The sequence below is a fragment of the Brevibacillus gelatini genome (assembly GCF_050920745.1).
Taxonomy (GTDB): Bacteria; Bacillota; Bacilli; order Brevibacillales; family Brevibacillaceae; genus Brevibacillus; species Brevibacillus gelatini.
Genome location: NZ_CP154342.1, coordinates 262,501 through 319,808, shown reverse-complemented (window position 1 = coordinate 319,808; position 57,308 = coordinate 262,501). Strand labels below are relative to the sequence as shown.

Below are 57,308 nucleotides of genomic sequence, written 5' to 3'. Positions count from 1 at the left end.
ATCTCCGCGCTGGACGTGTCGATCCAGGCGCAGGTCATCAACCTGCTCAAACGTCTGCAAAAAGAAAAAGGGCTGACCTATCTGTTCATTGCCCATGACCTGTCGATGGTCAAATACATCAGCGACCGCATCGGCGTCATGTACCGCGGCCGCATCGTCGAGCTGGCGGAAAGCAACCGCCTGTACGAAAATCCGATTCACCCGTACACCAAGTCCCTGCTCTCTGCCATTCCGCTGCCAGACCCGGACTACGAGCGCAACCGCAAGCGGATCGTGTTCGACGATCAGGCGTATCTGCAAAACCAGGACGAGGAAAGAGTGCTGCGGGAAATCGAGCCAGGCCACTATGTCGCCTGCACCAGAAAAGAATTTGAACGCTACGGCGGCGGTGTGCTGGTGTGACACCTTTACACGCATGACAAATATAAAAAGGGAGAAAGCCTCGGCTCTTCTCCCTTCTTTTTATCTTATCTGTCAAGACTTCACCCTGAGCAGGCGCATGCTGTTCAGGATAACCAGCAAGGCAGCACCTGTGTCGCTCAAAACGGCCAGCCACAGGGTCAGCCAGCCCGGAAAAATCAGCACGAGTGCGGCCAGCTTTACCACGATGGAAAACCAGATATTTTGCTTGATAATCACCAGTGCTTTGCGGCTGATCCTGACCGTGTGCGGCAGCTTTTCCAGATTGTCGGCCATCAGAACAATATCGGCAGTTTCCATTGCAGTATCCGTCCCTGCTCCGCCCATCGCAATCCCCAGATCGGCCGTTGCCAGCGCAGGCGCGTCGTTGATGCCGTCCCCGACCATGGCGACGACTTTGCCCTCCTGTTGCAGCTTTTTCACCGCTTCCACCTTGTCCTGCGGCAACAGCTCAGCAAAATAACGGTCTACGCCCGTCTGGGCCGCTACCTTTTGCGCCGTTCCCGCATTGTCGCCTGTCAGCATGATGATCTCGCTGATTCCCGCCGCCTTCAGTTTACTGATCGCGCCGACGGTAATCTCGCGGATCGTATCGGCTACTGCGATCATGCCAAGCAGCTTTTCGCGAGTACCAATCACGATCAGTGTATTGCCTTCCGCTTGCAAAGACGCGATCTGCTCCTGCCAGGCGCTCATGTCTGCGCCCAGCTCGGCAAACAGCGCAGGCTTTCCGGCGTAGTACACTTCGCCATGGATCGTCGCCTGCACGCCTTTTCCCACCAGCGTCTGGAAGTCCTCGCCCGCGAGCGCCGCCACCTGCTTTTCCCTGGCGTATGCGACAATCGCCTGGGCAATCGGATGGCTGGAACGCTCCTCCATCGTCCTGGCAATCGCCAGAATGGCTTCCTCCGTCTCGCCTGCGGCCACTACCTGCGTGACACGCGGCTTGCCTTCTGTCAGCGTGCCTGTCTTGTCAAAGGCAATCGCCTCAATCGCTCCGGCCCGCTCGAGAAATGTCCCGCCTTTTATCAGCACGCCGTTTCGCGCTGCGTTCCCAATCGCCGAGACGATGGCAACAGGCGTCGAGATAACCAAAGCGCACGGGCAGGCGACCACAAGCAGCTCCAGCGCCTTGTAAAACCATTCTCCCCACGTGCCCATGCCGAGCAAAGGAGGGAACACGATCACAAGCAAAGCGAGAACCAGCACGATTGGCGTGTACATGGCGGCGAACCTGTCGACGAACGCCTGGGTCGGAGCCTTTTTCTCCTGAGCCTCCTCCACCAGATGAATGATGCGCGCAATCGCCGTATCCTCAACGAGCTTTGTCACCTTGATTTCCAGAGCGCCGCTTTCGTTCACACTGCCCGCAAACACTGCGTCGCCCGCTTGCTTGTCGACGGGAATGGACTCCCCGGTGATCGGGGCCTGGTTCACGCTGGAATGTCCGAACAAAATCTCTCCGTCCAGCGGAATCTTCTCTCCCGGCTTGACTACGATCACGTCGCCTACGCCAATTTCCTCCACGGACATTCGGGTCAGCGAATCGCCTTTTTTCACCCACGCTTCGGGCGGGGCCAAATCCATCAGGTTGCGAATCGAATCGCGCGTCTTCTCAATTGACTTGGTCTGCAGAAAATTGCCAATGGAAAACAGCCAGACAACGGTCGCTCCCTCCAGCCACTCCCCGATCAGCGCTGCGCCAAGCGCCGCAACGGACATCAAGACGTTCATGTCCAGCGACTTGCTTTTGATCGCGTAAACAGCGCTGCGCGCCGGACGCAAGCCGCCGCTGATAATGGACAGGGCGTACAAGATCGTGCTGACCCACACAGGGACGCTGGTCAGCGACACCAAAAAGCCAAGCGCCAGAAATGCGCCGGACAGTGAGGTGAGCACCGTGCCTGCGCGATCTTTTTGAACCGCCTCGCGGGCTGTTCGCCGCTCAAGCCGCTTGGCGCTGTAGCCTGCCTTGGCGACTTCCCTGATAACGGCTTCGTCCGGCAGTCCATCGGAGACGAGCTGCATTTTTCCGGTGGAAAAGTTGACGCTCACTTCCTTTACCGCAGGAAGCGACCTCATGTGCCGCTCCAATGACTTCGCGCACGAGCTGCAGTCCATGCCATGCACGCGATACACAATCGCCTGCGCAGACAAAACGCCCGCGCCGTCCGCAGTGCTCGCGGCGGCTGGCTCCAGCACCGTGAGAATTTTTGCCGCATGGGTATGCTCTGAGCTGCAATGGTGCCCGCTGCAGCACCCGTCTTGCTTTGGTTGATTTGACATTCGCTCTCACCTGTTTCCCAAGCATCTATTTTTCCCAACTGATTCCGAATGAATCCAGCAAACATTCAAATAAATATTTAATTATTATATTATTCGATTCCAGTTCCTGGTTCAAGAGAAGAGTTTTTCGTTTTGCGCCTATTTATTTTTCCATGAAAAAAGGCCAACCAGAAAATGCTGGCTGACCTGGCAAGTTCGCATGTTTGTAAAAAAGTACAAACTTCGACATTATTTGTCTCTGCTTTCTGATAAATTGTAAGGAGCATTCTGATAGCCGAATGTTTTTTTATCATGAAAGGACGGAACGAAAAATGAAAAGAATGTTAATGATCCTTTTGCTTGCTAGTTTGTCTCTCATGACAGCCTCTTGCACCACAGCTTCACCATACCAGGTACATGTTCAATATCAAATTACGTTAACGGATGTATTTAAACATCAACACTCATGTTCGCTCTATCAATTTGAAAAAATTACCAAAGAATTATCTAATGCACAAGACAAAGAAAAACTAGCGTATATTTCAGGAATGATTGATAGTACTCTAATAGACAATCCCGCCTTCCTTCCAGCGATTATCCTAATCAATGATGAAACAAAACAAATCATAGCCGATGAACAATTACACTCTGGAGTTTTAACATTATATAAGTATATAAACGATTATCTAAAAAATTTGCAATCGTTACTCGAACAGAATGATCTTACAGAAATTCAAAATAGACGAGATGAACTAAAGAAACTGAGCACTCTTATGCCGAAAATAAATGATGATCGGCTTTTCAGTAATGACAAGACAAAAATCGAATCCTATAAAAAAGACCTGGAATTCGTTCTCCAACAATTTCCGAAGAATTAACCTCACTTCCGCTCCACGATGGCAGCCTCCAGCCCTAACGCAAACTGGCGATCGCTCTGCGGTATACAACCGGGAACGATCGCCAGTTTGTTGAAACAGGCGGGAGCGAGAGTCTCTCTCGTTACTTCGTCTGCTTTTGTTTCGCGTTGGCCGCCGTTTGCCAGCGCTCGCCGCAGTCCAGACAGACGCATTTGACAATTTTATTTCTTTCCAGATGCGTGCGGAAGGCAAAGAGCACGAATGCGCCGATCAGACCGAGAAACAGGAAAATGACAGGCGTTCCTTGCACGGCTACGCCGATCGTACCCAGCACGACCAGCACAGCGGCGTAGATCGAAATATATAAAGGGCGGTTGATCGCTTCTGTATAGTCGATTTTCCTGGAACGGCACTTTGCGCACTTTTGTTGGTAATTCATTGCATTCTCTCCCTGTTTTCACTATCACGTACATAGGCAATCATGTTCATCTTACACGAAAACAGAAAGAGACTCTACTGCTATCCCCCCAATCGTTGCGAAAAAACGCTCACCGTCCTGGCGCCGCTTCCGGCTCCCTTTTGACCGGGAAGCCTTGCCGCACCCATTCGTCAAAGCCGCCGTCCAGATTTTGCACGCGGGAAAAACCGTTTGCTCGCAGCAAGCTGACAGCTATGGCCGACCTCCGCCCGCTCTTGCATTGGACCAGGATGGGACGATCACGCGGCAGCTCCTGCATGCGCTGCGGCAAGTAGCCGAGCATGACGTGCTTGGCTCCGGGGATGGCGCCTGCCTCCCACTCTTTTTGGTAGCGGACATCGAGCACGAACAGATCGCCCGCCTGCACCTGCTCTCGCGCCTGGGCGGGGGTGATTTCTGCATAGGAGGCAAACGGCGGATCGCAAGGAAGGTCGTAGACAGCAAGATCCATCACAGCCGCGACCTGATCCAGACCAATCGACCGCAAATCCTTCAATACGGCAGGGACGGACTGTGGATCGGCCAGCAAGTAGATCGGACGTTCATAGTCCAGCAGCCATCCGGCCCAGGTCGAAAACGATTTGTCGTGCGGAAGATTGAGGACGCCCGGCAAATGCTTCTGCGCGAACTGGCTGGCCGGACGGGTATCCACGACAACGCCCTGCCTCGTCCACGCTTCCACTGTACGGATGGAGGCGGCTTCCTGCACGACAGGCGCAATTTGCTGCACCAGATGCGGCCCGACTTTGTTCAAATGCTTCATCATTGCAAAATAAGTCGGCGGCTCCGGCTGGCCGGCAAGCAAGCTCTGCACAAATGCCTGTTCATCCTCATGCTGCAACGCCCAATTCGTGCGCTTTTCATATCCAACTGTCGACGACTGGACAGCCCCGATTGCCTTGCCGCACGCACTGCCTGCCCCGTGCCCCGGCCAGACCTGCAAATAGTCGGGGAGCTGCTTGAAGCGCGCAAGCGAACGAAACATTTGGCGTGCCAGCTCTTCGGCGGAGCCGCTCACATTCGCCGCTTTTTCCAGCAAGTCCGGGCGGCCGACGTCACCGACAAACACGAAGTCTCCTGTAAAAATGCCAATCGGTTCATTCGCAGGCGAGCCGCCGTCTGTCAAGAGCAGCGCAATATGCTCCGGCGTATGCCCCGGCGTGTGGAGCACCTCGAAGGTCAGCTTGCCGATCTGAAATGTATCCCCGTCTTTTACCAAGCAGTGATTGTACTCGGCAGCGTATTCGTAACGCCACTCGGGGCCTCCTTCGTCTGACAAATACAGGACAGCGCCGAGCCTGGCCGCGAGTTCCCGCGCACCGGAGAGGAAATCGGCATGGATATGCGTTTCTGTCACGCCGACGATCTTCACGCCGTTTGCTTTTGCGGTCTGGACATACGGCTCGATGTCGCGCGCCGGATCGATCACAATCGCTTCGCCTGCCGCCTGGCAGCCTACCAGATAGGAAGCCTGGGCCAATTTTTCGTCGTAAAAATATTTGAGCAGCATATCGTCGCCCTCCTTCATTGCTTATCTGCGTTTTGTCTGTCCTACATCCTGCCTTTAAGCATCCCGTGCCAATACATGACGGGAAGCACCTCTTTTTTCAACCAGTACATGCTGCGCCGTTCACGGGATTGATCGAACGGAAACGTCTCCCGCGGAATCTGCTCGTAATCAAATTCAGCCAAAATCAGTTTGCCGTAGCCTGTGACGAGCGGGCAGGACGTATAGCCGTTGTAATGCCGACAGTCCCGTTTGCCGTTGATGTGCGCCAGCAGATTTTGCACGACGACCGGAGCCTGCTTGCGAATGGCCGCACCTGTTTTGGAGGTGGGCAAATTGGCGCAATCCCCAAGCCCGAACACGTTGACAAAGCGCGTGTGCTGCAACGTGTGCCTATCCACGTCCAGCCAGCCATCCGCATCAGCGAGCGGGCTTTTTTTGATAACATCAGGGGCGCTCATCGGCGGCACGACGTGAATCATGTCGTAGGCCATCGTCACCTGCTCACGGGTATTCACGTTTTCGAAAACCGCTTGCTTTTGATCGGCGCGAATCTCGATGAGGTTGTGCTGGAAGGTTGTGTAAATCTGTTTTCGTTCGACGACCTTCTGCAAGGCATCGGCATACTTTTTCACGCCAAAAATGGTCGGCGCTCCCGAAACAAACCGGATGATGGATTGCTCACGCACACCTGACCGACGAAAGTAATCGTCCGCCAGGTACATGATTTTTTGCGGAGCGCCGCCGCATTTCACCGGAGTGTTGGGCTGGGTGAAGATCGCCGTCCCGCCCTGAAACTGGCGGATGCTGTCCCATGTGCTCTCCACGTAGTCGTACGAGTAATTGCTGCATACCCCCTCTTTGCCGATGCTCTCCTTTAGCCCTTTTACCTTGTCCCAATCGATCTGGATTCCGGCTGCAACAACGAGGTAGTCGTAGTGCAGCCTGTTTCCGGCCGCAGTCACGACGGCATTTTCTTTTGGCAAAAATGCTGTGACAGCCTCTCTGACCCAGATCGCGCCTTTCGGAATGACCGCCGCTTCGTCGCGTTCGGTCACTTCCCTGCTGACCACTCCGGCACCTGCAAGCGTCCACAACGGCTGATAGTAGTGCTTGGCCGCATCATCGACTATGGCAATCTGCCCCGAAAGCTCCCGTGCTTTGCGCAGGAGCTGCGCTGCAACCGTGATCCCTGCACTTCCGCCTCCGACAATTACAAGCTTGTAACGCGTCTGTTGACCCGCCTCCGCAATCATCCTCCACCTCATCTCCCTGACCATGTTTTAAAAGGGGCGCATAGCCACTTGCCCTGTCACACGGACAGATTGGCTGCTTCAAGATTGACTGGAATAATCAGGAAAACCCCATACAAAAGAGCTATGACGCTCTCCCTCCGAACATGAGCCTGATTGTTGGAGAACTGCAAAATGCCTTTGCTCTTTTCGTGCGAATGTCTATAATAGTAGGACATGGACGTAAGCGAGAGGTGATTTTTACGGTGGACGACATCTGTGAGATTCCATGTTTTGATGAAGAAAAAGTCCGTCGCTTGAAGCCGTACGCGTCTGAATCAGAAGGCGCAGCCAAAATTTTCAAGGCGCTCGCCGACGACACCCGGGCGAAAATCATTCATACTTTGTCCCTGGAAGACGAGTTGTGCGTCTGTGACGTGGCAGCCATCATCGGCAGCTCCATCGCCAACACCTCGCATCATTTGCGGCTTCTGCGCAACATGGGACTGGCCAAATACCGCAAAGAAGGCAAGCTCGTCTTTTACTCGCTGGACGATGACCATGTGCGCCACCTGATCCAGGCGGGAATCGAGCATGCCAAAGAACAGAAATCGACTGTCCGAGCTACGTGACTGCTCGGTTTTTTTATTGCTCCATACGCCCTTTTCGCAAGCGCAAGGAATTCAGCACGACCGACAGCGAGCTGAACGCCATGGCGATTCCCGCCAGCCACGGTGCCAGGAAGCCGAGCATCGTCGCCGGAATCGCGATGGCATTGTAAAAAAAGGCCCAGAACAAGTTTTGCCGGATGTTTTTCATCGCCATTTGGCTGAGCCGGATCGCGCGGACTACCCCTTTTACCTCGCCGTGCATGATGACGACATCGGCCGAATCCTTGGAAATGTCCGCTCCCGTTCCCAGCGCAATGCCGACGCTTGCTGCGGTCAGGGCAGGCGCATCGTTGACCCCGTCGCCGACCATGGCGATCTTTCTCCCTTTTTCTTGCAGGCGCAAGATCAACTCCGCCTTTTGAGCAGGCAGCACGCCCGCGTACACCTGCCCGATTCCCGCCTGTCGCGCCACGCTTTTTGCCGTATACGGGTTGTCTCCCGTAATCATGATGACGTCCTTGCCCAGTTTGCGCAGTTGGGCGACCGCTTTTTTCGCGTCTCTTTTCAACTGGTCCGACAGCACCACATACCCGGCCAGCCGCCCGTCGATGGCTGCGAGCAGCACCATTTTTCCTTCCGCTCCCTGCCGCTCCACCTGATCGAGCACACTGCCGATGTCCACGTTTTTACGGGTCAGGAGCCTGGGCGAACCGACGACAACCGTATGTCCTTCCACTGTCGCCTCGATTCCGTAGCCGGGCAGCGAGGAAAAGGACGTGGCTTCCGGGATGGACAGCCCCTGCTTTTTCGCATGGGCTACAATCGTTGCGGCCAACGGGTGCTCCGAAGTCATTTCCGCCCCGGCCACCAGCCGCCAAAATGCCGCCTCGCTCCAGCCCCGCGTGTTGACGCCGACGACCTCGTGCGCCCCTCTGGTCAACGTGCCTGTTTTGTCGAACACAATCGTGTCGATCTTTTGCAACGCCTCCAAATACTTTCCTTGCTTGAACAAAATGCTCATCTGTGCCGCTCTGCCGGACACAACCAGGATCGACATCGGCGTAGCCAGCCCAAGTGCGCACGGGCAAGCGATAATGAGAACGGCAATCGCTTTTTCCAGCGCTCCGCCGAAGTCTTGTGGCATAAAGACGTAATACCAGGCCAAAAAAGTAATGGCGGCAATCGCGATGATGATCGGCACAAACACATCGGTGATTTCATCGGCCACCCGCTGGATTGGCGCCTTCGACAACTGCGCTTCCTCCACCGTGCGAATGACCTGCGTCAGCGCCGTGTCTTCCCCGACCTTCGTTGCCTTGACCTTGAGCCAGCCGCTCTGGTTCAGCGTCGCCCCGATGACGGCATGCCCGCTCCATTTTTCTACAGGCAAGCTTTCCCCCGTGAACATCGACTGGTCGACGCTCGCGTGCCCTTCCAGCACAATCCCGTCCGTCGGTATCCGCTCGCCTGGTTTGACGAGAAAAAGATCGCCCACCGCAAGCTGCTCCACCGGAACCGTACACACCTCATCCCCGCGCACCACATGCGCCAGCGCCGGCTGCAGCTCGTGCAGTTGTCCGATAGCATGCTTCGTCCGGTCCTTGGCCGTCGCCTCCAAATATTTGCCCAGCAGTAAAAACGTAAAGATGACGGCGCACGACTCGTAGTAGACCGTCAGCCCATGACTCGCCTGCCCAATCGTCGTAAAGGTCAAGTAATGGCTGTACAAAAAAGCGGCCGTGGTGCTCAGCACAACCAGCACGTCCATGTTGGCGGAACGGTTTTTCAAGGCGTTCCACGCTCCGAGGTAAAACGATTGCCCGATGAACAACTGAATCGGCAGCGTCAATGCAAACTGGAACAACGGCATCTGAAACAAAGGCGGCACCCATAAAAACGACGTCAGCGAAAAATGCGCCGCCATCGCCCACAACAGCGGAATCGTCAAAATGGCTGAGAAAATGAACCGCCAGAGCAGCGCTCTTTTTTCCCCGTGCGTCTCTTCCTGCTTCAAGCTCGCGGAAAAACCGAGCTGTTCGATTTTCGTCATGATCTCCTGATCGTTGGTCAGCGAAGGGTCAAAGGCTACCCGCGCCTTGTTGGTCGTCAGATTGACGTGTACCTCCTGCACACCCTGGACCTTGCGCAGCCGCTTCTCAATCCGATTGGCACAGGCGGCGCAGGTCATGCCTGTAACCTGATACGTTTGGTGGATGGTCATGAAAAACTCCCCTTCAGCTTCCGAACATGTCCTCATGTCCAACCTATGCGCAAGGACCATCTCGTAGAAGATGAAGTATGAACGGCCGCGGCTGTGAATACGATAGGGAAGCTTGTAACTTATGGGAAAGTGGTGAAGATGATGCGCAAATCTGTCGCCCTTCGGCTGTCGTGCCTGCTGCTGGCTCCATTTGCCCTCATTGGCTGTGCCCCCCAGGACCATGTCGGGCACGCCAGTACCGCTGCCGCACAGCAAACGAACACGCCGATGCTTGAAGAACTGTCGATTCCTTTGCAAGTATCGCTCGAACCTTCTCCGGCCAGAAATGTGCAGGAAAACGCGCTGCACATAACCGTTCCGGCCGAGCATGCAGCCAAGCTGGAAACGGCTACCGTATCCGTCTCCCTGAGCATGCCGAACATGGACCACGGGGCAATCGTCTTCGAAGCCGTGAAGGAAAAGGAAGGCGAATACGTCGCGCAAATCATACCGACCATGCTGGGCGATTGGCTGGCTACGATTACATTTGAGATAGACGGCAAAGCCATCAGCGCCACCTATCCTTTTCGCGTCGAACCATAAACCGCCGCTTCGCTCTACCACAACCATGGATTGACGGTAGGAATCCAGCCGTTGATCGCCAGGCCGCGCAACACAGACAAAATCCCGATACATAGCGCGAGCGCATTGCCGACGAAGAGCACTTTGGAACGGAGTGTTTTGGTCAGGACAAAAGAAAACAGGCCAATCGCCGCGAGCGCGGGCAACGTGCCAAGGCCGAACACGCCCAAAGTCGCCATCCCTTGCGCCATGCTTCCGGTCGCGGCTGCTTTCATATGCATCGTATAGGTCAGCCCGCACGGCAAAAAGCCGAGCAAAAGCCCACTGACCAGCACTGGCGCGATTCCTTGCCGCGATTGGAGCAGGTGAAGCAGCTTTTGCGCGGATGAAAGCTGGAGCGGGCTGTATTTGTCCAGGGGCAGCGCCACCTTTTTGACAACCCAGAGAATGATAAGCAGCCCTCCGGCGATATTGGCAATGCCCTGCAATCCGACGACCACCCCTGCCGCATTGACAAACGACCCGGCAAATCCCATGAATGCGCCTGCTGCCATATACGTCACAATCCGGCCCGTATTGTACGCCAGGATCGTTTGCAGCAGAGACGCTTTGGATTGAAGCGTCATGGTCGACATGATCCCGCCGCACATCCCCAGGCAGTGGGGAGCGCTGAGCAAACCTGCCAGAAAGACGAGCCAGTAATCGTAAAGTCCCGTATTCATCATCGTGCAGCCCCTCTTTGTCAAAAAAGTATAGACTTGCGCTGTTCCCCGTCCCGGCACTTTTTTACTGAACTTGAAATTGCAGCTGCGACGAAAAGCCAACATCCTTTTCCTAGCGTAATGGGTAGTCGGTGCATTTATGACTTTCACAGCAAACGAAGTGGACGCAAAAAAGCAGCAGAACGTCGCGGCTCTGCTGCTTGCTGTGTCATTCGCCTGTACTTTCTGTTCTTGCTTCGGAGTGGAAAGAGTTGTAGCTGACAAACTCTCCGACTGGCTTGCGGTAGCCGCGCACACGTTGACTGGACGTGTCTTCTTTTCCAATCGTAATCATCAACGCCGGGACGTAGCGGTCAGGGATTTGCAATATCTCGCAAACCGCTTCCGGGTCGAAGCCGATCATCGGGCAAGTATCCCAGCCTTTGTCCTTGGCAGCGAGCATGAACAGCATGGCGGACAGGCTGGCGTTGCGAATCGCTTCGTCCCGTTTGAACGGCTCTCCCCCTGCTTCGTAAAAGGAGTGGACAGACGAGACCGTATCATCGTATTCGCACTGGTCCATGACGCCCAGATGCAGCAGCCCTTCGTTGATGCGGGCTGCGTCTTTGTAGGCTTCCAGGTCGCCCAGGACGATGATGACTGCCGAGGCTGTTTTTACCTTGTATTGTCTCTGTGCCGCTTCATATACCCGCTCTTTTGTCTGTGGGTCAGTGACGACGACATAGTGGGCGTGCTGCAAATTGAAAGCAGACGGGGCAAATTTAACGAGGGACATGATGTCCTCGATGTCGGCCGTAGAGATCGGAACGGACGGGATAAATTTGTTGGCAGACCGCCGATTTTTCACCAATGTAGAAAACTCGCTCATAAAAAGTTCCTCCTCATCGTCAGGGATGGTTTTGTTTTCCTTGATTTTTAACATCTTAATTTAGAGATTTTAGGAGAAAATTAGCTCGATTGCGATTGCGCCAGGTACTGACTGCACAAGAAGAAGTCTGGCGACAAGCAAGCGAATATGTACAACAAATATCTCTAATTTGAGATAATCATAAAGCAGGAATAACTCTTTGTCAACAGCCCGGGCCGGAAGAACTGTACTCCCGGCCCTGTACATTCTAGCGGCTTTTCTTGACCGTGATGCAGAGCGAAGCCTCCTGCTCCAGCCAATCCTGCATTTGTTCCAGTTTAAACAACTGTTCAATATGGTGCACGCCGTGCGGAAAAGCTTGTGAATACAGCGCTTTTGCGACTGATCGCGCCCGTGCAAAAGATACTCCGCAATGGCCGCGTACTTTCCCGCTTTTCCCCGTGCCTTAACTTTGACGGCGAAGCGGTCGTCGCCCATTTTCAGCCTTGCAAACGCCGCTACGACTGCCTCGCGCACCCGCGGCTTGCAGAGCAATCGGCACAATCCCATGCTGCACAGCCCTGCCCGTCTGATTGGGGACGATCAGACTTTTTGCCTCACGCATTTTCAATTAAAGCAAGCGACTTTTGCCGAAGCTCGGCTATCTCGGCTTCCACCGCCTTCAGCTCACGCTGGAGGTTGTTCAGCAGACTTTCGACCTTCGCACGCTTTTCCTTCGCCTGGCGCAGCGACGTCGAGATGCGATCCTGGACGATCCAGTCGGTAATGATGTTGTCGAAGAAAAAGTCTGCAAAGGTCAGCATTTCGCCAATCTCGATCCGGATGTGGCTTTGGCGCTGCACGTCTTGCAGCTCCCGCTCGAAGCGCCGCAAGTTTCTTTGCGCCTGATGTATTGACTCGCGGGCCTCGTTGATGCGGCTGTGCTTCATCGCGGTGGATAACGTGCCGCCGCCAAGCATGTCCCACGCCCCCCAGGAGCTGGCGGAGTCGAGCTTGTCGATCGCCTTGCGGAGTTGCAAAACCGCGGCATTCCCCGCGCTGATCGCCTCTTTCAGCTCTTTTTCGTGCGCTTCCAGCTCGGCCTCCCGCTCGCTATGTACACGAAGCTGCGCCGCCAACTCAGGCCGCTGCTTGCGAATCAGCCGCTCCTTCTCGACGAGCAGAGCGGCGAGACGCGCTTCCAGATCCGACATCTGCTGCAGCCTGCTCTTTACCTCTGCCAGCTCTTGTTCCAGCTCTTTGACGGTATCGGCCGCTTCCTCGTACTTTATTTTCGCTTGCAAAAGCTCTTCCGTTTCCTTGGACAGCTTCTCTTCTTTTTTTCCAATCAGACTGTAAAAAAACGCGCCAAAAGACATGCCCGTCAATTTATCCACATCGCGCTGCTCCCGCTGCAATTGCTTGTGCAGCGAATCACGCTTTTGCACCGCAGCTTTGTACTGCTCCTGCAAAAGCTTTACGTTGTGCTCCGCGTGAAGCTTTTGACGCAATTGGGCTTTGACTTGCGCAACCTGGCCGTTCAATTCCTGAAACACTCGCTACCCCTCCCCTGCAACCTCTTTTTTTCATACGGGAGCAACCTGCAAATGTTTCAGTTTTTGGAAAATGGCTGTTATTGCCCCTTATCGTTACTCTGCCCTGCTCAAGACATTTGATAAATTTGAATCAAATTCCCGCACGTATCGTTCAAGACAGCCAGCGTCACATCTCCGGCTTTTGTCGGAGCCTGCGTAAAGGTGACGCCGAGCTTGGTCAGCCGCTCGTACTCCTTGTAGACGTCGCTCACTTCAAACGCCGTCGCCGGGATGTTTTGTTCAAAAATCGCTTTTTGGTAGGCCAAAGCCGCAGGATTCATATTTGGCTCCAAAACGAGCTGCACACCATCCGGGTCTTCTGGCGACACCACCGTCAGCCATCTGGCCCCGCCCATCGGGATGTCCATTTTGGTCACGAACCCGAGAATGTCCGTATAAAATTTTTGCGCTTTGTCCTGATCGTCGACAAAAATACTTGCCAAGCTGATTCGCATAATGGTCCTCCTGTTCTTTTTTCAGGCGTATTTTTTGCTAGTGTGCCCTACTGACGCCGTTTGCCTACCTGCTGTCAAACATGGACATTGTCGCCAAGGCGAAAAGCCTCAGCGGCAGCTTGTCCGTAGTCTATCGCTGATTATTGGCTCCCATGCAGTTGGCTTTGGCGGTATTCGCCGGGCGTCTTTCCCGTCGTTTTTTTAAACAGCGTGATAAAATACGGCGTATTCGGCATGCCTACCTCGGCCGAAATCGCGGCAATCGGTTTGTCTGAATGAACGAGCAGTTGCTTTGCCTTGTCGATCCGCTTTTGCTGCATGTATTCCACAGGTGTCATGTCCTTGATCCGCTTGAATGTCCGCTGCAAATGATAGGGGCTGCCGTGACACATGTCGGCCAGGTGGGCCAGTGTCAGCTTTTCGCTGTAGTGAGCGTCGATATAGTCGGTAATCTGCGCGACCCATTCCCGATCAGGCAAACGCTGCCCAGTGGGCTTGCACCTTTTGCACGGACGAAAACCTTCGCGAATCGCCTCGTCCGCCTGCTGAAAAATCCGGACATTGCCCCATTTTGGCGGCTTCGACTTGCACGAGGGCCGGCAAAAAATCTTTGTCGTCTTTACCGCGTAAAAAAACTGGTCGTCATAAGACGCATCGTTGGCGATGATCGCCTGCCATCTCTCTTCGGTGACACAAAGCTCCATTTCGCCCACCTCCACCGTCAGTATACCCTCGGTCGCCTCGATCCGTCCCGCTATCCCGATAAAAGAGCAAGATAACGAAATGACAGCAGTCTACCCGCCGAAGCTTGCGTCGATAATAAAAAGAAAATGACCCTGCCCACACCAAACCTTTTTCCTGCGCTCAAAACCGTTGCAGAGCGGACCGGGCAAGGCTTGTTGTGCTTCGGCTGGCAGTATTTGATTGACGCAGCACAACTCATCGTTGAAGGGGAACTGTCGAAAGAGCTATGATGGGACGGAGGAGATTCTCAACATGCGCGGGAAAGCACTGGCAACATTCGCGGGATTGGTCCGTGAACGGCCAGCTACGCCTTCATACGCTCGCTGCGGATGCCGTCTGCTTTTCCCGTCACGATGTCGGCTAGCACGATGCCAGCCGAATTTGTTGCGCTATCCCGCCATGGGACGAGACAGAAGCATACGCTGCCTTTTCCTGATGGCGTTTTTTGACTAACAAAAGGAGGTTCCACCTGAATGCTGAAAATAGGCTCGCACGTCTCATTCTCCGGCAAAGGTCTGCTCAATGCCGCAGAAGAAGCCGCTTCCTACGGCTCAAGCACGTTCATGATCTACACGGGTGCACCGCAAAACACGCGGCGCAAACCGATTGAGGACCAATACATCAGCGAAGGCAAGGAAGTCATGGCCAAGCATGGCGTCGAGGAAATCGTCGTCCATGCTCCCTACATCATCAACCTGGGGTCCTACAAGGAAGACACCTTCGAGCTGGCCGTCCGCTTCCTGCAGGAAGAAATTCGCCGGACGGACTACATCGGCGTCAAAAATATCGTGCTCCATCCAGGCGCCTATACGGACAAGGACCCAGAGTACGGCATTGCGCGCATTGCGGAAGGCTTGAATCAAGTGCTCGCCGGAGTCAAAGACACCGACGTCAAAATCGCGCTGGAAACAATGGCGGGCAAAGGAACAGAGATCGGACGCAGCTTCGAGGAAATCGCCGCGATCATCGAAAAAGTGGAAGACAACAGCAAGCTCGCCGTCTGCATGGACACTTGCCACATGCACGATGCCGGCTATGATATTGTCAACGATTTTGACGGCGTCCTGGAGCAGTTTGACCGGATCATCGGCCTGGATCGCCTCACCGTCGTCCACCTAAACGACAGCAAAAACTTCCGCGGAGCGAAAAAAGACCGCCACGCGCCCATCGGTGCCGGACTGATCGGCTTCGACGCCATGAGCTACATTGTAAACCACGAGAAAATCCGCCACCTGCCGCTCGTGCTGGAGACGCCGTGGATCGGCAAAGAAAAAGGCAAGGAACGCCCGATGTACGAAGCGGAAATCGCGCTGTTGCGCGGCGAGGTGGAAAAACGGTTCGGGGACGAGTTCATGGACCATGTGGAGCGCTTGGACCACTTTTTCCGCAAACAAGATGTGACCAGACGCGAATACGTCGTCGGCATCTGGGAGTTGCTGAAAAACGACGCCAAAGCCAAAAAAGCGGACGGCCGCGAGCCAATGGAGCGTCTGTACGACATGGCCGTGGAAGCACGCCTGTTCCCGGAGCTGTCTGAAGAGCAGCTCAACCACCGCCTGACCGCCTGGTTCGCGATCCCGAAATTCTCCTAAATACTCCTGCTCGAAAAAGCATCAACCTGGCTGCGCGGCTTCCTTTTGTTGGCGATGAAATGACGATCATCGAAAACAGGAGGAAGCCGTTTGTCTGCCAGCGAAAAGCTCACGCCCTACAGCGTGTTGGACGGAATCCGGAACAACACGTACCGCCCCGTCCACATCTGTGACGTGATAACGATCTTCTCCGCGCCCCGCTCAAAAAAGTACCCTGCGCCTTCCTGCTGAACAAAACGCCAGCCAGCGGCCGCCACTTCCCGCTTCATCGCTTCTGCTCCCGCGTCTTGCCCGGAGGGTGCGCCGTACCAGTCGACGCCGTCCACGGTTGCCAGCTTGATGAGTTTGCCGTTGTAGCCGTCCAGAAGCGTCTTGACCTCGCTTGCCGAACTTCCGGAAAAAGGCAGCGCAGGCCCCGCTTGCAAGTAGACGAAGCGAGCCGCCACAGCCAACAGGCAGAAGACAAGCAGCGATAGCAGCACACGCGCCCTCGTTCCTCGCCAAATCGTTGACACTTTTCACACATCCCTTTTAAAAAAGTGGAAGAATACTCAGGTTGGGTCATTCTCCATCGTTGTCGCCACCTCTACAATTCTTTGCAGAAGGCGGTACCCCTGCCGCAGAATCCCCTTTTGACGCAAAACGCTCAAAAGAAGGATCGCCCATGTTGCCTTTTCGGGTTTTAAATGAGGCAACCCTACTTAGTTAGGACTTCACCTCATTGATTGTTTGCCCGATAGCAACATGTTCGATTTCCCAATGGAAGAATGCGCTTTTCTGCAGGGTAAAGAGAAGATTTCCAGCGTATATTTTGCTTACGGAATGATCCTCCTTGTAATCCACCACGTGAAAGTCTGCTATTACTTGACGCTGGTTATTTGCTATTTCTACTTCCCTAAAATTCACCTCAAGTTTACCAAGGAGATTGTCATTTACCGATGAAAAAAATGACTGGATCGTTGCAACATCCTCAGGCTTCCAGCTCACATTTTGTTTAGAGGCATTTTTAACGTTTTCGATGGCTGTTTCCACTACTTCTTTTGGAGACTGGTAAATAGAGAAAAAAATCATTAGAACACCAAGCAGAATGGCAGTACCGATATACCCAGTTCGTTTTCTCATAAGTCGCACCTCTCCATCTTTTAAAAGTACAGAGAGTAAAGCCACGTCTTGATTTCCTGATTTTCTGGGTAGTACCGGGCCGTACTCGCATTATTAACTGTGTTATCAGCATTGTAGTTTAAATTGAAACATTTTCCAAATACACTCTCTTTTGTACGCATCAGCCACCTTTTTTGCAGCCAAAAAGAAAAGGGACATAGAAGCAGCTTCTATCTCCCTTTTTCAAACCCGACATTAAAAATCAAAGTTGTCCGGGTCTGGACCGACGCGATGGTTTTCATTCAAGCCATCGATCAACTCCATCTCTTCTTTTGTCAGTTCAAAATCAAACACCGACGCATTTTCCACGATGCGATGCTCTTTCGTCGATTTGGGAATAGTCACGACGCCATGCTGCAGGTCCCAGCGCAAAATGATTTGCGCAATCGATTTTTGATGCTTGTCGGCAATCCCTTTCAGGACAGGATTGTCCAGGAGTTGACCTTGCATGAGCGGCGACCACGCTTCGAACTGGATGCCCTGCTCTTTGCAGTATGCGCGCAGCTCGGTTTGCGACAGGCGCGGATGGAACTCCACCTGGTTGACCATCGGCTTGATTTCCGCGTCCTTGAGCAGCTCTTCCAGATGGTGAATGTGGAAGTTGCTCACCCCAATCGCTTTGACCCGTCCAGCCTTGTACAGTGTCTCCAGCGCTCTCCACGCCTCTTTGAACTTCCCTTCCACCGGCCAGTGGATCAGGTACAGATCCAGATAATCCAGCCCCAGCTTGTTCAGACTTGTCTCGTAGGCTGCCAGCGTCGATTCGTAGCCAAGGTCGGCATTCCATACTTTCGAGGTGACAAACAGGTCTTCTCTGGCAATTCCGGCCGCTTCCAATCCGGCGCGAATCCCGCGTCCGACCCCTTCCTCGTTGGCGTAGATCGCTGCCGTGTCAATGCTGCGATACCCGTGCTTGATCGCGAACTGCACGGCATTCTCCAGCTCCGGCCCTTCCTCTACTTTAAAAACGCCCAGTCCCAGCCAAGGCATTTTCACTCCGTTGTACAGCGTCGTTGTATCTTGCAAATGGTTTGCCATTGTTCGTTTCCTCCATCCTGATTTTTTGTAAATGGCTCCTTTCGCAAAGCAGTAGCCCTTGTTATCTTTGCCAAAGCCATGTAAAGTAAGGGCAGTGTTTTTATCCTAGGGTATATTCGTTGCCAAGTACGCGCGCGACGGCATGATTTGCGAAAAGAACTTGTAGCAATAGCAGTCAAATAAGTGGCAATCGGTTTGACAAGTGCTATTATGAAAGACAATAGTCAAAAGGAAAAGTACGTACTTTTTTGTGCGATAGGCACTAAAAAGTTCCTATGCAAGCAGGAGGGAATCGACGTTGAAAAAGAAGTACAACATTTCAGTCGAAGCCACGCTCGAAGTCATCGGCGGCAAATGGAAGTGCGTCATTCTGTGCCATCTCACACACGGAAAAAAACGCACCAGCGAGTTGAAGCGACTCATGCCGGGCATCACGCAAAAAATGCTGACGCAGCAACTGCGCGAGTTGGAGAGCGACGGCATTATCAACCGGATCACGTACAACCAGGTCCCGCCCAAAGTGGAATACGAGCTGAGCGAATACGGCTGGAGCCTGAAAAGCATTCTGGACGCACTATGCGCCTGGGGCGAGCAGCATATTATCCGCGAGTACGGGGACAAATACGCTGTATTGGAAGACAGCATACTCAATAAATGACACAGCGCCACCACCTCTTTTGCAGACGGAAGAGGTGGACGAACGAACTGTACCTGGCCTACCTGATGAAAAACAGGAGCCTGCCCCACCTGAAAGCGCTGATCGAAACGCTAAAAAGGACGGTTTGATTCCCCCGTTGCCGAAGCAAGCACGAAAAAGGCTGCGATCCTTGGAAGGGATCACAGCCTTTTTCTGATGGAATCTACTATTTTGGCGACGGGGCGCAGATTGCGCCCGTCCACGGCGAATCAATCAGCGGCGTGCTCGCTCCAGCTTCCCGCTTACGGCGGTGAGCAGCGCAGCACCTACCACCATCACCCCGCCCATCCACGGCGTATGGATCAAGCCCATTGTATCCACGACGATTCCGCCGACAAACGCACCGATGGCAATTCCCACGTTAAACGCGGCAATATTGATCGCAGAAGCTACATCGACGGCGCCGGGAACGTATTTTTCCGCCAACTGCACTACATAGACCTGCAGCCCTGGCACATTCATGAACGCCAACAGCCCCATCAGAATAATCGTTAGCGTGCCCGCTACTTTAAACGGTGCGGTAAACGTGAGAATAACGAGAATGACAGCCTGAATCACAAACATCCAAAAGAGCGCCTTGAGCGGGTTTTTGTCAGCAGCTTTTCCCCCAATCGTATTGCCGATGGCAATCGCAAGACCGTACACGAGCAAGATCACGCTGACGATACTCGCAGGATAGCCCGTGATCTCTTCCAGAATCGGTCCGAGAAACGTGAAGGCGACAAACGTACCGCCGTAGCCGAGCGCCGTAATAACAAAGGCCAGCAGCAGTCGGCTGTTTGTGACAATTTTCACTTGGTCCTTCAACGATGCAGGCTTGCCTTTTCTCAAATTGCCCGGAACCAGCACTGCCGTCGCCACGAGAGCAATCAGGCCAAGGATGGCTACGCCCCAAAAAGTCGCTCTCCACCCAAACATTTGCCCGATAAACGTCCCCAAAGGCACTCCCGTCACAGTTGCGACCGTCAATCCGGTAAACATCGTTGCAATCGCGCTCGCCCGCTTGTTCTCCGGCACCAGATCAGCCGCAATCGTCGAGCCGATGGAAAAGAAGACCCCGTGCGAAAACGCGGTGATAAAGCGGGCCACCAGCAACAGCGCAAAGCTGCCAGACATTGCCGCCACACTGTTTCCGACAATGAACACAATCATCAGCAAAAGAAGCAACGTCTTGCGCGGGATTCTGCTGGTCAGTGCCGTAATGATCGGCGCTCCCACAGCCACCCCCAGCGCATAGCCGGAAATCAACAGCCCGGCGAGCGTAATGGTCACATGCAAATCTTGCGCGACAGTAGATAACAGACCGACAATGACAAATTCCGTCGTGCCAATGCCAAATGCACTGATTGCGAGCGCAAGCAAGGCGAGCGTGGAGTTTTTCGCGCCTTTTTCTTGCTGCTGCACTCTATCTATAGCTGTACTCATGCGTAAAAAATATCCTCCTTCAGTTTTGCTTGCCAGCCATACGGTAGGGCCCTTCCGCATCATGATTGGCGAATGTGGTGTTGCTGATTGCCATTATCGAGCATGTGAGCTTGTAGCGGAAGTACGTACTTTTTAGTAGCATAGGCACTAAAAAGTGCCTATTTTGCTGCCTTCGCAAAAACCGCAGACCTGGCGTATGACGGCCTAACCAAAAGAAGGATAGTCCCGTATCTGGTCCGTCTGTGCAACTTGTGAAGAAAACAAAAAAGCTGGCCCCTCCGCTCTCATCGGCTGACCAGCTTATCTATCTATTTTATCCTGTGGGTGAGAAAGCGCCGACTATTGGCTGTTTCCAACCACCACTTCACTGCCGAACCAACAGGAAAAATCCGTCTTCATCCGGCTCTGGCGCTTCCTTTTCAAACCCGACCGCCTCGAAGCACCGCAGGCACGCGACATTGTCCTCTTCAATCCCCGCGATCCATCTTTTGACACCGGACAGTTCCTGATGCTCCAGCACTTCCCGCAGCAACGTCTTTCCGTACCCGCGATGGCGCAGGGAAGGGTTGACGATCAAGCCGATGCTTCCCTCCATCCCTTCCTCGATCTCGACCATCGCTACTCCGACAGGCTGTTCTCCCATAAAGGCAATCCAGACGAAATACGAGTCGTTCTCCTTCACAAACCCGTACCATTCCTCAAGCGGCTCCATCCCTTCCATTCGCTTCTGCACTTCCGCATCCTGAAACCACGTCTTCAGGATGGCAAGGTGCTCCTCCTGCAAACGTTCCATCTGATCCATCATCTTCATCGAAATCCTCCTTGTCATTCGTTTGTTGTGACGCTGCCTTCCGTGGCTGCATGTTGAATCAATTCCCGGGTATACAGCGTGATGAGCTGTTTGTAATTGGCAGAAAAGTCAATTTGCTGATAAATGTCTGCTTTCTCCTGAAACCGGGTTTTGTCCTCGGCGGGAAAATAAATGGAAATCCCCTTGCCTATGGGGTGCTCAGGCGTTTTGATGTTGCTCACCACGGCCTGCTCGACTGCGCGGGCAATTTTCTTCGCGCCTTCCTCGTTGCCGATGGCTTGTCCCATATACGCAGTGAAATCGGCAAGATCGACCATGTCTGCCTCGTCGGCATAGTTTTCGGCCCGGTTCCGTGCATCGGCGAGCTTGGAAAACGTCTCTGGCTGCGGCAGGAGCTCCACCAGCTGTTTACTGAACAGGTCTACCTCTTTTACCACTTCCTCCACTTTGGAGAGGCGGATTACCGATTGCTGCAAATCTTCTTCCTCCTCGTTTTCCAGCGAATGGTTGTGGTAGCTTACGGCGATTGCATTTGCCAAATCGACAGGACTGATGTCGGGGCGCTGGTGCAAGGTTTGGAAGACCGTCTCGTAATCCCATCCGTTTTTGTTGGTATAATCGACCGCCGCCACCATGTACTCCCCGTACTGTCTGAGGGCATAGGCGATTTCCAGTCCGGCCATTTTGCAGGCATCAAAACCGATGAGATCAAACTTCACGCCGGTTTTTTGATAAGCGTCATGCAAAGCGGATTGTATGACAGGCAGCTTCATTTTTTTATTGCCGTATGCTTCATCACCGCCGTACCCATCGACTGCCCCCAGTCCATGTCCCCAAAAGACCAGGACGTAGTTTTGCGCAGGAAAGGCACCTACTCCCCACTGGATAAAATCTTGCAGCGCATCCTTGCTGTCCATATTGCGGCGGCCTACGTCCTGAATCAGTTCCAGCCTGTTTTTCTGCACGAGCCAGCGTTGGTTGCGATCCGTCGCGATCGTGTCCAGCCACCACTTCCTGGCTCCCCCTGTCTCCAAAACAATGCGCACATCGGAGGAAGAGCCTACCTGCATCATTTCCTTGAGATCGTCAGAAGCAAGGTGAAAATCGCTTTCCAGATCGGAGCCCGGCATGTAAATCAGGATCGTATAGGCAGCCTTGTCCGGGCGCTCCGGGGCAGCGCATCCCACCAGCAAAAGTGCCGCCAAAACGGTCATCATCAACGCTTTACACATACTTGGAAGCCTGCATCTGGTATAGTTCCGCATAAATACCTCCCTGCTTCAGTAATGTGTGATGATCTCCGACCTCCTTCACCCTGCCCTTGTGCAGCAGCACGACTTGGTCGGCCAACTTTGCTGTGCTCAACCGATGGGAGACGACAATCACGGTCTTGTTTTTCGCCATCGCCTTCAAGCGACTGAATATCTCGTGCTCGATATAGGGATCAAGGGCAGAAGTAGGCTCGTCAAAAATCAAGATTTCTGCCGAGTTGTTGCGCATGCAGGCTCTGGCCATGGCAATGCGCTGCCACTCGCCGCCCGACAGATTGACTCCGCCAAACAGCCGGCCGATCTCCGTATCGTATCGGTCGCGCAAACGGGAAGCCACTTCATCAGCCCCGCCCAATGCTGCCGCCTTCTCGATCTCGCTCTGCTCGTGAAGTGCCGGGAGGTTCCCTACCCCGATATTCGATTTCATGCTCATTTCATAACGGACAAAATCCTGGAACACCGCCGTGGAATGAGCGCGAAACGCGCTGATGTCATAGTCGCCAAGCGCCTTGCCATTAAACCGGATCGTTCCGCTGGCAGGCTCATAGAAGCGGAGCAGCAGCTTGACCAACGTGCTTTTTCCGCTGCCGTTTTCCCCAACCAGCACCGTAACCTTCCCTTCCGGCAGGACGAGATGGTCGATTTGCAGCACATCCCGCCCATCCTGATAGGAAAATTTGACATTTTCCAGCACATATCCTGTCTGATACCCGCTTGGAAACGGCGCAGTACCTGACGGAGCCGACCCGTTCGCCCCGAGAAATTGCGCGATCCTGCTCACATTGACCATTTCCCGCGCTCCGATGGCAAACACGCCAAACAGCTCCGTAACGCCCTCCCGCAACTGAAACAGCGCTCCGATAAAGACCAGCAGCTCTCCCACCGGAAGGACTCCAGCCATCGCCTTTTGCACGATCAGGATCAAGACGACGCCGTTCGCAACAGCTTCCAGCACGCCCCACCCGAGATTGTGCGAAATCCACTTTTTCTGGTCGCGCGACAGTTGGTGAATCAATTGCCGCGCCATCTCCTTGTACTTGGCGGTAAAGTACGGTGTGAGACGGTACAGCTTGATTTCATTCGCCAGCTCGTGCTGCAAGGGCAGGCCCATAAAATACTCGGCTCGCCGCCGCAGCTCCTGAACCTCTTCCCTTCCTTCGAACGTAGCGTTATTCAGCTTGGCCTCCACAAAAAGCCGCGGCAACGCAAGCAGCAAAAAAAGGAGCGGTACATACGCAATGACGTTCCAGAGCAAAATCGAGCTGGCGACAATTTGAACGATTCCGCCAAACGTGCTTGCCGTCATTTCCAGCCATAGCGTAATAAAATACTCGTTGTACCTGACTACCTTCACCTTTGTATGAAAACCCGTCTCGTCAAACGGCGCAATGTCTTCAAAGCTGTTCGCCTTGTCCATGAGCTGTTCATCGATATGCTTCTGAATTTGCGCCGTCAACAGCTTCTTGTTCATTTCCACATACGGGTTCAGGACATCGACGAGAATCGTCAGCAAAACAAACAGAATGGCCATCCAAAAGACCGGCCCAAACGACAAAAACACCTGATGGTCTTGCAGCAGCCCCTCTATCACCTTGGCACTGATCCACACAAGCACAGGGCCCAGGATGGAATCGATCATCTTTATGAAAAAGACAAAGGTCGTTCTCGCAGGACTGGCCGCATAGATCAGCCGCAGCCCCCACCAGGCGTATCTAACCGTTTGCCACTTTTCCTTTATCTTCCTCAAAAGATTCGGCTTGCAATCGGTACATGTTTGCATATTCCCCACCTAATTCCATCAACTGAGAATGTGTTCCTTCCTCGACAATCCGGCCGTTTTTCAGAACGAGAATCCGGTTGGCCATCTTCACGGTACTGAACCGATGCGAGATCAGCAGCACGGTCTTGCCTTTCATCAGCTCGCGGAAGCTGTTGTACAGCTCGTATTCCGCACGTATATCAAGGGACGCAGTCGGTTCATCCATAATGATGAAATCGGCATCCCGATAAAGGGCGCGGGCAATCGCCAGCTTCTGCCACTGACCACCTGACAAGTCTACTCCGCCCCACTCTGGCCCAAGCATCGTTTCATAGGCGTGCGGGAGCCCGCTTGCCACCTCATCGAAGCCGGCCAAAGCAGCCGTCTTTTTCAACCTGTCTTGTTCGCCCATCTCCCAGCTGGCCAGGGCGATATTTTCCTCAACCGTTACGCCATATCTCCCGAGATCCTGGAAAACAGCCGCGATCCGCTTGCGCACATCCTCAATGTCCAGCTTCCCGATTTCTTGTCCATCAATCAAAATCTGGCCACTTGTCTGCTCGTAAAAACGGCAAAGCAGCTTCACCAACGTCGTTTTTCCCGACCCGTTTGCACCGACAATCGCCACGCATTCTCCCGGTGAAATCGAAAAGGAGACGCCTTGCAGCACATATTCTCTACCCGCTGCCTCTTCCGTTTCCGGCGGTTCGCTGTCCGCTTCCTCGGCTTCTTCAAAGTAAGTCATTTCGGCCAAGTCCGAATCGTCGTCGCCGTCGTACTCTTCCGGCTCAGCCTCGCTCTCTTCCGCTTCCTCTTCATCGTCTGCGTCGTCTGCATACTCATAGCGGAAATAAACGTCGCGAAACTCAATCGCCATCGGAGAGCCAGCCACGCTTTTTTGCGGCTGCGCCGCCTGCTTGATGTCCGGCTCCGCTTCGATAAACAGCCGGAAGTCATCGGCCATCCGCCACAGTTCCCATGTATCTGCCCCGTCGTTCGCAACTTCCCTCGCCTCTTTGGAGAGCTGGAAGACGGCAAGCAAATAGAGGGCAATGTCACCCGGCGTAATCGCCTGGGCATCAATCTGGTAAATAATCCACAGATACCCCAACCCCGCTACTGCTCCGGAAAAAAAGCCCGTCAGTGCCGAATCGCGGGCAAATCGGTTTTGCAAACGTTCAAACCGCGCGTACAGCTTGCCAAACGTCACCAGATACAGCTCGCGGAAGAAGTTGCCCAGTCCAAACAGCCGCACCTCCTTGGCAGCCCGCCGCCCCAGAAGCAAATCCCGCGCATAGTTCATCCTCCGCCGCTCTTCCGCGGCATCCTTCTCGTACTCCCAATCCAGCTCCGCGTAGCGATTCTGCTTGATCGCATAAGGAATGGTGCTTGCCACCAGGAGGATCGCCAAAAGCGGCGACAGGTTTGCGATCAGACCAATGATGCTCAATAAGGAAATGAGACCGGTAAAAAAGCTGGTGCTGATCGTCATGATTTGCGCGGGCAGCCAGCCAGTGGCTTCCCGAAGAGCCTCCAGGCGATTGCGATACTTTTTCTGGTCAAAAAACTTCATGCCCGGAACGTTTTCCCACGCCCGTAACAGCAGCAAGTTGATCGACAGCATGGATCGCTCCGACAATATTTTCACTACCCACTTTTTCAGGGAGGAGAGAATGACGAAGGCAACCATGCTGCCTGCATACATCCAGGCCCAGTGGAGGCTTTGCTGACCGGAAGCCCCCCCGTCGACTGCGGACAAGCCGTCGATGATTTGCTTGGACGCATACAGTTGAAAGGCAGGCAGGATGCCCTCGAAAAACATGAACAAAAACAGCGCAAGAATCAAAAAGGGTCCCGATTTCCATATCATGTTGCCGATCAGTTTTACCGTTTTAACCTGATCTTTGGCCTGCTGCCCTTTCTCTTGAAGTATGCTCCGGTAATCCGCCCACTTTTGCATCATTCATCGTGTTCCCCTTTTTATCTGGCCAAATGTTGCGGCCGCCGCGATTCCCCGATCAGTTCCACGTCTGCCAACCAGCGAGGATTGCATGGCTTGGCTCGCTCCAGCACATGGCGTCTCCCCCTGCTCATCTCCTGCAGCCAGATTTCCATGTCGATCACCGCACGCAAAAATTGGTACGACATGCCCAAATCATTATTGACATCCGTTGATCGGATCAGCGTCCCGACCAGATGATCCCAAAATTTCTCCTTGTCGATCACGCCAAGTGTATGTAACTGCACCTCTCCTGACCGGTCAAACAACTGCAGCAAGTTCCGCTTTTCGTTCTGCAAGCTTTTTCGCGCCATGTGCGCGTAGCTTGTCTTCGTCACTCGGTCGTACAGGTAAGGCGGCAGAATATCGGTAAATGCTTTGCGAATCAACATTTTCGTCCCGTAGTAGTTTTCGACTTTCCCGCGCTTGAGATCGTAATGCTGCTCGGTCGACACCGAAAAAGACAGCTCCATGATCCGCCTGTCGTAGAAAGGATGCATATTTTGCATCGACACGCCGACAGCGTCCAGATAGCTCGCCCGCGGCCATGTGTAATCGTAATGGTACCGTCTTCCCCAATACTTCAGCGGCTGGCTTTTCGCGTACCGCTGATAGTCCTCCTGCTTCGACCGGGACTCTCTGTTCAGATGGGTTTGCGTGAAGTAGTCCGGCATCTCGCACACCGTATCTGCCCAAGCCAGCTTGTAATACAGGTAGTTGTTCAACCCGGGGAGAAAAGGAGCGATCCCGTAGGCAAAGCCCAGCTTCACCGCCCGGCTGACGCTCTTGTCCGCCCATTCCCACAAGGCCTGGCCAAACGCTTTGTATTTCTTCTGGCGAAGGAGCGAATCCAGCACATAGTGTTCGCCGGAAAACAAAAAGTCTCCACCTTCCCCCGTCAGCCCCAGATCGGTCTGGAACTCATTGGCAAGCGCATTGTACATCTCGTTTACCAGCACATTGGCGCGCGGATCAGGGCCATCCAGATACCACAGCGGATCCCTGCCCAGCTCGGCATTCGCAATCCGCAGCGTATTGTCCCCGAGAATGATGATGCCCGGCAGCTGCAAATCCTGAAACAGCTTCCGGACGACATCCCTGTCGTGGCTCTGAATCATGTCGTCGCCAGCGAACGAGATGTTGACGCCGAGAATCCGTTCGCGATTTCCGCCCGCCAAGGCTGCAGCCAGCACGCCTGCGGAGTCAAGCCCGCCGCTTACCTCCAGAATCGTCTTTTCGTGATACAACCGCTCGTTCACAACCTCGATCAACCGCTCCCGAAACAAAGGAACGGCATCTGTTTGCAGCATCGGCAACTGCGCCAGGTCCTCGATTCCCCAATAGGAACGATGCGCAAGCCGGTTGTCTTTCCAGACGGAGAGGGTGGCGTCAGGGACTTTTTTGATCTCCTGAAAAAACGTGCTTTCGTCAAAGCTGTTTTCGCCTACGGCATATTGCGAGCTGAGATACATCGCGCAGCGCTCGTAATCAATGGCAAACGGAACAGCCTCCGCATGCAGCAAGGCTCGCAGATCATTGGACACGTACAATTCGTTGGAAGGTCCCTTCCAGTAGTAAATCGGCCTGGTTCCATATCCGTCACTTCCGATATACAGCGTCTGACTGCTCTCTTCCCAGACAGCGACCGTAAAATCTCCGTGGCTTGCGCGCAGCATTTCTTGCGGACGGTTGCTCAACAAGCTGTGCAGCTCGGCCCGTTGCGGACCGGACAGCTTGTCCGCCCGCTGAAACCCGCTGTTCGGATGGGTCAGCCAACCGTCCATGACAAAGGGAGAACGCAATCTCTTTTTTCTCGGCTGCTCTTTGCTGTTCGTTTGATAGCGATAGTAAAATTCGGCCATTTTTATCGCGCCGCCCTCGTATGTAGCGACGGCTGTCACGGTATCCTGCAACCAGACAGACAGGCTTCGCGTCCAATTGTTCCAGGCGTGGTCGCTTCCGCCATGCAAGGCTATCCACATCTTCATCCCAATGACACGGCCCACCTTTCCGCTTCTTCTTTCAGTCTGAGAATTTTCGTCACCTGCAAGTCGCCATACTTGTTTTGCGGGTCAATCATCTCGCCGTCAGGCATTCGCACCCACGCATGGGCAAACAGCTTCTCGTCCAGTTTCTTGACGCCAATCAGCAAATCAGCTTCCACCCCTGTGCAAAACAACAGCACCTGCATCGTCACCGCCACCGATACACACGTCGCCACCAGCTGGTCATCCTCATCCAACTGAATCAGATGCTCCCCCAGCTTCTGCAACTGCTTCCGGTCGATTGGCGACACTTTTCGCCTTGCCGCGCTTTCGTAGAGCGGAAACATCTGCACGGCAAGCTGCCGATACGCTTCGATAAACTCGTCCTTCAGCAACAGGTTGCGGATCATCGCATGGATAATCAGCGCATAGGCGTTACTGTCCTGGGTTGCGCCAAACCTTCTAAACATCATGGCCCGACACCACAATCAACTTTTTGCTGATGAGCTCCTGAATCGATTGATCCAACATGCTCGTCAATTCTTCTTCCGATTGCTGATAGAGTTGCGTCCATTTGGCTAAAATTTGGGCGGAATCTACCGGGCCGTCCGCCAATTCCTTCCACAACTCCATGGTCGCACCCTCCAGGCCGTAATACGCGCCATGCCGCATATCCAACAGGACGATCTCGTCTCCCATCTCGGTCGTATAAATTTCTTCTCTTTGGCTCACGATCATCGTTCATCCCACCTATCATCAGGAAATGAGAGAGTGGGAACGCCACTCTCTCATGCCTAGGCTATTAGCCTTTTTTCACGCCACGGCCATGTTTGCCGTCGCCTGGTTTGCTTTTTTTGGCAAGCGTTACATTCATGAACGTGCCATACTCTTTTACAACCCCAGCTTTCAGTTGCATATCTTTCACCCTCTCCCTCTATTATTGATAGGCATGCCTTACATTTACTAGATTACCTATAAATGGAATATTTTGTTATCCATTATTTTAAATCAGGTTTTTTTGTCCAATCACTTGCTTGCGGGCTGAGAAAATGGTGAAAACCCCCTATGTCAAATTTGGGGAGTTTTTCCCGTTTCCCCCGACAGGATTTCATCCAGCAGCAGACCCTTTTTCTTGGCGATCTGAGCAGCCTCCTTCCGGTTTTTGACCTGCATCTTTCGGTTGATGCTCGTGATATGATTGTCAATCGTTTTCTCTTCGATATTCAGAATCGTCCGGATTTCCGAGGTTGTTTTGCCCAGGTAGACATATGTGAGGATTCGGCGCTCCTGCGGGGTCAAAAGCTTGCGAAAATGCTCCTCTTTTAACCGATGAAACGCCTTGCGAATGGCCTTGGCCGACGAGGCATGGATTCCCGCTTCGTTGGCATAGGCTTCCCGAATGGCCTGCGGGATCGTGTTGTAATCGGTCGATTTGACGATGTAGTTTACCGCCCCGTACAAGTAGGCATCCCAAATCACCTTCTCGTCCTCCAGGGAAGACAGCATGATGATTTTGACGTCTTTTTTTATGTCCAAAAGCTCATTGATCGCTTGCACGCCATCCCGCTCCTGCTGAAACATGACGTCGAGCAGGATGACATCCACTTCCAGGTGCTTGACGAGCTCCAGGCCCGTCTCCAAAGAGGGAATTGCAGCTACCAGAATCAGATCGCTTGTTTTTTGAAAAATCCATTTGATCCCTTCAATCCAGTCTGGATCGTCTTCAATCAGCATTACGCGGATGCTCACTCCACTTCACCTCTCCTGTCGGTAAAAAAGTGCAAGGAGACGGTTGTTCCCATCCCTTCGACACTTTCGATTCGCAAAGCTCCCCCATGCTTGGACATAACCCGTTCGCAGTAATACAAACCTAGCCCGAAATTGGCTTCCTTTCGTTTGGTCGTAAAGTACATTTGCGTAAGATGCGGCAAATGCTCCTTGGCGACCCCATACCCGGTGTCTCTGATCGCGACGGTCACTTTGCCGTCCTCTTCTCTCACCTCCAGATCCAGTCTCCCTCCCGTCCCCGCCATCGCTTCGCAAGCGTTTTGCAGCACATTCTGCAGCACTTCCTCCATGTGAATCGCATCGTACTCAACCCACACCGGGTGATCGTACGCTTTGCGGACCACGATGGACTCCAGCTTCTTTTCCAGCGACAACAGGACGCAATCAATCGTTTCGCAAATGTTTCCCTTCTGCTTCTTGAGCTCAATATCGGACGTCAGGTGGTTGACCCGCTGCATCATCGCGAACAAATGGTTGTTCTTCCTGATGATGACGCTGGCGTCCTGGATAATGGCAGCGAGCTGCTTCTGCTCTGCGTACTCTTTGATCTTTTCCGAAAAGAGCGTGATGACGCCCAAATCGTTTTTCACCGCGTGGCGCAAAGAGGAAGTGCCTGCCTGGACCGCTTCCTTCAACAGCGTCAATTCCCTGGTCGCTTTTACAATCGTAAGCTGCGCCTCGATCCGGACGAACAATTCCTCTCGGGTCACTGGCTTGGTGAGGTAATCATTGGCTCCCGAGCGGAAGCCTTCGATCACATCATTCACCCCGCTTTTCGCCGTCAGCAGGATGATCGGCAGTTCGACGGCCGAAAATGTTTCCCTGATCGAGCGGCATATGGCAAAACCGTTGCGATCCGGGAGCATCACGTCCAGCAAGACCACATGAAACGGAAGGCTTGTGATTTTTTCCAGCGCGTCTTTTCCGTTTTGGACAACCGTCACCTTCCAGCCTTTCAGCGAAAAGTGGTTGCAAATGACCTGAACGTTGACCGGATCATCCTCCACCAGCAAAATATGGACGCTTTTTTCGTAAATGTTCTCGCTCACCTGGTCCTCTTGCTGTTCGGAACCGCTTTCATCCACAGCCACGGCCAGTTCCTCGACCCCGTTGGAGACATCTGCTTCCATGGCGGCGCTGTGCAGCGTAAAGGAAAAAAGGGAGCCTGTTCCTGGCTGCGACTCTGCCGTGATCGTACCGCCATGCAGTTCAACCAAATATTTGGTTGATATACAAGCCAAGTCCGGTTCCTGCGATTCCCTCCTGCTCCGGCGAAGCGGCCTGCTCATACGGTTGAAAAATCGCATCGATCCGCTCCGGCGGCACTCCTTTTCCCGTATCCTTTACAGAAATTCTGACCTCCTGCCCCGTACGTCGCGCGGAAATCTCGACGTATCCTTTTGCCGTAAACTTGATGGCATTGCCCAAGAGGTTGTACAAAATTTGCTCGATCCTGGCCTCATCTCCTGTGACCCACAGCGGCTCGCGAATCCGGTTGCGGATCTCCACTTTTTTGTCTACGAGAGACTGGCATACAGCGACCACTTCCTCCACCAGGCGGGAAACGTCCACCGCCTTTGCATGCAGCTCAATTTTCCGGTTTTTCACTTTGGAGTAATCCAGCAAATCGTTGATCCGGTTGCTTAAACGCTTGGCCACCGCCAGAATCATCAGCAGGTTTTTTCTCGTCGTCCCCGAAACCGGGCCCCCGATTCCGTCCAGAATGGATTCACTGATCCCGATAATCCCGTTCAACGGAGTGCGCAGCTCATGGGACGTCCGCGCCAAAAATTCATCTTTCAGTTGATTGATACACAGCAACGCCTCATTTCTTTTTTGCAATTCATCTGACTTCTTTTTCAATTGGTTAAAATAAAAGACAGACACCATTTCGTTAAAGGCAGATGCCAGCTGGCCGATTTCATCGTGGCGCTCGTAGTCCAGTCTTGTGCGCAAATCTCCATCTTTCACCCGGTGGATTTTTTGAATGAGCTGTTGCAAAGGCGCAAGCAGATACCTGGTCATAAGATAGACCAACAGCAATCCAGCTATGGTGGAAATGATCGTGATGATGATGATTTTCCGTCTGTGTTCGATCATAAGCTGATGAATCTCGGTGCCGTCGACATCGACTCCCAGGACCCCGATAAAATGATTCTGCGAATCAAACAGGGGGGCAAAGGTAGAGACAGCCGCCCCCCACTTGTCGCTGTAGGTTAAGTCGCTCACCTTGATCGTTTTTTCCGCAAAAGCTTCCACCAGGTCCTGATAGTGATTCGTCTCAATCTCTGTCGGCAAGGACAAGCCCTTGCCCCGATAATCCAATGGAAATCCGTCGATGACATACATGTACTGCCCAGGGCGATATTCGACCATCGTAAACAAGTATTTGATCCCGTGCTGATTTTTCAGTTGCCAGAGCTGCTGCCGCAGTTCTTTATATTCGGGCATCGCTAAAACCGTGGATTTGTCTAGCTGCCTGGCCTTTGCCTCCATCGTCTTTTCCGCCACTTTCTTGAATTTTTCCACATCAAGATTATGGACGATGGACAAGGCCATGTGCCTCGTTTGCATCCCGAAGGAATCCTGCACCAGCTTGCAGGACGAGGTGTACAGGAAGTAGAACAAAAGAGAGTTGGACAAAAGCATGACTGAAGAGAACAGCAACAGCATCTTGACTTGGAATCTCATAAAATGGTCACTCTCCCTTATTCTTCCTAGACTATGATATATCAATTTACGGCATATCACTAGCGTTGTATGTCTCGCATGGTCTTCCAATCCCTTCGTTGACATCGTTTTCACGAGATAATAGAATACATTTAATGACAAGTTAACGATGATGGAGACGCGGAGACTCATACTTTGTGGCACTTTCGTTTTTGAAAGCGCCATCGAAGTATGGGTTTTTTTGCGTATGTCGCCATCTTTGTCAGACATTACTTATGGGGAGGAATACGATGCTCAGCTTGTTCAGGCCTGCACCGCCCATTGACAGATTGCCTGCTGAACAAATTGATTCGGAGTATAAAAAGCTCAGGCTTCAAGTGTTTCTCGGCATCTTCATTGGTTATGCAGCGTACTATCTCATCCGCAAAAACTTCTCGCTCGCCATGCCGTATTTGACCGCTGAAGGATTTACAAAGGCAGAGCTTGGTTTTGCGTTATCCGCCATTTCGATTTCCTACGGGATCAGCAAGTTTGTCATGGCTGTTTTTTCAGACCGCAGCAACCCGCGCATGTTCCTGCCAGCCGGTTTGATTCTTTCTGCCCTTATCAGTTTGCTGATGGGCGTTGTCCCTTTCTTCACTTCGTCCGTCACGATCATGTTTGTGATGCTGTTTTTGAACGGCTGGTTCCAGGGAATGGGCTGGCCGCCATCCGGGCGCGTCCTCGTCCACTGGTTTAGCGTAAGTGAAAGAGGAAGCAAAACAGCGCTCTGGAACGTAGCCCATAACGTCGGCGGAGGCTTGATGGCCCCTCTCGCTGTTGCAGGTGCAGCGATCTTTGCCGGGCTTTCCGGGAATTCCGCTTCCGGGTATGAAGGCGTCTTTATCCTGCCTGCTGTCGTTGCAATTGTCCTGGCATTCCTTACGTTTTTCCTGATTCGCGACACACCGCAGTCAGTCGGCCTGCCGCCGATTGAAGAATATCGCAATGACTACCCGACCAAGACGAAGAAAACGTTTGAAACGGAATTGTCCACAAAAGAAATTCTTTTCAACTACGTGTTGAACAACAAATGGGTCTGGGCCATCGCGATTGCCAACATCTTCGTCTACTTCGTCCGTTACGGCGTTCTGGACTGGGCGCCAACCTATTTAAGCGAGGAAAAAGCCTTTGACATGAACAAGTCGAGCGTTGCCTACTTCCTCTACGAATGGGCAGGCATTCCGGGCACGCTTCTGTGCGGCTGGCTGTCCGACAAATTGTTCAAGGGCCGGCGTGGACCCGCAGGGTTTGTCTTTATGCTCGGCGTATTGATCGCGGTTCTGGTCTACTGGTTCAACCCGGCGGGCAATTCCGTCGTCGATATGATTTGCCTGATCGCAATCGGCTTCCTGATTTACGGTCCCGTCATGCTGATCGGTTTGCAGGCTCTTGATTTTGTTCCGAAAAAAGCTGCCGGAACCGCTGCAGGGCTGACCGGCCTGTTTGGTTATCTGGGCGGTACTGTCACAGCGAATGCACTGATGGGGGTTATCGTTGACGCCGCCGGCTGGGATGCAGGGTTTATGCTGCTGACAGCATCATGCGTAGCGGCTGCTCTTGTTTTTGCCCTGACGTGGAATGTGCGGGGGCAGGAAGTTGTGAAGAATCATTAAAAAAGAAGGGGCTGTCCGGAAAGTCAGTTGTCATTGACTTTCTGGGCAGCCTTCTTTTTGGGGATCTGCTTCGGCGCTGGAGATGCTAGAGAGTCAAACAACCTGTGCGGAGGGGAAATGCAAGGGTGGAGATTCGCACTGAACAGTTCCCATTTATGGTTGGTTATTTGATTTTCCAAAACTTGAGAGAAGGGAGTATCCAAAAACTATACCGCAAATTGCCGAAAACTTTGTTCCAGCGGCGAAAATCGAAAGGGAAGGCAAATAGCTCCCCACGGGTGAAAAGTAGATAAGGAAAAAGAGAGCCCCCATTAGTGTTGGTACCCCAATGGCTATAAACCTTATCCAATCAAAGTTCCAAGTTCCCTCTCGTTTCGTTAATCGAACAAATTTGGGAAGTGCAAACAGTAAACCGATCAGAATTGGGTAAAGGGAACTGTATAAGTTTGATGGAAAAGAATTGTATGTTTCCCTAGTTCGTTCCACCAATGTGAGCTCATATAGCATTAGAAGATCCACTATGAAATAAACGATAATCATATAGCTTAAATAGCCAATAAAACGAGTAGATTTTCGGATCGGAATCGCCTCCTCTGGCTACATAAGATGAAAACACTATCGCTTCGGGTAATTTTCTGGATAGCCCCTTTTTTGAAAATGCCCTGAAAGCCAGGGGAATTGACCATATCCCTTCCCCTGTATTCCCCCAAAAGCCGCGACACTCCCTCATCCCTGGACAAATCTTGCTACATCAGGACACAGCTATATCAGATTCAATCAGGAAGTCAATGACCCGCCTGTCTCGATCCATGTCTTCATACCGGAAAGAACAATCGGCAACCCCTCTTCCAATACCCGGGATGTATGCGGTGCTTCCTCGAACTCGTCGTGCACAACAGTCACTAACGTCACCCCGGGGAACTCGGCATGCGGCGCGATTTCCCACGTCAATCGTGAAGGCTTCTCCTCCGCAGTCTCGGCTTGTATAAGCAGTTGCCATGTCATCACCAGCCGACTAGGCGGCTCCACGACAAGAAACTCCCCTTTTGCCTGCACCTGCCCTTGCGGATTCCATATCTCATACGGACTGCCTGCCTTGAGTTCGCCGCGAATGGCCCCGTTATACCAATATTTCGGGGTCAGCTCGGGATTGGTCAGCGCGTTCCAAACCTGTTCAGGACTTGTTTTGATCGCAATGCGGTTGATATGCCTTGGTTTTTGCTCCATCACTGGTTCACCCTCCAACTCTTTTTTTAGCAAGCTTAATCCCGACACCCACGGTTCGGCGTACTTGCTTACCCACCGATCGTAAATTTGGCGAATGGATACTGGGTTCAGGTAGTGGTACTTTTCCCGACCTACCTTCCGGGTAGTAAGCAGGCCCGCTTCTTCCAGAATACGCAGATGCTTCATAACGCCGAAGCGGGACATCTGCAGATGAGTGCAGAGATCGTTTAACGTTCGGCCATCCTTTTCATACAACAAATCCAGCAGTGTTCGCCTGCTTGGATCGGCCAGTGCTTTAAATATATCGTCCATATGGATATGCCTCCATGACGTCAACGAAGTAAGAAATAGGCAATAAGGTCTCGATAACTATTGACATGTTACCATATAGTAACATATATTAAAAGTGACCATTTAGTCACATATACAAAAGCACTTGATGTTCCGCCGGCGGCCATCACGTTGCAACGGAGGTGATTTGGCAACTGAAACTTGCTTATTTCGCTGCCATCCTTAATGCGGCAGTGATCGGCGTGACTTTTCTGCTTGTCAAACTGACGTTGACATTTGCAAATCCGCTCGATACTCTGACCTACCGTTTTGCCGTCGCTTTTGCCATCTTGCTTGTTGCTGCATTGGCTGGATTCGTCAAACCGGGCTGTCGCGGAAAACCGCTGTTGTCCTTGCTGCTGCTGGCTTCGCTGTACCCAATCGCTTACTTTGTTTTGCAAACGTTTGGGCTCCAGCATGCCACTTCTGCAGAAGGCGGCATCATCAGCGCCATGACGCCAGCGGTCACGATGATATTCGCTTCCATCTTTTTAAAAGAAAAGACCACCTTGATGCAGAAGCTGTCTCTCCTTCTGTCTGCGTGCGGCATTGTGTTCATTTACGCCATGAATGGCACAAGCGACTGGGCGCATACCACCGGAACCGTCTTGCTCGTTCTCGCTTGCATCACATTAGCCGGGTACAACGTGCTGGCCCGATTAGTAACCAGACATTTCCGTGCAATGGAAATCAGTTTCTTTATGGTGGGGGTCGCCTTCTTCTCATTTTTGGCTGCATCACTTGGCACCCATGCGGCGGCAGGGACGATTGATGCTTTTGTCGCTCCGCTTGCCAGCAGTGTCTTTATCGCCTTGATTGGCTGTCTTGGCGTGGTTCAAGTGGCAACTACCTTTATGGCGAACTTTATTTTATCCCGGATGGAAGCCGCCAAGATGAGCGTATTCTCCCACTTGTCGACGATTATCGCCATCGGAGCGGGAGCCTTGCTCTTGCAGGAAGCCGTTACATGGAGTCATCTATGCGGCGCTGCCATGATTATCTTCGGGGTAATTAGGGTGAATATGCCGCGGAATTTTTCTGCGACATCCCCAAAGCAACTTCAGCAAACAAAGAAAGTGAGGTCATAACGATGCATATTGCCATGATTGCCGGAAGCAACCGGCAAGAAGCTACCAGTACAAGTGTCCTTCGTTATATTGAAACCATTCTGCAAGCCCGAAACATCCAGGTCTCATTTATCGATCTGCGGGTCGTGCAGTTGCCGCTCTATTCTCCCGATTCGGAGGTTGTTCCTCCGGAAGCCGATCTTCTGATTACGGCGGTCAAACAAGCCGATGGCCTCATCCTCGCCACTCCCGAATACCACGGTTCCCTTTCCGGTTCGCTGAAAAATGCGCTGGATTATTTGGACAACAGCCACGTGGCGGGCAAGCCAGTCTTGCCCGTGAGCTCGGCAGGCGGGCCACTCGGTATCAGTTCGCTGACCCATTTGCAAGGCATCATCCGGAATCTTCACGGCATTCTATGCCCGGAATGGGTATCCATCGGAGACGGCCAACCTGTTTTTGACCGGGACGGGGTTCCTCAAAATATGGAGATCATACAGCGCATCGACCAAGCCGTCGAACAATTTATCGGGCTCGTGCGGAAGCTGGGAGACGGCAGCAAACAACCTGTGAAGGAAATGATGAAATCATGATGACCCGCTCCGAAATCAAAGCATACTTGAAAAGAATCGGCATTACAGACATACAGCCGCCAACCCTTTCCTATCTCACTCAGCTTCACAGAGCGCACGTGTCGACCATTTCCTGGCAAACGATTGACATCGTCGCCGGCAGACCGGCTCCAATCGATCTGCACGAGTGCGTCCGTCTTATGCTGAGTAACCGAAGCGGCTATTGCTTTCACTTGAACGGCGCGTTCAGCGTGCTGCTGCGTTCGCTTGGCTTCCGTGTTTTCTGGCATAGAGCCGGCGTCCAGCCACTGGGGCAGGAACCTCGGATCAATTCCTTTCACCTTGGGTTAACCGTCAGCTTGACGAATGAACAGCAACAAGAACAACGATACATCGTCGATGTGGGGTTGGGCGATATGCCCTATGATCCGATCCCGCTAAAGATCGGCAGTTACGAACAAGGGCCGTTGCGCTATCAGGTCGAAAACTCCGGCGTCGTTCAAGGCGGTTGGCGGCTTGTTCACGATCCGCATGCATCGTTTGTCGGTGTAGACTTTGCTCCTGATGACTTGGAGGACCTGGAAGAGTTCCAACCGAAACACGAATTTTACAGCTTGTCACCGGAGTCGCCCTGGATTCAGCTCTTTCTTGTACGGCATAGACACGCCACGGGCAGTAATGAATTAAGGGGTTGTATATGGAGCAAGCGGGATAGCGATGGTATCGAAAAAATGGAGCTTCGCACGAAATCACAATGGCTGGAAGTGTTGGGCGATGTGTTTCAGGAGCATCTGGTGAATTATAGCAGGCTAGAGCGCGATGAATTATGGAAGCGAGTGTGGAGCTACCATGAGGAGTGGAAGAAAGCGAAGTTGAAATGACAAGGGGCCCACACCAGTTTGTAAGGCTGGGGGGCCTCTGCCTATGAACATCATATAACCCTCATGTGTTTTTCTCGTTCAGGAGAGCTCCAGAATAGTCCATATGGACGGTTTGCCAGTCATCTTCTCCTTCCATTCGAATCGCAAAGCCATTTCTTTGCCAAAAAGAAACAGCCCCAGGCAAAAAGCGATGCGTATGCAAATAAGCTGTCTGATAACCGGACTGCGCAATAAATTGCAGCGCCTTACCAACAAGCCGGGATCCAAGCCCCCCTCTCCTGTAACGGGGGTCTACATAGCACTTTACGATTTCAGCCGTCGTTGAAACGTCATAGCGTCCTTTTATTTCGGCGATTCTGTCATCATAGGGAACAACGCCAATTGATCCGATGATGCCCGCCTCCTCCACAGTCGCGATCAACAACGCAGAACCAGGCTGCATGTAGGATTGTGAAAAGTTTCCCAAATCGGCTGGCAACACATCATGGTCAATCATGGGAAAAACCTCTCTTCGTATTTTCATCATAAACGCAACACTGGCAACAATATCCGAATCTGAAGCCTTGACAATAGTTGCCGATTGTTGTGGTGTCAAAGCCGTTTCCTCCTTTTCGGTGAACTCTGTTCTTGCATCACACTGCCCGATTCGAGGTCGAGCGTTTGAAACAATAATCGCGAATAAGGATGCCGGAGTTGTCGCTCATCCCCCTGCGTGATCGTATCAACGATTTCCCCTTGGTACATGACCGCAATACGGTCGCATAATTGTATGGCTGATGGCAAATCATGCGTGATGAATAAATAGGAGATCTGCTCATCCTTTTGAATACGCTTCAACATCTCCATCATAGAAGCTTGCGATGGTTGATCCAAACTAGCGACGGATTCGTCAAAGATGATGATTTCCGGTTTGACAGCCAAGGCTTTGGCGATACAAACTCGCTGCTTTTGACCGCCACTTAATTGGTGCGGGTATCTGGATAAAAAGGAATCATCAAGTTCAACCAACTCCAGCAGTTTGACACATCGCTTTTTCGGCTCGGTTTCTTCCGGAAAATAATTGCGAATGGGTTCTTCCAGCAGCTCGCCGACAGACATTTTCGGATATAGGGAGGAAGCAGAATCTTGTAGCACCAATTGCATCTGCTTAAATATCTGACGCGGTTTTACTCGTTTCCCGTTGATGACCTGGCCGTGTAACAAAATTTGACCAGAGGTTACGGGTTCAAGATTCATGATGAGCTTGGCTAGCGTACTTTTACCGCTGCCACTCTCCCCTACCAAGCCTACACTCTCCCCTTTTTTTACGGTTAGATAAACTTCTCTAACGGCTTGCAGAGTCGTTCGGCGCCGAAACCACCCTTTGCTTCCCGTTCTTACGGGATATTCCTTCGTGACACGTCGCAGTTCAAGTAGCTGCATATAGCGATGTCCCCTCATTCCAACTGGATAATGCGATTCGCAAACTTCTTCACACTCTGCTGATCGTGTGAAATCAGTAACACGGTCAATCCAAAATCATGCTGCAGCTTCTTGAGCAAGACTAACACCCGCTCTCGATTCATCACATCTAAAGAGGTCGTCGGCTCGTCAGCAATGAGTATCTTTGGCTGCAAGCTTACCATCATCGCCAGTAAAACCCGCTGTCGCATCCCGCCACTTAATTCGAATGGATACGAAGATAAAACCGTCTCCGGATCGTGAAAGCCAAATTGCTGCAACAGAGTATGCAAGTACCCGTTCATGTCTTTTCTGCTCATGCTATCTTTTCGCAGCAAAAGCGTCTCCATCATCTGCTTTTTGACTTTCCGGATGGGATTTAACCCATTCAAGGATTGCTGGATCATCAAAGCGATCTCTTCACGCCGAAGCTTTTGCCAGAAACTGGTATCATAATCGAGAATATTTTTACCCTGATAAAAAATCTTGCCCTGCGTTACTCTCCATCCAGGTTCCAATAACCCTACAATGGCATGTGCCGTCAAACTTTTCCCACACCCACTCGGCCCAGTAAGGGCGACCATCTCCCCCTGAAACAATTGAAAAGACACGTCTTGCACAATCGGCTTCCACTTTCCATCCTGGTGACAGGAGACTTCCAGCTCTTCAACGCGTAGCAAAGGCTTTGAGGATTTCGTCACTTCACACCTCCCTGGAAATCGGTTGACCCGCTTTTCGAATCCGTTCACTGATTACTTGACAGCCCAATACAAATAAAGAGATAGCCATACCTGGAAATATCATCACGTGAGGTGCCACCTGAAAATAGGCAGTAGCATCATGCATCATGACTCCCCATTCAGGTGTCGGCGGCTGAGAACCCAATCCGAGAAAAGAAAGACCTGCAATCAACAGAACAATTCTGCCCAGATCCAATGAGCAAAAAACTGCGACAGGGGAAGCAATTTGCGGGAGGATGTACCTTTGCATAATCCGTAGACTCGTATTCCCGGACATCCGGGCAGACAGGATATACTCTTCCTGGCAAACTTTCAGCACAAGACTCCGTATCAGCCGAACATAAGTAGCCCATCGAACAATGATAATGGCCAGGATCAAATGAAAAAGTCCTGGTCCCAAAACACCAACAATCGCAATCGTCAAAACAATATCGGGAATAACCAACGTGCCATCTATCCATCGCATGAAAAATTGGTCAGTACGCCCCCGCAAGTAACCGGTTAATAGCCCAATCGGCACACTTATCAGCAGTGTAACGAGCATGATGACAAACGCAGAAGTCACACTGGTTCTGATTCCGTAGATGATCCGGGAAAACAAGCAGCGTCCCAAGTGATCTGTACCGAACGGGTAGGCCCAGGTCGGTGGCGATAATCTGTTGGAAAGATCAATGGCGAAAGGGTCGTGAGGAGTGATCCACGGGGCAAATACGCCAATGAAAATAAACAGCAACAGCAATCCTGCTCCTGTTAACAAGCTGTTATCGAAGGTAGAAACGTTCTTTTGCAAGATACAGGCCCTCCTCTATCGAACCCGTAGCCGTGGATCTACAAGTACCGAAATCAAATCGACGATAAAATGGATAGTCACAAACAAGAAAGAAGCGAACACCACATAGCCTTGAATAACGGGGTAATCCCTGTTTTGAATGGCTTTCATGATGTATTTCCCTAAACCTGGCCAAGAAAAGATCGACTCCACGATCATACTTCCTCCAAGCATAAACGCAAAGCTTGTCCCCATCATCGCCACAATAGGCAAAGCGGCATGCCGCAGCAGTTGGAACAGAATAATGCGGCTGTTGGATAGTCCCCTTGCCTTCGACGCTTTCACAAAATGATGATTCATCATCTCCAGCATATCGGATCTCAACAAGCGGGCATACACTGTGCCCATTCCCACCCCTAATGTCAAAGCCGGTAAAACAAGATGCTTCCATGTGCCGTATCCCATCGAGGGTAGCCACCCATACCGCACCGAAAACAAATAAATGAGCAAAAATCCCAGCCAGTAGGAGGGAATGGCAGATCCCAGAAGAGCAAGGGTTCTGCCAAATCGATCTAACCATCCCGAAGAATAGACAGCAGTCGAGATTCCCAAAATCAAAGTCACTGACAGCATTACCAGCAACCCTGCCGTTGCCAATTCGATGGTTGCAGGTAATCGTTTGAGAAGCTCTTCAAGCACAGGTTCCTTAGAAACATAGGAGGTTCCCCACTGCCACGTAAATACATTTGCGATCCACTGCACATATTGATTCCCCAGCGACTCCGTTAAACCCAACTCTTGGCGCAATGACATCAACGCTTCTTCAGAGACAGGGACACCATTCGCGGTCAGCAATAGATAAGCGGGATCGCCCGGAGCAATCCTCACCAGAAAAAAAGTCAGAGTAGAGACGAACACGATGAAAATAAGCATTTGGACGATATGCTTTAGACAGAAACGAATCATTTCCATTGTCACTCATTTACATCTACTTGAGCATGATTGTAATAATACTCAATTGGATGAGGAATGAAACCTTTGACGCCATCCCTGACAGCAAAAATCGTTTTTGGATGAACGATAAAGGCTTGCGGGAGATCCAGATTAATCTGCTCCTGGATTTTTAGCGCCAATTCGTTACGTTTTGCCGTATCCGTTGTTTGATTCAATTGGTCTAACATGTTGTCGAGAGAAGGAGAAGCGTAATGGGAGACGTTTGAATGACTATCCGAACGATAGAAAATGTTTAGGAAGTATTGAGGATCACCTGTGTGTGCCGTCAACATGCTGTACATGGAAAGATCCCAATCCTCATTGGCCAGGACTTCATCAATGTTTTCCACCTGACGAATTTTCGTTTGGATCCCCACTTTCAACAGTTCATTTTGAATAATTTCAGCCATGATGGATAATTCCGGGCGCTGCGGAAAGGTTAACATCTTCACTTCAAATGGCTTCCCTTGCTTTTCCCACATGCCCTGGGCATTTTTCTCCCATCCGCCTTGCTTCATCAAGTGGTCGATGGATTGTGTTTCCTTGACCTTGACTGTTTGTCCTTTCCCAAACGGCAGCACTTCGGCAAATGGACTTTTGGCTATGGTACCCTCGCCGCGCATGACAGAGTTGACGATTGCTTCACGTGGGATGGACATATCCACCACTTTTCGGTAAGCGAGCTCACGAAATAAGGGAGACTTCATATTAAACAGCAGCATGTGCGTCCGCAGCGACGAAGCCGTTAGCACTTCGATATGATTATTCTTTTTCAACAGTTCTACAGCATCAATGGGAATGTCCGTTGCAGCGTCAACATCCCCTGATTGGAGTGCCATTAATCTCGTATTTCCATCTGAGATGAATTTAATTGTGACCGCAGATAAATGTGCTTTTTCTCCCCAGTAATCATCAAATCTCTCCAGGCTAAGGGATTCGTCCTTGTTAAAATTTTTGATTTTGAAGGCCCCCGTAAGAGCGGGGTAGGTCGCCTTGCCCTCCATTGTTTCTGTATCGACAATCATGGTCGAAGGATCAGCCAAATGGGCGACCAAAGCTGCGTTTTGCTTTTCTGTCACGATTTTCAGTTGAGTGGGAGACACAGCTTCCAACGATTGGATTTGCAATAAATCCTTTGCCATTTGGCTGTTCTTGATCGAACGCAACAAGGAATCTTTCACACTCAGCGCGTCCATTTTTTTCCCGTTATGAAAGAGAACATTTTCTCTCAAAGTAAAAACCCATGTCGTTTCATTTTCTTGCTTCCATTCTTTCGCTAACCAGGGCTTTGGCTCCAGTTGCTCATTTAGTTGAACCAAGGTTTCCCCCGCTCCAGAGCGCATAACCTCCCAGCTATCGCTGCTGTGTGGATCCAGACTGGCCGGACTCCAAGGGAAAGCCATCGTCAAGCTTTTGTCAGAGGTCGAAACTACAGAAGCTTCCTTCTGCGTTGCCTGTTCAGCCGATGAGGCGCAGCCAACCAGTGCCAGCGTGAAAATAAAGGCAGCCATCTTGAAAAGAAAACCACGTTGCCTGATTTTTGCTTTATTCATGTGCATTCAACCCTCCATATGTCATATAACCAACCAAATCCCTTCCGCGAGGTGCTTTCCATGAAAGCATCCCTCATTTTTCAAAGTCTCCCATGTGGCAAACTTCCTTTCATACAAACGAAAAAGCCCCATCTGTGGCAGATGAGGCAACGTGTACAATGATTCAAACGATATGACTAATGGAAAAATGGCAAGTCGAATCCATTCTGTACACCTCTCCTCTCCGCGAAGGATTTTACGGTGAAGCAATCTAGGTAGGTCTCCTGGCTTGCCGGATCTTTGCGTTCTTTCGTCTTCCCCGATCACGATCGAGTGACATGCATGAAAGAAAACTCCCCGGTTACAGTGGCGGGACCGCTCGGGATTTCCACCCGATTCCCTGTTACCCCTTGTTCTCACAAGGGCACCTAGTTGCTCATATGAAATTAGTATTCAGTATAAAAAAGAAAATGGGGGAAGGCAATGTATTTTTGCTACACGCAAAAAAGGCTTGTCACAGGAAAGTGATGCTGTAGCAAGGGTGTGACGGTGTGTGTGCTACGGGTGACAAACTGTCTTACGGCCTACAATAATCGCCCCATTCCAGCTTCGTTTTCTGAATGCCATCCTGCCTTCTCGTCACTTTTGGAAACGTAGTTATCACTACTTTGTTAACATAAGAACTCTTCGCTAGTTGAGCGAATCTGGTGCCCACGTAGAGATGTCGCCTCCCGGTGTAGCTACTATCAGCCATGCATGACCAGCGTATTCTGGACCATCTCCTGCTTGCCAACATTCATATTTATCATGGTTTCCATTTACAAAAAGCGTTTTTCCTGATTCAAATTCAATATGGAGATGCGGATATTGACTACCCAATCGAACGGCATTTACTTTTTCCCTACGTAACCGCAAAATGAATATATACGCTTCTTCTTCCGATAAATCAATCATCTCTTCTTGGGAGTTTGGAAATACTCGGGTTTCTTTAGGGAATACAGCCCATCGTGATTCAATGTTTAACCAAAGTTGGTCTGGAGAATGATTTGTGTAATGCTCAAAACGAATTAAAAACGTACCTGGTCCTGGACCAAATTTCATACCATCTAATTGGCTACCTACAAATATATGGTTTAATACCTTCTCTGTGTATTGCTTGTGTTCAATTTCCAACATAGCCCCCCTTTTATATCAACCTAGCCACATTACTAGCTTGGAACAAGTTCCTGCTGTTCTTCCGTTACGAGACGAAACCTGGTGAATATGCACAGGTCGACTGAGGACTGTGTTGTTACGTAGATTTGGACGGCACAATCTGGACAGTTCCAATATTTGTTATTTTCCTGAGGTACTCTCTCTCTCGTTCTACCTAGTTGTCCATGTCTTTGGTGAAAGCTTAACAGCTGACAACCTTGTACCTTCTCAAGGGACATCCTGAATAAAAAGCCACTGTAAAATAACCCTTTCCTTCTCCTTGCTCCCGCCCTTCCTTCGGGTTATTAATTCTTACTAATGAGAAACTCAAACTCCCGAACCGTATACTCCGGTAGAAAGTCCTTAACCTCATCTAAAATCCCCTTCAATTTTTGGCGCTTTTCATCGCTCATTGACACATAAAATCTTGTGTTATACCCACACATCCATGATTCTACATGCCGCTTGGCCAAATCACGGATTTCCTCTTCCTGAACAGCACATGCCCGTAATAAATAAAGTATGTTGTCTGCCTTGCCAAACTTAGTAAACAAGAAGAGAATGTTTTTCTTCACATAGGGGCGTAAATCATTTACATAAATCCCCCACAGCAGTTCGGCATGACGTAGGTCAATAATATTTGCAAGCACTTGTCTCGCTTCCCGCGATACGCTTGGTTTATCTGATTGTAGGGAGTTGATAAAAACGTCTGTGTAATCCTCTGGATTAAGCATACCTAGTGCTTTCACTGCCGCTCTGCGCGTCCGCGCATTTTCATGACACAAGAACGGAATAATCCATTGTGCATCTGTTTTATCGCCAGTTTCACCCACTCCAGCAATCGCTGCCTGTATCAATCTTTCATTTGTCCCATTCAGCTTTTCTCTGTAAAATGACGAGAAGTCAATTCGCTTATCTTTTAAATAATATCTGGCCATTTCACGAATGGTTTTATGCCGATCAAGAAGAGCAGCAAGCAGTTCTTCGGTAGACTCCTCTGAAAAACGTTCCATATATGTTTGTAATGCCAGTTGCCTAATGGGAGGAAAAACGTCACTCCTGATTCGTTTTAGCCATTGAATTAAACACTCGTTTGAGTAGTTTCTGCAAATGTGTTTAGCTACCTGTAGCCGTATCCAAGCATCAGATTGACGTAGTGCTTCTGATATAACTGATTCTTGCTCAATATCAGGAAGGTTGATCGCCAGTTCAAAGCAGAATCGTCGCACAATAGGGTCCTTTGAATGAAAACCGCTTAACAACACTTTCCGATTTTCTGGGTGACGAAACAGACCATATATTTCATCCACGAAGTCAGAGAATTTTTCTCGGTTATAGTATTCGGACAAATGTTTAACCAGACAAATAGCTTCAAGAAAGTGCTTTACATAATCAGGACGAATTCTCTGCTTGAGTGCCTTAAAAGCCATGAAACGGATTTTTGGCAGCCAATCGTTCATGCGGAGAAGCAGAAAAGGAATCTCCTTCCCCGAAAATTGATGCGCCAACATTTCAACCGCTGCTTCCCTCACATATCCATTTCGATGAAAGCTGCATATCCCAATGAAACTAACGTCCGACTCATCGTTGATCCGAATGGCCATGACATACTCAGGCGACAAATGATGCCATCTTGCCATTTTTTCTTGGTAATGATAAGGGGCTAATCTCCGCATGTATTGGTCAAAACCAATCAAGTTTTGCTTACCATGACGGCAAATAATTTTGTGTATGGTATCACGTGCTGTACTTCGTACTGTTTCGCTTGTCTCTATGGCAAACGGCAATAAGAAAGTCAGAGTAAGCATGCTTCTGGAATTGGCTAGCGATTGTAATATTTCAATTTTTCTTGTATCCGATCTTTTAAAAATGTTGAGGAAAGAATTTTTTCCGTAAAGTTCATCGATTAAATCTTGCTCCTCTTTTGACATGTCTCTCATAGTCCTAACCCCTCCAAAAGTAAAAAAAGAGCTACCTTACCGTAGGTAGCTCGATAAACAGACTGTTTCTAAGTTGTAGCCTCGTGATGGCTCCATTCACAATTACCATACGAAAAGTATTGACCGTTTTTTCCGGTCTACAACTTTATTAAGCAGCCTAAAACTATATTATCTCTGAACACAAACCTCTACTCCAACAAATCCTGTTACTCCACCGTCACACTCTTCGCCAAATTCCGCGGTTTATCCACATCCAGGCCACGCGCGACAGATGCGTAGTAAGCAAGCAATTGCAATGGAATGACGGTCAGAATCGGTGTGAGCATTGGCAGAGTGGCCGGCATGTAGATCACTTCGTCCACAGTCTTCGCCAGGTCGTGGTCGCCTTCTGTCGCGAAGCCCAGGACATGAGCGCCGCGCGCTTTTACTTCCACGATGTTGCTCACCGTTTTTTCGTAGATGTCTGGTTGTGTAGCCAATGCGACAACCGGAACGTTATCTTCAATCAGCGCAAGAGTACCGTGCTTCAGCTCACCAGCCGGGTACGCCTCGGAGTGGATGTAGGAGATCTCCTTGAGCTTCAGGGAGCCTTCCAGCGATACCGCGTAGTCCAGACCGCGGCCGATGAAGAACAGGCTGTTTACCCCTTTTGTGCTCTCGGCAAAGCGGCGAACCTGCTCAGCATCTTCGAGCATGGATGCGATTTTGCCTGGGATTGTCTCCAGATGCTCCACGATCGTCGCTACCTCGGCAGCCGCAAGCGTGCCTTTTACCTGCGCCAGATACAGGCCGAACAGGTACAGCGCTACTACTTGGGAGGTGTACGCTTTGGTCGAAGCTACCGCTACCTCAGGGCCGGCCCAGGTGAAAATCACTTCGTCGGCTTCGCGCGCCACAGAGCTGCCGACAACGTTCGTGATCGCGAGTACCTTCACGTTGCTCTTCTTCGCTTCACGCAGTGCAGCCAGTGTGTCTGCTGTCTCCCCCGATTGGCTGATGACGATCATCAAGGTTTTGTCCGTGTAGATCGGGTCGCGGTAACGGAACTCGGAAGCAACCGCTACCTCTACCGGAACGCGGGTCCATTTTTCGATGATGTCTTTGCCGACCAGACCTGCGTGCATGGAAGTACCGCAAGCGACGATGTAGATGCGGTCGTACGTCGCCAGTTCGGCATCGCTCATTTTCAACTCAGGCAAAATCACGCGCTTGTTCTCGCGGTCAATGCGGGCGCCCATCGTGTCGCGAACGGCTTGTGGCTGCTCGTAAATTTCTTTAAGCATGAAAGAATCGTAGCCGCCTTTTTCCGCTTGCACCAGATCCCACTCGACATGGAACAGCTCCCGCTCAATTTTCTCTCCGGTCTCTGCGTTCATCAGTTCCACGCCGTCGCGAGTCAAAACAGCCATTTCGCCTTCGTTCAAAATGTAAACGTCACGGGTATGCTCCAGAATAGCCGGAATGTCCGAGCCAATAAAGCTCTCGCCCTGACCTACGCCAACGACCAGCGGGCTGGCCAGACGAACAGCTACCAGCTTATCTGGTTCATGCTCAGTCATGATTCCCAGCGCATAAGCACCACGCATGCGTTGCACAGCGCGACGCGCCGTGGACACAATATCCCCGTCGTACATGTCTGCGAGCAAGTGCGCGATGACCTCGGTATCTGTCTCGGAAGTGAACGTGTAGCCTTTTGCCAGCAGCTCTTCCTTCAACGGCAGGAAGTTCTCGATAATCCCGTTGTGAACGACGGCAAAAGACGTTTTGGCGTCGGTATGCGGGTGGGAGTTCTCGTCAGACGGCTTGCCGTGCGTCGCCCAACGTGTGTGTCCGATTCCCATGCAACCGGCAAGCGGCTTGGATGCCAGACGATCTTCCAGCACAGCCAGACGTCCCTGCGACTTTGCCAGCTCCAGGCCGTTTTCGTTCACTACCGCGATTCCCGCCGAGTCATAACCGCGATACTCCAGCTTGCGCAGTCCTCCGATCACGATGTCTTGCGCTTGTTTATCTCCAATATATCCAACGATTCCGCACATAAGTGTATGATCCCCTTCCATATTGACGGGGACACAACCCAAAACCAATGGTACGGGGGAGTGCCCCCGCCATTCCATGTTTGATCTATGTTTTTTCCTTCGTCCGTGGCTACAAACGTATCATACGCAAAGTTTTGTCCACCAGATCACTCCGGTGCTTTGTCCTTGCGTTCTGCGGCAGTGATACTGCTGCCGGGAGGTATCCGCCGAAATCTTCGATAAACCTCCACCTCGTCCACTGGGCTCCATGTCGGGCAGCCGCAGTGCTGGCGCTTTACGACAGTTGTTTTTTTGTTACTCGATCTGCTTTGTTTTCGTCCGATCCCCTCCAATTTTTGCTAATCGTGCACGTGTGCACATGAACATTTTACCACAGATCGATAGGGGCGACAACACCTTCGTCATTTTACATGTATGCAAAAGGGAGTGGCTTCGCACCACTCCCCCAAACATTTTTTACACCAGTTCCTGCTTCACTACGTCGACGATCCGGTGCACAAGCCCTTCCAGTTGCGCCTCATCCGGACCTTCTGCCATGACGCGCACGATTGGCTCTGTGCCGGATGGACGAACCAGCACGCGTCCGTTGCCAGCCAGCTCTTCCTCCACTTCGCGAATAGCCCGCTCGATCGCTTCGTTGCCGTTCAGCTTCGACTTGTCCTCTACGCGGACATTGACCAGCAGCTGCGGATACTTGACCATCACCTGTTTCAGCTCGGACAACGGCTTGCCCGATTCCTTGATGATGTTCAAAAGCTGCAAGCCTGTCAGCAGCCCGTCACCTGTCGTATTGTAGTCCAAGAAAACGATGTGGCCGGACTGCTCGCCGCCAAGGTTGTAGCCGCCGCGCAGCATCTCCTCGACCACGTAGCGGTCTCCTACAGCGGTTTTGGTTGTATGGATGGAGCACTCTTCCATCCCTTTGAAAAAGCCCATGTTGGCCATGACGGTCGTCACAACGGTATTGTTGTTGAGCTTTCCTTTTGCCTTCAGTGCACGGGCGCAAATCGCCATAATGTAATCGCCGTCGATGATTTCACCCGTCTCGTCAACCGCGATACAGCGGTCCGCGTCCCCGTCAAAGGAAAGACCCAGATCAGCCTTGTGCTTCAACACTTCCTCCTGAAGACGCTCAGGATGGGTAGAACCGCACTGCTCGTTGATGTTGACCCCGTTCGGGTTGGCCCCGATCGTAATGACCTCTGCGTCCACGTCTGCAAACAGGCGGGCTGCCAGCGACGAGACAGCTCCATTGGCGCAGTCCAGAACGACCTTCATGCCGTCAAAACGCTCGGATACGGTACTTTTCAGATGAGAGAGGTACTTTTGTCCGCCCTCCAAAAATTCCAATACCGTACCGATCTGTTCCCCTACCGGCCTTGGCAAAGTGTCCTCTGCCGCGTCCAGGTATTGCTCTATTTCTGCTTCCACTTCGTCGGACAGTTTGAAACCGTTGCTGCCGAAGAACTTGATTCCGTTATCCGGAAACGGATTGTGGGAGGCGGAGATCATGACACCCGCATCCGCACCCAGTGCACGTGTGAGATACGCCACGCCTGAGGTGGAGATGACACCCAATCTGACCACTTCTGCTCCAACCGAAAGCAAGCCAGCCAAAAGCGCGCTTTCCAGCATCTGTCCGGAAATGCGCGTATCGCGCCCAATCACCACTTTTGGTTTGCCTTCCTGCTTGTTTCTGGTGAGAACGTAGCCGCCAACGCGTCCGATTTTAAATGCCAGCTCGGGAGTCAATTGTGTATTGGCAACCCCACGTACACCGTCTGTTCCGAAATACTTCCCCATGTTTGTCCCTCATTTCCTTCCTTGTGCACACAACAGCTTATGCCTACCTTCGCTTGTTCGTGATTTCGATTGTTACCTTTTTCGGTGCGCTCGCAGAAGTCTTGATATAATCCGGCTGATTGAAAATGTAATTCAGAGGTACCTCGTACACACCAGCCGGCATGTTGCTGACATCTGCTATGACCTGCAAGTCTTCGTGTCTCAATTGATCCAGCACTTGTGCCGCGCCGATGACGTCAAAGTCGATTGTAGACAGCTCCTGACCATCGGTGGACAGCACCTTGGCTTGCATAGTCTCTGACAACCCGCTGATGCGAATCGGGATTTTCTCCAAACGCTTGGTTGTGGACGGAACTACTTTCAGCGATACCTTGAGATACTCCGGTTCTACCTTCACGATGTTATCCATTAACGGTATCTTTAGCTCCAAAAGACGATCTGATGTAATGTTGGCAAGATCGATTTCCGGCCCCGGATAGGTGTTCGCCTTGATAGCGTCAATGACCTCTTTCGGACCGAAAACGGTCACCTCATCCACATTCATATCCATACTAGCCAAACTATAGCCATTTGGCATTTCATTCGTCAAGTTTAATTTCAGTGGCACTTTCACAAAAGGACTCGTGACCGGGATGTTTACCTCTACCGTAAGCGGGATGACATCCGCACCTTGAATCACATTTCCTGACTTGTCCACTACCTTCAGTGGGACTGTAGTCTTAATCGCAGAAGTAGCCCCTTCCAGATCGACAGACGCCTTGACAGCCGCCACTTTGTTTACCTGGCTTTCCGGAACTCTGACCAGTGCCCGGAAAGGCTTGACGATCGGTTCTCCAGCGGTGTAGCCGGGAGCTACCTGCCCCAGTTTTTCCACCGTAACCTCCCGCTCCACCGTCTTCTTCTCTTCCAGAGTGATTTCCACGATGTTGGGAATAATGCCCACTTTCACCTCATCCGGGAACCCTTTGTACTGGACTGGCACCTTGTGAGTCCCTTTTCCCAAATTGGTGGCATCGACGTATACTTCCATCGAGTCAGCCGGGAAATAGTTATGACGATAGAACGGGTTGTTGCTCTCCAACGCGACTTTTACCGTTCGCTGCTGCTTGACGACCTGAAAACGGTCTGTATCGTACTTGACATGCAAGGTCACGCCGTCAATAAAGACGGGCTGGCTCGCTTCCGAAGTCGGCGTTTGCTCTGACTCCAGATTGACGACCATCCACATCATGACAGCCAACAGCAGCGCTACGGCCCGTGCAAACCAATGACTGTTCAACCATTTATCCATGTTTTCGCCTCCATTGCCAACGACTGCCAATGGACTTGCCCTTTGACAGAGGCTGTAGCTGTTCGGTCAGCATCTCTGCCAGTTGCGCCTCCGTCAGATTGCGGTTCATTGCGCCATGCGCGGCAAAAGACACTTGTCCTGTCTCCTCCGAAACGATGATGGACATGCCATCCGAGACCTCGCTGACGCCGATTGCCGCGCGGTGACGAGTCCCCAACTCCTTCGAGATGGAGCTGTTCTCAGACAGCGGAAGGTAACAGGCAGCAGCCAAAATGACATCCTTGCGCATAATGACCGCCCCGTCATGCAAAGGCGTATTCGGAATGAAAATGTTGATGAGCAGCTCCGAGCTCACGCGTCCGTTGATCGCGATGCCCGTCTCTACGTAATCGTTCAGCCCTGTCTCACGCTCAATGACGATCAAGGCCCCGATCCGCCGCTTCGCCATGTAGGTGACTGCTTTACACACCTCTTGCACCACACGGTTCACCATGTCATCGTCTTGCAGGCTGCTGGAGCGGGAAAAGAGCTTGCCTCGCCCGAGCTGCTCCAGCGCGCGACGCAATTCCGGCTGGAAGATGATAACCACAGCCAGTACCCCGAAGGTAAAAGCTTGCGACATCAACCAGTGCAGTGTCGTCAGTTGGAAGTACTTGCTGAGCAGCCAGGTGATGACGATCACCATGATCCCCTTCAGCAGCTGTACCGCTCGCGTCCCCCGAATGAGCATAATAATTTTATAAATCACGTATGTAACGAGTAAAATATCCGTTCCATACCGCAGTAAATCCCCATATTCCATCGATATCATAACGAAGCCCCCATATCTCGCTCCATCTAAATCAGGTCAGCCTGTCTCCTGCGGAAAAAGCACGGCTCCCCTGCCGTGCTGTTGATAGCTGTACTCTCTATTTTCTCTTATGGCAAGATCGGAAGCAAGTCATTTCCAATATTTTTCACCTCATACCAGATCCAATCGAAGATCGCTTCAATGGATTCTGTATTGCCGACCACTTGAGCGGTAGAGGCCACAAACACTTTTCCTTCGATGGCCACTACATTTCCTTTTACTTGCCCCTGAACATCCACGTCGCCGTTGCGCACCACCAAATCTCCATCAATACTCGTTCCGGCTGGCACTACGACGACATTTCGTTCCCGATCTATTTTTAACTTATCCATGTTCGCTGAAGATACCTGCAGTGTATTATCGCGGTCAAACCAGTTCGCGCACAAGCTGCCAGTCATGAGGAACAGAAACACCGCCGCTGCCGTCAAAAACGGATGGTTCCGCAGCCAGCTTGAAAACAGGTTGGCCTTCGTCGGCGCAGGCAATTGGGCAAGTACACGTGCCGTAAAATCAGGAGAAACATGAATATGTGAAGCGCTCTGTACAAAAGCGATGGCCCGCTGCAACTCATGCATATGCTGGCGGCAGCTCGCACACGTTTTTATATGTGCTTGCAAATGCTGATTGGCTAATTCATCAGTGTCCCCATCCAAATACTCGTGGATGAGAATAATCATTTCCCGGCATTCCATCGTGATTTTCTCCTTTCTCACATCAATCGCAACTTGCTTCGCAACGCTTCCCGCCCTCGGTGAATGCGTGTCTTGATCGTCGTAATGGGAAGTTTTACGATATCGCTGATTTCCTGCAACGACAAATCCTCAATGTAGCGCAAGATCATAATCGAGCGATATTTCGGCTGCAACTGGGACAAAGCTCCCTGTACTGTCTCCTGGAGCTCCTGCGTCACGACTTTGTCTTCCGGTGTTTTCTCACTGGAAGACAGGCGCGAATACCAGTCCATTCCCTGTCCCGGCTCGGTTTCTTCATCCAATGAAAAGTCAGGTCTTTTTTTGCGGCCACGGTCGATACATAGATTGGTTGCGATCCGGTAGATCCACGTGGAGAACTTGTAGCTGTCATCGTACGAATGCAGGTTGGCATACACGCGCAAAAAAGTTTCCTGCGCGATGTCTTCCGCATCCTGGCGGTTTCCCACCATGCGATAAGCAAGCTGAAATATCTTGTCTTTATAAATTTCGATCAACTCGGCAAAAGCTTCACGGTCTCCGCGCTTTGCCCGCTGAGTCAACCGTTTCTCTACAAAATCCATGCGATCCTCCCCACAATACCGTAATCCTATATACGGATGGTATTGCAAATGGTTTCGTTCAAAATGCGTGTTTGTGCAGGTAATTTGTTGGGAAATAGAGGAATAAGGCAACTGCCTGCCTCTATATATTATTGATGATAACTCTTTTATCCCTCCGTTGGAAAGGAGAGTGGGGCCTATGTCGAAGCAGGACGTTCTCCTCCAGATCGAGCAACTGCGCAAAAAGCTCAACGATCAGTATAAGAAGCAGGCTTCCATCACGCCTGAATTACTCGCCCTTAGCGTGCAACTGGACCATCTATTAAACAAACTACATTCTCCATCCTTAGAATGTACTTCTTTCTACCACCAATGTAAAGATGCGTAAAAAGCAAAAGGGCTATCTCAAAAGTCCTTATTGCGACTTTGAGATGCCCCTTTTGTATTTCAGAAAACGTTAGCGGAATTGCCCCTTGTGGACAACTCCTTTTTGTCCTTGGACTACGACTGGTTACAGCAGTTTATCGCCGAACGCAGAGCTCATCAATGCCACTGCGACACGCGCCGTCATGTTTTCACGGTCGAGAATCGGATTTACTTCCACAAATTCTGCGGAACAAAGAATGTCAGCGTCCGCCAGCATCTCCAGGGAGACGTGCCCCTCCCGGTAAGAAATACCGCCAATCACCGGGGTTCCTACTCCTGGCGCGTCATGCGGGTCCAGTCCGTCCAAATCCAGGCTCAAGTGTACGCCATCGGTGTTTTTGGACACGTGTGCAATCGCTTCATCCATGACGCGAGCCATTCCCAGTTTATCGATTTCGTGCATGGTGAACACTTTTATGCCAATGCGCTTGATGAGATCGCGCTCACCTTGATCGAGATCGCGCGCCCCGATAATTACCACGTTTTCAGGCTGCAGCTTTGGCGCAAATCCGCCGATGTTCGTCAGTCGCTTATGCCCAAAGCCCAAGCTCGCCGCCAGCGGCATTCCGTGGATGTTTCCGGATGGAGATGTCTCCCCTGTATTCAGATCCCCGTGCGCATCAAACCAGATGACACCGAGATTTTTCACATGCTTGGCGACACCTGCAATCGTTCCCAAGGCTATGCTGTGATCGCCACCCAGCACGAGCGGGAAACGGCCTGCAGTCATGATATCGCTTACAACTTCAGCAAGTTTTTCGTTCGCTTCCACAACTTGATCCAGATACTTATGGTTTTCTGTTTCCGTAAAACGTTGAGGACGTGTCACAAAAATATCTCCACGGTCCTCAATATGAAAGCCCATTTTCTCCAAGCGAGCCACAACACCTGCGTAGCGAATGGCACTTGGCCCCATATCTACTCCACGACGATCTGCACCCAGATCCATCGGTACACCGACAATACTCATGTTCTTGTTCATGTAAACGCCCCCCAAATTCCTCGATCATTGTTGCTTCACCCCTATATTGTAGCCGCTGATCGCGAAATGACTCAACTCGACAGGATTTTGCATAAATAACCCGTTTTCTCTCCACGCAAAAAAACGAGCAACCAAAGTGGCTACTCGTTTTGCACAATCCATATGGAGCGGGTGATGGGAATCGAACCCACGCGACCAGCTTGGAAGGCTGGAGTTCTACCATTGAACTACACCCGCGCAATCTTTTTCGTAAACAGAAAACCCGGCAACAATCGCGAAAAAAATGGTCGGGAAGACAGGATTCGAACCTGCGACCCCTTGGTCCCAAGCCAAGTACTCTACCAAGCTGAGCTACTTCCCGATTTTTTGTTTTCCAACGCTTTTCTTCCCTATTTTGTAGTAAAGAAGCGTGCCCTGAGAGATTCGAACTCCCGACCTTTTGATTCGTAGTCAAACGCTCTATCCAGCTGAGCTAAGGGCACATATTTTCATGGAAAGAAAAAACTGGTGAGCCATGAAGGACTCGAACCTTCGACCCTCTGATTAAAAGTCAGATGCTCTACCAACTGAGCTAATGGCTCGCAAGTGGCTGGGGTACTAGGATTCGAACCTAGGAATGACGGAGTCAAAGTCCGTTGCCTTACCGCTTGGCTATACCCCAATAGCCATGAGTAAAAATGGTGGGGAGAGACGGATTCGAACCGCCGAACCCATAGGGAGCAGATTTACAGTCTGCCGCGTTTAGCCACTTCGCTATCTCCCCATTTTCAGTTAAACAACAAGTGGTGGAGGCTGACGGGATCGAACCGCCGACCCTCTGCTTGTAAGGCAGATGCTCTCCCAGCTGAGCTAAGCCTCCAAAGTGCCCCGCAAAGTGAAGAGGTTGCGTTGTAGCAACACCGAACACTTTGCGGGGCCCCAACAACCAGTTGGGTGTATAGGTGACCCGTAGGGGATTCGAACCCCTGAATGACAGCGTGAAAGGCTGCTGTGTTAAACCGCTTCACCAACGGGCCATTATCATGATGATTACTGGTGCTCCCGACAGGAATCGAACCTGCGACCTCTTCCTTACCATGGAAACGCTCTACCGACTGAGCTACAGGAGCAAGTGAATGGCTCCTCGGGACGGACTCGAACCGCCGACCGATCGGTTAACAGCCGATTGCTCTACCAACTGAGCTACCGAGGAACGTTGAAGGATTTTTGTTCCTTCAAAACTGGATCTGCATGTTTGCCAGGCATGTGTGGATAAGTCCTCGACCGATTAGTATTCGTCAGCTCCACGCGTTGCCGCGCTTCCACACCGAACCTATCAACCTCATCGTCTATGAGGGGTCTTACCAGCTTGACGCTGTGGGAAGTCTCATCTTGGAGGGGGCTTCACGCTTAGATGCTTTCAGCGCTTATCCCGTCCGCACATAGCTACCCAGCTGTGCCACTGGCGTGACAACTGGTGCACCAGCGGTGCGTCCATCCCGGTCCTCTCGTACTAAGGACAGCTCTCCTCAAACTTCCTACGCCCGCGACAGATAGGGACCGAACTGTCTCACGACGTTCTGAACCCAGCTCGCGTACCGCTTTAATGGGCGAACAGCCCAACCCTTGGGACCT

The 57,308-nt window shown here is 51.6% G+C and carries 52 protein-coding genes, 10 tRNA genes, 1 rRNA gene and 1 riboswitch (2 of these 64 only partly in view); of the genes, 11 read left to right on the top strand and 52 right to left on the bottom strand.

The genetic code is table 11. The features are described 5' to 3' along the window. A protein-coding gene (locus AAFJ72_RS01870; RefSeq protein ID WP_122904710.1) for an ABC transporter ATP-binding protein crosses the window boundary here: on the top strand, positions 1–402 show its 3' portion. The gene continues 1,602 nt to the left of window position 1, outside the view; only the last 402 of its 2,004 coding nucleotides appear in the window; the start codon falls outside the window, past its left edge; the stop codon is at positions 400–402. Positions 403–474: 72 nt separating this feature from the next. On the opposite strand, the gene AAFJ72_RS01865 is transcribed toward AAFJ72_RS01870, so the two are convergent. Beyond that, the gene (locus tag AAFJ72_RS01865) at positions 475–2,706 is read right to left on the bottom strand and encodes a heavy metal translocating P-type ATPase (RefSeq protein WP_432775857.1); all 2,232 of its coding nucleotides are present in this window, start codon (positions 2,704–2,706) and stop codon (positions 475–477) included. Positions 2,707–3,017: 311 nt separating this feature from the next. On the opposite strand from AAFJ72_RS01865, the gene AAFJ72_RS01860 reads away from it, so the two are divergent. Further along, positions 3,018–3,563, top strand: a complete 546-nt coding sequence (locus AAFJ72_RS01860) for a hypothetical protein (RefSeq protein ID WP_432775856.1) — start codon at positions 3,018–3,020, stop codon at positions 3,561–3,563. A 121-nt stretch (positions 3,564–3,684) separates the two neighbouring features. On the opposite strand, the gene AAFJ72_RS01855 is transcribed toward AAFJ72_RS01860, so the two are convergent. From AAFJ72_RS01855 to AAFJ72_RS01845, 3 genes are all read right to left on the bottom strand, one after another. Beyond that, complete coding sequence (locus AAFJ72_RS01855; protein WP_122904707.1) at positions 3,685–3,981, bottom strand: hypothetical protein; 297 nt, start codon at positions 3,979–3,981, stop codon at positions 3,685–3,687. 109 nt (positions 3,982–4,090) lie between these two features. Continuing rightward, complete coding sequence (locus tag AAFJ72_RS01850) at positions 4,091–5,530, bottom strand: MBL fold metallo-hydrolase (RefSeq protein ID WP_432775855.1); 1,440 nt, start codon at positions 5,528–5,530, stop codon at positions 4,091–4,093. 41 nt (positions 5,531–5,571) lie between these two features. Continuing rightward, positions 5,572–6,783, bottom strand: a complete 1,212-nt coding sequence (locus AAFJ72_RS01845) for an FAD-dependent oxidoreductase (RefSeq protein WP_432775854.1) — start codon at positions 6,781–6,783, stop codon at positions 5,572–5,574. A 242-nt stretch (positions 6,784–7,025) separates the two neighbouring features. On the opposite strand from AAFJ72_RS01845, the gene AAFJ72_RS01840 reads away from it, so the two are divergent. Next, the gene (locus AAFJ72_RS01840; RefSeq protein ID WP_432775853.1) at positions 7,026–7,391 is read left to right on the top strand and encodes an ArsR/SmtB family transcription factor; all 366 of its coding nucleotides are present in this window, start codon (positions 7,026–7,028) and stop codon (positions 7,389–7,391) included. Between the two features lie 13 nt (positions 7,392–7,404). Here AAFJ72_RS01840 and AAFJ72_RS01835 read toward each other — a convergent pair whose 3' ends face one another. Further along, positions 7,405–9,591, bottom strand: coding sequence for a heavy metal translocating P-type ATPase (locus tag AAFJ72_RS01835; protein ID WP_432775852.1), 2,187 nt, complete (start codon positions 9,589–9,591; stop codon positions 7,405–7,407). Between the two features lie 138 nt (positions 9,592–9,729). On the opposite strand from AAFJ72_RS01835, the gene AAFJ72_RS01830 reads away from it, so the two are divergent. After that, the gene (locus AAFJ72_RS01830) at positions 9,730–10,173 is read left to right on the top strand and encodes a FixH family protein (protein ID WP_432775851.1); all 444 of its coding nucleotides are present in this window, start codon (positions 9,730–9,732) and stop codon (positions 10,171–10,173) included. Positions 10,174–10,187: 14 nt separating this feature from the next. Here the strand turns inward: AAFJ72_RS01830 and AAFJ72_RS01825 are convergent, their stop codons facing one another. The 5 genes from AAFJ72_RS01825 to AAFJ72_RS01805 form a co-directional block, all read right to left on the bottom strand. Beyond that, entirely contained in the window at positions 10,188–10,874 is a 687-nt protein-coding gene (locus tag AAFJ72_RS01825; protein WP_432777132.1) for a sulfite exporter TauE/SafE family protein, read from the bottom strand. A gap of 208 nt (positions 10,875–11,082) precedes the next feature. After that, entirely contained in the window at positions 11,083–11,742 is a 660-nt protein-coding gene (locus tag AAFJ72_RS01820) for a nitroreductase family protein (RefSeq protein WP_432775850.1), read from the bottom strand. A gap of 596 nt (positions 11,743–12,338) precedes the next feature. Then, positions 12,339–13,277, bottom strand: coding sequence for a hypothetical protein (locus AAFJ72_RS01815; RefSeq protein ID WP_432775849.1), 939 nt, complete (start codon positions 13,275–13,277; stop codon positions 12,339–12,341). Between the two features lie 107 nt (positions 13,278–13,384). Continuing rightward, positions 13,385–13,771 (bottom strand): VOC family protein, encoded by a 387-nt coding sequence (locus tag AAFJ72_RS01810; protein ID WP_432775848.1) that lies wholly within the window; start codon positions 13,769–13,771, stop codon positions 13,385–13,387. 140 nt (positions 13,772–13,911) lie between these two features. After that, positions 13,912–14,475, bottom strand: coding sequence for a bifunctional transcriptional activator/DNA repair enzyme AdaA (locus tag AAFJ72_RS01805; protein ID WP_432775847.1), 564 nt, complete (start codon positions 14,473–14,475; stop codon positions 13,912–13,914). 513 nt (positions 14,476–14,988) lie between these two features. Between AAFJ72_RS01805 and AAFJ72_RS01800 the strand changes: the two genes are divergently transcribed. Continuing rightward, positions 14,989–16,107, top strand: coding sequence for a deoxyribonuclease IV (locus AAFJ72_RS01800; protein WP_432775845.1), 1,119 nt, complete (start codon positions 14,989–14,991; stop codon positions 16,105–16,107). A 116-nt stretch (positions 16,108–16,223) separates the two neighbouring features. Here the strand turns inward: AAFJ72_RS01800 and AAFJ72_RS01795 are convergent, their stop codons facing one another. The 3 genes from AAFJ72_RS01795 to AAFJ72_RS01785 form a co-directional block, all read right to left on the bottom strand. After that, positions 16,224–16,622, bottom strand: a complete 399-nt coding sequence (locus AAFJ72_RS01795) for a hypothetical protein (RefSeq protein WP_432775843.1) — start codon at positions 16,620–16,622, stop codon at positions 16,224–16,226. 190 nt (positions 16,623–16,812) lie between these two features. Next, positions 16,813–17,229, bottom strand: a complete 417-nt coding sequence (locus AAFJ72_RS01790) for a hypothetical protein (protein WP_432775841.1) — start codon at positions 17,227–17,229, stop codon at positions 16,813–16,815. Positions 17,230–17,463: 234 nt separating this feature from the next. Then, the gene (locus tag AAFJ72_RS01785; RefSeq protein ID WP_432775839.1) at positions 17,464–18,306 is read right to left on the bottom strand and encodes an aldo/keto reductase; all 843 of its coding nucleotides are present in this window, start codon (positions 18,304–18,306) and stop codon (positions 17,464–17,466) included. A 298-nt stretch (positions 18,307–18,604) separates the two neighbouring features. Between AAFJ72_RS01785 and AAFJ72_RS01780 the strand changes: the two genes are divergently transcribed. Then, complete coding sequence (locus AAFJ72_RS01780) at positions 18,605–18,964, top strand: winged helix-turn-helix transcriptional regulator (RefSeq protein WP_432775837.1); 360 nt, start codon at positions 18,605–18,607, stop codon at positions 18,962–18,964. Between the two features lie 252 nt (positions 18,965–19,216). Here AAFJ72_RS01780 and AAFJ72_RS01775 read toward each other — a convergent pair whose 3' ends face one another. The 12 genes from AAFJ72_RS01775 to AAFJ72_RS01720 all read right to left on the bottom strand — a co-directional run bounded on the left by AAFJ72_RS01775 (position 19,217) and on the right by AAFJ72_RS01720 (position 32,732). After that, positions 19,217–20,428 carry an MFS transporter gene (locus tag AAFJ72_RS01775; RefSeq protein WP_432775835.1) on the bottom strand — a complete coding sequence of 404 codons (1,212 nt, stop codon included), beginning with the start codon at positions 20,426–20,428 and terminating at the stop codon, positions 19,217–19,219. A 364-nt stretch (positions 20,429–20,792) separates the two neighbouring features. Then, the gene (locus AAFJ72_RS01770; RefSeq protein WP_432775833.1) at positions 20,793–21,239 is read right to left on the bottom strand and encodes a GNAT family N-acetyltransferase; all 447 of its coding nucleotides are present in this window, start codon (positions 21,237–21,239) and stop codon (positions 20,793–20,795) included. Positions 21,240–21,253: 14 nt separating this feature from the next. Beyond that, a complete protein-coding gene (locus AAFJ72_RS01765; RefSeq protein WP_432775831.1) occupies positions 21,254–22,471 on the bottom strand; it encodes a clostripain-related cysteine peptidase in 1,218 nt (405 codons plus the stop codon). Then, on the bottom strand, positions 22,464–24,290 hold the full coding sequence (locus AAFJ72_RS01760; protein WP_432775829.1) for an ABC transporter ATP-binding protein: 1,827 nt from the start codon (positions 24,288–24,290) through the stop codon (positions 22,464–22,466). Before AAFJ72_RS01760 ends, AAFJ72_RS01765 begins: the two co-directional genes overlap by 8 nt. Next, complete coding sequence (locus AAFJ72_RS01755; RefSeq protein ID WP_432775827.1) at positions 24,223–26,232, bottom strand: ABC transporter ATP-binding protein; 2,010 nt, start codon at positions 26,230–26,232, stop codon at positions 24,223–24,225. Before AAFJ72_RS01755 ends, AAFJ72_RS01760 begins: the two co-directional genes overlap by 68 nt. Positions 26,233–26,249: 17 nt before the next feature. After that, a complete protein-coding gene (locus tag AAFJ72_RS01750; RefSeq protein ID WP_432775825.1) occupies positions 26,250–28,256 on the bottom strand; it encodes an asparagine synthase-related protein in 2,007 nt (668 codons plus the stop codon). Beyond that, positions 28,253–28,726: a lasso peptide biosynthesis B2 protein gene (locus AAFJ72_RS01745; protein ID WP_432775824.1), complete on the bottom strand. Its 474-nt coding sequence runs from the start codon at positions 28,724–28,726 to the stop codon at positions 28,253–28,255. Before AAFJ72_RS01745 ends, AAFJ72_RS01750 begins: the two co-directional genes overlap by 4 nt. After that, positions 28,716–28,991, bottom strand: a complete 276-nt coding sequence (locus AAFJ72_RS01740) for a PqqD family protein (protein ID WP_432775823.1) — start codon at positions 28,989–28,991, stop codon at positions 28,716–28,718. The genes AAFJ72_RS01745 and AAFJ72_RS01740 overlap by 11 nt, the downstream gene beginning before the upstream one ends. Positions 28,992–29,055: 64 nt before the next feature. Then, positions 29,056–29,169, bottom strand: coding sequence for a lariocidin family lasso peptide (locus AAFJ72_RS01735; RefSeq protein WP_425455799.1), 114 nt, complete (start codon positions 29,167–29,169; stop codon positions 29,056–29,058). Positions 29,170–29,321: 152 nt separating this feature from the next. After that, on the bottom strand, positions 29,322–30,002 hold the full coding sequence (locus AAFJ72_RS01730; RefSeq protein ID WP_432775822.1) for a response regulator: 681 nt from the start codon (positions 30,000–30,002) through the stop codon (positions 29,322–29,324). Then, entirely contained in the window at positions 29,999–31,282 is a 1,284-nt protein-coding gene (locus AAFJ72_RS01725) for an ATP-binding protein (protein WP_432775821.1), read from the bottom strand. The genes AAFJ72_RS01730 and AAFJ72_RS01725 overlap by 4 nt, the downstream gene beginning before the upstream one ends. Continuing rightward, positions 31,251–32,732 (bottom strand): ATP-binding protein, encoded by a 1,482-nt coding sequence (locus AAFJ72_RS01720; RefSeq protein WP_432775820.1) that lies wholly within the window; start codon positions 32,730–32,732, stop codon positions 31,251–31,253. The genes AAFJ72_RS01725 and AAFJ72_RS01720 overlap by 32 nt, the downstream gene beginning before the upstream one ends. A 269-nt stretch (positions 32,733–33,001) precedes the next feature. Between AAFJ72_RS01720 and glpT the strand changes: the two genes are divergently transcribed. Further along, on the top strand, positions 33,002–34,366 hold the full coding sequence (gene glpT / locus AAFJ72_RS01715) for a glycerol-3-phosphate transporter (protein ID WP_432775819.1): 1,365 nt from the start codon (positions 33,002–33,004) through the stop codon (positions 34,364–34,366). Positions 34,367–35,143: 777 nt separating this feature from the next. On the opposite strand, the gene AAFJ72_RS01710 is transcribed toward glpT, so the two are convergent. After that, positions 35,144–35,905: an ArsR/SmtB family transcription factor gene (locus AAFJ72_RS01710; RefSeq protein WP_432775817.1), complete on the bottom strand. Its 762-nt coding sequence runs from the start codon at positions 35,903–35,905 to the stop codon at positions 35,144–35,146. Between the two features lie 161 nt (positions 35,906–36,066). Between AAFJ72_RS01710 and AAFJ72_RS01705 the strand changes: the two genes are divergently transcribed. Genes AAFJ72_RS01705 through AAFJ72_RS01695 form a run of 3 tightly spaced genes read left to right on the top strand, consistent with a single transcriptional unit; the run spans position 36,067 to position 38,443 of the window. Further along, complete coding sequence (locus tag AAFJ72_RS01705) at positions 36,067–37,011, top strand: DMT family transporter (RefSeq protein WP_432775816.1); 945 nt, start codon at positions 36,067–36,069, stop codon at positions 37,009–37,011. A gap of 2 nt (positions 37,012–37,013) precedes the next feature. Continuing rightward, entirely contained in the window at positions 37,014–37,583 is a 570-nt protein-coding gene (locus tag AAFJ72_RS01700; protein ID WP_432775815.1) for an NADPH-dependent FMN reductase, read from the top strand. Further along, positions 37,580–38,443: an arylamine N-acetyltransferase family protein gene (locus AAFJ72_RS01695; RefSeq protein ID WP_432775814.1), complete on the top strand. Its 864-nt coding sequence runs from the start codon at positions 37,580–37,582 to the stop codon at positions 38,441–38,443. The genes AAFJ72_RS01700 and AAFJ72_RS01695 overlap by 4 nt, the downstream gene beginning before the upstream one ends. Before the next feature lie 61 nt (positions 38,444–38,504). Here the strand turns inward: AAFJ72_RS01695 and AAFJ72_RS01690 are convergent, their stop codons facing one another. From AAFJ72_RS01690 to sigW, 14 genes are all read right to left on the bottom strand, one after another. Next, positions 38,505–39,038: a GNAT family N-acetyltransferase gene (locus tag AAFJ72_RS01690; protein ID WP_432775813.1), complete on the bottom strand. Its 534-nt coding sequence runs from the start codon at positions 39,036–39,038 to the stop codon at positions 38,505–38,507. Continuing rightward, positions 39,035–39,865 (bottom strand): ABC transporter ATP-binding protein, encoded by an 831-nt coding sequence (locus AAFJ72_RS01685; RefSeq protein ID WP_432775812.1) that lies wholly within the window; start codon positions 39,863–39,865, stop codon positions 39,035–39,037. The genes AAFJ72_RS01690 and AAFJ72_RS01685 overlap by 4 nt, the downstream gene beginning before the upstream one ends. 14 nt (positions 39,866–39,879) lie before the next feature. Beyond that, positions 39,880–40,584 (bottom strand): ATP-binding cassette domain-containing protein, encoded by a 705-nt coding sequence (locus AAFJ72_RS01680; RefSeq protein ID WP_432775811.1) that lies wholly within the window; start codon positions 40,582–40,584, stop codon positions 39,880–39,882. Between the two features lies 1 nt (position 40,585). Beyond that, positions 40,586–41,413, bottom strand: a complete 828-nt coding sequence (nikC, locus tag AAFJ72_RS01675; RefSeq protein WP_432775810.1) for a nickel transporter permease — start codon at positions 41,411–41,413, stop codon at positions 40,586–40,588. Positions 41,414–41,428: 15 nt separating this feature from the next. Next, positions 41,429–42,364, bottom strand: a complete 936-nt coding sequence (gene nikB, locus AAFJ72_RS01670) for a nickel ABC transporter permease (RefSeq protein ID WP_432775809.1) — start codon at positions 42,362–42,364, stop codon at positions 41,429–41,431. A 2-nt stretch (positions 42,365–42,366) separates the two neighbouring features. Continuing rightward, on the bottom strand, positions 42,367–43,938 hold the full coding sequence (locus AAFJ72_RS01665) for an ABC transporter substrate-binding protein (protein ID WP_432775808.1): 1,572 nt from the start codon (positions 43,936–43,938) through the stop codon (positions 42,367–42,369). Between the two features lie 236 nt (positions 43,939–44,174). Next, a riboswitch (cobalamin riboswitch) is annotated at positions 44,175–44,363 on the bottom strand. A gap of 244 nt (positions 44,364–44,607) precedes the next feature. Continuing rightward, the gene (locus tag AAFJ72_RS01660; protein ID WP_432775807.1) at positions 44,608–45,093 is read right to left on the bottom strand and encodes a hypothetical protein; all 486 of its coding nucleotides are present in this window, start codon (positions 45,091–45,093) and stop codon (positions 44,608–44,610) included. Positions 45,094–45,416: 323 nt separating this feature from the next. Continuing rightward, positions 45,417–47,051, bottom strand: coding sequence for a HEAT repeat domain-containing protein (locus AAFJ72_RS01655; protein WP_432775806.1), 1,635 nt, complete (start codon positions 47,049–47,051; stop codon positions 45,417–45,419). 206 nt (positions 47,052–47,257) lie between these two features. Continuing rightward, positions 47,258–49,090, bottom strand: coding sequence for a glutamine--fructose-6-phosphate transaminase (isomerizing) (gene glmS / locus AAFJ72_RS01650; RefSeq protein WP_432775805.1), 1,833 nt, complete (start codon positions 49,088–49,090; stop codon positions 47,258–47,260). 456 nt (positions 49,091–49,546) lie between these two features. Continuing rightward, entirely contained in the window at positions 49,547–50,893 is a 1,347-nt protein-coding gene (glmM, locus tag AAFJ72_RS01645; protein WP_432775804.1) for a phosphoglucosamine mutase, read from the bottom strand. 43 nt (positions 50,894–50,936) lie between these two features. Next, positions 50,937–52,184 carry a CdaR family protein gene (locus AAFJ72_RS01640; RefSeq protein WP_432775803.1) on the bottom strand — a complete coding sequence of 416 codons (1,248 nt, stop codon included), beginning with the start codon at positions 52,182–52,184 and terminating at the stop codon, positions 50,937–50,939. Then, positions 52,177–52,995 carry a diadenylate cyclase CdaA gene (gene cdaA / locus AAFJ72_RS01635; protein ID WP_432775802.1) on the bottom strand — a complete coding sequence of 273 codons (819 nt, stop codon included), beginning with the start codon at positions 52,993–52,995 and terminating at the stop codon, positions 52,177–52,179. Before cdaA ends, AAFJ72_RS01640 begins: the two co-directional genes overlap by 8 nt. A gap of 107 nt (positions 52,996–53,102) precedes the next feature. Beyond that, positions 53,103–53,726, bottom strand: coding sequence for a zf-HC2 domain-containing protein (locus AAFJ72_RS01630; protein ID WP_122903937.1), 624 nt, complete (start codon positions 53,724–53,726; stop codon positions 53,103–53,105). A gap of 17 nt (positions 53,727–53,743) precedes the next feature. Further along, the gene (gene sigW, locus AAFJ72_RS01625) at positions 53,744–54,307 is read right to left on the bottom strand and encodes an RNA polymerase sigma factor SigW (RefSeq protein WP_005832275.1); all 564 of its coding nucleotides are present in this window, start codon (positions 54,305–54,307) and stop codon (positions 53,744–53,746) included. A 178-nt stretch (positions 54,308–54,485) separates the two neighbouring features. On the opposite strand from sigW, the gene AAFJ72_RS01620 reads away from it, so the two are divergent. Continuing rightward, positions 54,486–54,674 (top strand): Spo0E family sporulation regulatory protein-aspartic acid phosphatase, encoded by a 189-nt coding sequence (locus tag AAFJ72_RS01620; protein WP_432775801.1) that lies wholly within the window; start codon positions 54,486–54,488, stop codon positions 54,672–54,674. A 123-nt stretch (positions 54,675–54,797) separates the two neighbouring features. Here the strand turns inward: AAFJ72_RS01620 and rocF are convergent, their stop codons facing one another. From rocF to AAFJ72_RS01560, 12 genes are all read right to left on the bottom strand, one after another. Further along, positions 54,798–55,694: an arginase gene (rocF, locus tag AAFJ72_RS01615; protein WP_122903935.1), complete on the bottom strand. Its 897-nt coding sequence runs from the start codon at positions 55,692–55,694 to the stop codon at positions 54,798–54,800. 163 nt (positions 55,695–55,857) lie between these two features. Continuing rightward, positions 55,858–55,931: transfer RNA gene (locus tag AAFJ72_RS01610), tRNA-Gly, on the bottom strand. 47 nt (positions 55,932–55,978) lie between these two features. Beyond that, a tRNA-Pro gene (locus AAFJ72_RS01605) sits at positions 55,979–56,055 on the bottom strand. Between the two features lie 47 nt (positions 56,056–56,102). Then, positions 56,103–56,176 (bottom strand) — tRNA-Arg (locus AAFJ72_RS01600). Positions 56,177–56,199: 23 nt separating this feature from the next. Next, positions 56,200–56,275: transfer RNA gene (locus tag AAFJ72_RS01595), tRNA-Lys, on the bottom strand. Positions 56,276–56,280: 5 nt separating this feature from the next. Next, a tRNA-Gln gene (locus tag AAFJ72_RS01590) sits at positions 56,281–56,355 on the bottom strand. A gap of 17 nt (positions 56,356–56,372) precedes the next feature. Then, a tRNA-Tyr gene (locus AAFJ72_RS01585) sits at positions 56,373–56,457 on the bottom strand. Positions 56,458–56,477: 20 nt separating this feature from the next. Then, positions 56,478–56,553, bottom strand: a tRNA-Val gene (locus tag AAFJ72_RS01580). 83 nt (positions 56,554–56,636) lie between these two features. Beyond that, a tRNA-Glu gene (locus tag AAFJ72_RS01575) sits at positions 56,637–56,710 on the bottom strand. Positions 56,711–56,727: 17 nt separating this feature from the next. Further along, a tRNA-Thr gene (locus AAFJ72_RS01570) sits at positions 56,728–56,803 on the bottom strand. Between the two features lie 7 nt (positions 56,804–56,810). Continuing rightward, positions 56,811–56,886, bottom strand: a tRNA-Asn gene (locus tag AAFJ72_RS01565). A 55-nt stretch (positions 56,887–56,941) separates the two neighbouring features. Continuing rightward, a 23S ribosomal RNA gene (locus tag AAFJ72_RS01560) occupies positions 56,942–57,308 on the bottom strand; it runs 2,562 nt beyond the window's last position.

Coding starts and splice junctions, on each gene's coding strand:
- AAFJ72_RS01685 (WP_432775812.1), bottom strand. CDS start 39,865: ATGCAGCTACTTGAACTGCGACGTGTCACGAAGGAATATCCCGTAAGA.
- AAFJ72_RS01855 (WP_122904707.1), bottom strand. CDS start 3,981: ATGAATTACCAACAAAAGTGCGCAAAGTGCCGTTCCAGGAAAATCGAC.
- AAFJ72_RS01745 (WP_432775824.1), bottom strand. CDS start 28,726: ATGATGTTTAGAAGGTTTGGCGCAACCCAGGACAGTAACGCCTATGCG.
- AAFJ72_RS01825 (WP_432777132.1), bottom strand. CDS start 10,874: ATGAATACGGGACTTTACGATTACTGGCTCGTCTTTCTGGCAGGTTTG.
- AAFJ72_RS01760 (WP_432775829.1), bottom strand. CDS start 24,290: ATGCAAACATGTACCGATTGCAAGCCGAATCTTTTGAGGAAGATAAAG.
- AAFJ72_RS01785 (WP_432775839.1), bottom strand. CDS start 18,306: ATGGCAAACCATTTGCAAGATACAACGACGCTGTACAACGGAGTGAAA.
- AAFJ72_RS01640 (WP_432775803.1), bottom strand. CDS start 52,184: ATGGATAAATGGTTGAACAGTCATTGGTTTGCACGGGCCGTAGCGCTG.
- sigW (WP_005832275.1), bottom strand. CDS start 54,307: ATGGATTTTGTAGAGAAACGGTTGACTCAGCGGGCAAAGCGCGGAGAC.
- AAFJ72_RS01775 (WP_432775835.1), bottom strand. CDS start 20,428: ATGAGTACAGCTATAGATAGAGTGCAGCAGCAAGAAAAAGGCGCGAAA.
- glmS (WP_432775805.1), bottom strand. CDS start 49,090: ATGTGCGGAATCGTTGGATATATTGGAGATAAACAAGCGCAAGACATC.
- AAFJ72_RS01765 (WP_432775831.1), bottom strand. CDS start 22,471: ATGTGTAAAGCGTTGATGATGACCGTTTTGGCGGCACTTTTGCTGGTG.
- glmM (WP_432775804.1), bottom strand. CDS start 50,893: ATGGGGAAGTATTTCGGAACAGACGGTGTACGTGGGGTTGCCAATACA.
- AAFJ72_RS01695 (WP_432775814.1), top strand. CDS start 37,580: ATGATGACCCGCTCCGAAATCAAAGCATACTTGAAAAGAATCGGCATT.
- AAFJ72_RS01805 (WP_432775847.1), bottom strand. CDS start 14,475: ATGGAGCTTTGTGTCACCGAAGAGAGATGGCAGGCGATCATCGCCAAC.
- AAFJ72_RS01830 (WP_432775851.1), top strand. CDS start 9,730: ATGATGCGCAAATCTGTCGCCCTTCGGCTGTCGTGCCTGCTGCTGGCT.
- AAFJ72_RS01660 (WP_432775807.1), bottom strand. CDS start 45,093: ATGTTGGAAATTGAACACAAGCAATACACAGAGAAGGTATTAAACCAT.
- AAFJ72_RS01755 (WP_432775827.1), bottom strand. CDS start 26,232: ATGATGCAAAAGTGGGCGGATTACCGGAGCATACTTCAAGAGAAAGGG.
- glpT (WP_432775819.1), top strand. CDS start 33,002: ATGCTCAGCTTGTTCAGGCCTGCACCGCCCATTGACAGATTGCCTGCT.
- AAFJ72_RS01790 (WP_432775841.1), bottom strand. CDS start 17,229: ATGAGAAAACGAACTGGGTATATCGGTACTGCCATTCTGCTTGGTGTT.
- rocF (WP_122903935.1), bottom strand. CDS start 55,694: ATGAACAAGAACATGAGTATTGTCGGTGTACCGATGGATCTGGGTGCA.
- AAFJ72_RS01820 (WP_432775850.1), bottom strand. CDS start 11,742: ATGAGCGAGTTTTCTACATTGGTGAAAAATCGGCGGTCTGCCAACAAA.
- AAFJ72_RS01735 (WP_425455799.1), bottom strand. CDS start 29,169: ATGCAACTGAAAGCTGGGGTTGTAAAAGAGTATGGCACGTTCATGAAT.
- AAFJ72_RS01865 (WP_432775857.1), bottom strand. CDS start 2,706: ATGTCAAATCAACCAAAGCAAGACGGGTGCTGCAGCGGGCACCATTGC.
- AAFJ72_RS01850 (WP_432775855.1), bottom strand. CDS start 5,530: ATGCTGCTCAAATATTTTTACGACGAAAAATTGGCCCAGGCTTCCTAT.
- AAFJ72_RS01860 (WP_432775856.1), top strand. CDS start 3,018: ATGAAAAGAATGTTAATGATCCTTTTGCTTGCTAGTTTGTCTCTCATG.
- AAFJ72_RS01710 (WP_432775817.1), bottom strand. CDS start 35,905: ATGGACGATATATTTAAAGCACTGGCCGATCCAAGCAGGCGAACACTG.
- AAFJ72_RS01665 (WP_432775808.1), bottom strand. CDS start 43,938: ATGAATAAAGCAAAAATCAGGCAACGTGGTTTTCTTTTCAAGATGGCT.
- AAFJ72_RS01800 (WP_432775845.1), top strand. CDS start 14,989: ATGCTGAAAATAGGCTCGCACGTCTCATTCTCCGGCAAAGGTCTGCTC.
- AAFJ72_RS01750 (WP_432775825.1), bottom strand. CDS start 28,256: ATGAAGATGTGGATAGCCTTGCATGGCGGAAGCGACCACGCCTGGAAC.
- AAFJ72_RS01655 (WP_432775806.1), bottom strand. CDS start 47,051: ATGAGAGACATGTCAAAAGAGGAGCAAGATTTAATCGATGAACTTTAC.
- cdaA (WP_432775802.1), bottom strand. CDS start 52,995: ATGATATCGATGGAATATGGGGATTTACTGCGGTATGGAACGGATATT.
- AAFJ72_RS01835 (WP_432775852.1), bottom strand. CDS start 9,591: ATGACCATCCACCAAACGTATCAGGTTACAGGCATGACCTGCGCCGCC.
- AAFJ72_RS01740 (WP_432775823.1), bottom strand. CDS start 28,991: ATGATCGTGAGCCAAAGAGAAGAAATTTATACGACCGAGATGGGAGAC.
- AAFJ72_RS01845 (WP_432775854.1), bottom strand. CDS start 6,783: ATGATTGCGGAGGCGGGTCAACAGACGCGTTACAAGCTTGTAATTGTC.
- AAFJ72_RS01810 (WP_432775848.1), bottom strand. CDS start 13,771: ATGCGAATCAGCTTGGCAAGTATTTTTGTCGACGATCAGGACAAAGCG.
- AAFJ72_RS01630 (WP_122903937.1), bottom strand. CDS start 53,726: ATGGAATGCCGGGAAATGATTATTCTCATCCACGAGTATTTGGATGGG.
- AAFJ72_RS01700 (WP_432775815.1), top strand. CDS start 37,014: ATGCATATTGCCATGATTGCCGGAAGCAACCGGCAAGAAGCTACCAGT.
- nikB (WP_432775809.1), bottom strand. CDS start 42,364: ATGGAAATGATTCGTTTCTGTCTAAAGCATATCGTCCAAATGCTTATT.
- AAFJ72_RS01620 (WP_432775801.1), top strand. CDS start 54,486: ATGTCGAAGCAGGACGTTCTCCTCCAGATCGAGCAACTGCGCAAAAAG.
- AAFJ72_RS01720 (WP_432775820.1), bottom strand. CDS start 32,732: ATGAGATTCCAAGTCAAGATGCTGTTGCTGTTCTCTTCAGTCATGCTT.
- AAFJ72_RS01770 (WP_432775833.1), bottom strand. CDS start 21,239: ATGAAGATGATGGATCAGATGGAACGTTTGCAGGAGGAGCACCTTGCC.